Source organism: Alkalinema sp. FACHB-956, assembly GCF_014697025.1.
In the GTDB taxonomy this organism is placed as follows: Bacteria; Cyanobacteriota; Cyanobacteriia; order Leptolyngbyales; family Leptolyngbyaceae; genus Alkalinema.
The window spans coordinates 1-56,205 of sequence record NZ_JACJRC010000021.1; the positions used below are offsets into that span (position 1 = coordinate 1).

Below are 56,205 nucleotides of genomic sequence, written 5' to 3' on the forward strand. Positions count from 1 at the left end.
ACCCATGACGATCCCCCTAAATCCCCCTTAAAAAGGGGGACTTTGAAAGAATTTGACTAAATTCCCCCCTTTTTAAGGGGGGCTAGGGGGGATCGGATCTGTAGCATTGATAAATCAATTTGGTATAAGATTCTTTTTCTCCATCCTTTACGTCAGGGCACTGCCCGATCGACTACAACTCCTAGTAGATAGTGAAAATTTGCAATGGCAACGGTACGCCTAGAAAACTTAGTTCGTCACTTTCCGGGCGGATCGCAGGTGGGAGAAGTCAGTTTTACCATCCCCGATGGGCAGTTTTGGGTCTTGGTGGGGCCTTCGGGTTGCGGCAAGTCTACGATTTTGCGAATGCTAGCGGGATTGGAAACACCAACGGGAGGAGATCTGTATATCGCCGATCGACGGGTCAATGACGTTCCGGCTCGGCAGCGGGATGTGGCGATGGTCTTCCAAAACTATGCCCTCTATCCCCACATGACCGTGCGGGAGAATTTGTCCTTTGGCCTCAAAATGCGTCAAGTTGACCCCGCGACGATGCAAAGCCGCGTGCAGGAAGTGGCGGAAATTCTGGATATTACAGCATTACTCGATCGCAAGCCGAAACAACTCTCCGGTGGGCAGCAGCAGCGGGTCGCATTAGGTCGAGCGATCGCGCGCAATCCCCAGCTATTTTTATTAGATGAGCCGTTGTCGAATCTGGATGCGCAGTTACGGGATGACACCCGCACAGAACTCAAACGGTTGCACCAAACCCTAGGCATTACAACGGTATACGTCACCCACGACCAAACGGAGGCGATGACGCTGGCGGATCAAATTGTCGTGCTCGATCGCGGGCAAGTCCAGCAAATTGGCGATCCACAAACGATCTACAACCAACCCGCCAATCGCATGGTGGCGACCTTTCTGGGGAGTCCCCCGATGAATATTTTGTCCGCTCAGTATTGGGGCGATCGTTGGCAGGTGGAGGGGCAATCGTTCACGCTGGGGGAACTTGGACAATCGCCAGCACTGCCGGAAACGTTGCGATCGGGACAGACCTACGATCTAGGCATTCGGCCAGAATATCTCGCAATCAATGCGACAAATCCCCATGTCTACGCCACGATCGAAGTGATTGAGCCCCTGGGTCGGGAAACCTTGGTGCGGGTGCGGGTGGGCAATCTTGCATTGATGTTGATTGTACCGATCGGTCAGTCCCTGCAAGTGGGCGATCGCTTACCCATTACCCTCGATCCCAATCAACTCTTTATCTTTGACCCCGAAACGGGCGATCGAATTTACCCAGCGGCATAACCTCAGACCTTCTGGAATGAACCTCAACTTAATCCAAGCTTGATTTCTTCCCAGAAAATTGAACGGTTGCAATGCTCGATACCCTTGGGCGACTAGCGATTCCAATGGGAATGCGATGCCCGATCGCGTGCCAGATCATAAAGTGGCTAAACGAGGGTAGTCAATCGTACAAGGTTGAGAACCTGAGGTGAAATGCTGGCAGAACGCTCGATCGGGAAGTTGGAATTACAAAAATGACGCATTGTGGGCTGCAAAAATACGACATCACTCACCTAACCCAATTGCATTAGTGGCATACCAAAGCTGGAAATTACAACGTTGTTCCGCACAATTGGAAGGGCAAATGACGCGATCTGGATAAATCATTCAGAAAACGTCTTGCATAACATGTCTCTCTGACTCTTTCTGAGTATCTCTCTGAGTATCTAGGTGTATCTGCCAAGAGTTCAATTTGTAAGGAGATCGAAACGATGATTAGACCTCTTTCCGTTGGCGTGGCAGGTGTTTTACTGACAGTGGGCACATCCCTGGGTGTAGCGGCCCATGCCCGATCGACTGCAACGGTGGCTCCCGCGCCCCAGGCATCAACGACGATCACTCCCACATTACAAGCTGATATGGCTTCTTTAGTGGAAGCCCAACAGCCCCTCCGCATTGCTCAGACGACTTCAACTGCGCCCACGACGGCCTCTTTGGAGCAAGCGGTATTCAATCAAATTAACGCCTATCGTAAGAGCCAAGGGTTGGCTCCTTTAGTACTCAACAGTACGATTACAACCCAGGCCCGCATCCATAGCCAAAATATGGCCAATAAAACCGTTCCCTTCGGCCACCAAGGGTTTGATCAACGGGTGAAGGCGATCGGTACGGTGATTCCTTGGAGTGGTGCGGCTGAAAACGTGGCTTACAACTATGGCTATTCAGATCCGGCAACGCAAGCGGTACAAGGCTGGCTCAAGAGTTCGGGCCACTTGCGGAACATTCGCGGTAACTTTGATCTCACTGGCATTGGGGTGAGCCGTAATGCGAAAGGGGAAATCTACTTCACCCAGATTTTCATTAAGAAGCGCTAACCCGATCGAAATTTTTCGACTAGATTTTTCGACTAGATTTTTCGACGAGGTATTGGTCACGTGTGTATCCCCAGCATGAATTTCGGCTAATTGGCTTGTTTCTGTCTGTCCTTATGTAATATAAAACCTCCTCTCCGATGTTGGATGGGGAGGTTTTTTAGTGGATGAATGCGTTATGAACGCGATCGTGTTTACGGAACCCCATGAATGTTTAGTAAATGTTCGATCTGGCAGCCCATGCCATGGGGACATTAGGGAGAGCCACCGAGCCTCCAATGAAATTATTCTAAAGTTATAATAAATATACCTTCAAGACTAATTTGTAGATCTACTTTAGAAAATCTACTCTAGTCTAGAATGTAGTTTTCATAAGCTTTTGCTCCATCTGTAATAGTTGAAAAAGCATTGTAATTGAGATTGATAATTCCCACGAGAACGGACATAACAAATTATCAAAATTTTTCTTGTAGGTCAGATATCAAAGTGGCTTAATTTTGATTGACGAGACGTGCTTTTCAGGTGCTGTTGTAAAAATTTGATCAATGTCACTTATTCAGACTTTGAAATCATTGCAATTAACCCTTTACAGAGATAGGAAATGCATAAATCGAATGTGTCAATTGAATTAATGTCATAGGTATTTGCTAATTTTCAGCGTTTTCCATAATGATTGTTAGGGCAAGCGACACGAGCAAAATGAATGCAAGTTGAACTTAATGATTGTCAGTCGTCTTGCACAGTATCTTTCTGACTCAGCATTTCTGACTCAGCATTTGAGGTGTATCTGCCAACAGTCCAATTTTTAATGAGATCGAAACGATGATTAGACCTCTTTCTGTTGGCGTGGCAGGTGTTTTATTAGCAATGGGTACATCTCTGGGCGCAGCTGCTCAGGCCCGATCTATGACAACGGTGGCTCCTGCGCCCCAGGCATCAACGACGATCACTCCCACATTACAGGCTGACCTAGCCTCTTTGCTGGATGCACAGCAACCAGTTCGCATTGCTCAAGCGGCCCCTGCGCCCACAACTGCTGCTTTGGAGCAAGCCGTTTTGAATAAAATCAATGCCTATCGTAAAAGTCAGGGGTTGGCTCCGTTAACGCTTGATAGCCGGATTACGGCGCAGGCCCGTCTCCACAGCCAAGATATGGCAAATAATCGCGTTCCCTTTGGCCACCAGGGCTTTGACCAGCGGCTTAAGGTGATTGGGGCGGCGATTCCTTGGAGTGGTTCCGCTGAAAACGTCGCTTGGAACCAAGGTGCGGCTGATCCGGTGGATAAAGCGGTGCAGGGTTGGCTGAACAGTCCTGGGCACCTGCGGAACATTCGCGGGGATTTTAATCTCACGGGCATTGGTGTGGTTAGAAATGCGCAAGGCCGGATTTACTTCACTCAAATCTTTATTAAGCAATCGTCCCAGAAGCCAGTTCCTGGAACCAGTCCCACGACTCCTCCCCCCGGTGCCTCGATCGAAGTGTTGGAGAAAGCCGTCTTTGATCAGATCAATGCCTATCGCCGCAGCCAGGGCTTAGCTCCGTTCCTGCTCGATAGTCGGATTACGGCGCAGTCCCGTCTCCATAGCCAGAATATGGCGAGCAATAAGGTACCCTTTGGCCACGATGGATTCTCCCAACGAACCCAGGCCATTGGCAAGGTGATTCCTTGGAGCAGTACTGGCGAAAACGTTGCCTGGAATCAAGGCTATACCGATCCAGTAACGGCAGCGGTTCAGGGTTGGCTGAAGAGTCCCGGCCATCTGCGCAATATTCGTGGTGACTTTAATCTCACGGGCATTGGCGTAGCTAAAAATGCTCAAGGCCGGATTTACTTCACCCAGATTTTCATTAAAAAGCGCTAGATCAAGGGGGCTAGATCCAGCGATCGAACTTGATATCCCCAGTATTTTTTAGCGTTACATAAAACCTCCTCTCCAGTGTTGGATGAGGAGGTTTTTTAGTGGATCTTGAGTGGATCTAATGCGTGACCAATGCGATCGTGTTAACGGCAACCGACAAAGGGTAAACAGACCTTGGGACGGACTTTTTCCACGGCGCGATCGACGGCTTGTTCAACGGTGGGGATGCCGAGGCCGGGGAAGAGGGCTTGGGCGGTTTTGAGGTAGCTGTTGATTTGGGCGGTGGTGCGGGCGAAGCCGGAAAAGCCTGAGAATCCTACGTCAAAGATGCAGCCTTCCATCATGTCAGCAGTGACGCCTTCTTTTTGGCAGGTTTTCTGGGCGGCTTCGATGCGTTGCCGACCGAGCATATTGAGGGTGAGGTATTCGTTGGGGAATTTCAGGTCGGTGAATTTGGCGGTGGTCAGGCCCTGGGGATAGTCGAACAGGGATTCGGTGGCGGAGACGCGCCAGCTATTGCCAAATTCGTTATACATTTGCTTGAAGTACAGTTGCTCGGCGGCGCTGAGGGAGACAGGCCCGGTGCTGACGCCGACGAAGCTGAGGGCTTGGCTGAGATTGCCGTAGCTGGATTGCTCGGGTAAGACGCCTTTGCCGCGAATGGTCATATCGTCTTTGGGGTTGCCGTTGAAGTTACCCAACAGGCCGATCATTTGGTTGCGTTGGGAGTTGGGGATGAAAACGGCGATGTTGAAAAAGGTTTGTTGCTGGACGGTGGATTTGGCCAGGGTGACTTTTTCGCCGGTGGGGGAGTTGATGACGTAGAGGTTGTCTTTCAGCGCGATCGCACCGCCGGTGGGTAGGGTGACGGGGGTTTCGCCGACTTTGATGGGTTTGCCGTTGACCCAGACGCCGTGGCTGCTGTCGCCATCGGGGAAGTTTTGGGTGTAGAAGCCGAGGCGATCGCCGCAGACGCGCAGGGCGACGGCGCTGTTGAGGGAGAGGGAGGCGTTGACGGGGGTGTGGCGGGCTTGGATTTCAAAGGGGTTATTTTGGGCTTTGGCGAGGAGGAATTCGCCGACGGTTTGGAAGCTATAGGTTTTGCCGTCGAAGGTTTTGATGTGGGGGTCGCCGTAGCTGCGGCCTTGGTTGAGATCGCCGCTGGCATTGAGGGTGCAGTTGGCGATGCGTTGCAGGGGGGGTGGGATGAGTTCGTCGGAGATATCTTGGGCGTTGGCGACGAGTTCGCCGGGGAGGGTGGGGCCGCCGAGCATGAGTGCGCTCAGGATGAGGGCCATGCCGCGACGTAGGAGGCTTTCTAGGCCGATCGCGCCCAGGGCGGCAGCGATCGCGAGGACATAGTGACGAAATCGTCGAAGGATCTGCATATCTGCTGTTTTGGGATGAACTGAGCGATATTGTGAGGGATTTGGGTTAGTGATACCAAATCAACTTGTGATTGCAATAGATAACGATCCCCCTAAATCCCCCTTAATAAGGGGGACTTTGAAACAATTTGGCTGAATTCCCCCCTTATTAAGGGGGGCTAGGGGGGATCGGATTTGTAGCATTAATCAATCAATTTGGTAGGTGCATGTTTTTTCTGCAATCTCTCTGCTTGGGGGCGAGGGACTCCGAGAATTTACCTATAGGTTCCATACAACGGGAATATAGGGGGAATCCGGGAAGCTTATGCAAATGTTTGCGTAAGCAGGCGGGATTTTTTGCAAGCTTTATAGTGAAGATGGCGATTCTACGAAGTTGGGTCTATGCCATTAGAGGATCGGGAGTGGGTGGAAGGGGTGTTAGGGACGGTGGTGGTGGCGCAGGACTTTGAGGATTTGGAAGCAGAGCTTGAGCAGAAAGATGCTGATTCCGGCGCTGGGGTTGACCAAGTTGGCTAGAGAGAGGGTTGCACATTCGATGACTTGCATCCAAGCGTCTTCCCGATCGAGGTTGGATTTTGAGTCAGCTTTTTGGGTCGTTTGGGGTGGTTGTTTGAATTTCATAGGAGTCGTTTCCGGTGGTTGAATGGACTCCTGTAATATCGCTAAAGGCTTGTCTGGCTTGGGTTTGTGTGGTGTATGAGTTGTGTATGTGGAGTGGATGACTTGTGGTTGATCCGATAGAATAGGCGCAAGTTTTGTGTGCGGAAGCTATGGCCGATCGATCGTTGCAAGCGACTCCTGAGGGGATTCAACTGGCTAAAGTTGCGTTGAAGGGGATGCGGTTGAATCAAATCACATTGGCGCAACGATTGGAGGTGACTCGGCAACCGATCGGGAAATTTTTTAGAGGGGAAACGGTCAGCAATGATATCTTTGTCCGGATTTGTGAGGTTCTTAATCTAGATTGGCAAGTCATTGCAGGGATTTCGGTAGCTCCTGAGGTGACGGCATCTACCCGTTTAGGCCATGAGCCAGTTGATCTTCCCACCCTCGTGCAGTCAACCCGTGAGGCAGTGCGTCCCCACATTCAGAAGCAGTGCGGCACAATGCGGGTGTTGGATATGGAACAGCCGATCGAACTGACGGGCGATCGGGGCATTTATACCCATGTGAATATCCTGGAGCGGGTGCTGGGACGGCGGCGGTTGGGGGTGGATGATCCGCTGAGGGATTGCGATGTGGAACTGTTCGATCGCTTTGGGTTGGTGCGGGTGACGGAACAGCGGGTACCGGGACGGGATGCGGTGCTGAAATACCGCAATTTGCTGGTGTTGGGCAAGCCGGGAGCAGGTAAGACGACGTTTTTGAAATATTTGGCGATGCAGTGTTTGGCGGGGGATCTGTTTGCCGATCGGGTGCCGCTGTTTGTGACGTTGAAGGATTTTGCAGAATCGCCGGAAAGGTCGGATTTGGTGGAATACCTCGAACAGCGTGGAGTGTTTGTGTCTGTGGGGGAGGTGCTGCGCCGGGGGCGGGGCTTGGTGTTGCTGGATGGGCTGGATGAGGTGCGGGAGGAGGATACGCCACAGGTTTTGGGACAGATCCGGGAATTGGTATGGCGATTTGGGGAGAATGCGGTGGTGGTGACCTGCCGCATTGCTGCGCAGGATTATAGTTTGGAAAATTTTGTGGAAGTACAGGTGGATGATTTTGATGAGAATCAGATTGTAGCGTTTGTGAGAAATTGGTTTCGGGCCAAGGGGGATGAATCTAGAGCAGCGTTAATGGTAGAGAAATTACAGGAAAATGCACCTATTCAGGAATTAGCTAGTAGTCCACTGTTATTAACGCTGTTGTGTTTGATTTTTGAGGATGCGGTGGATTTCCCGGTGAATCGAGCAGAACTGTATAAGGAAGGAATTGATTTGCTGCTTAAGAAATGGGATAAAAAACGTAAAGTTGAACGGGATCAGATTTATAAAAAACTATCTCTGAAACTTAAGGAGAACTTGCTCAGTTCCATTGCTCTGAAAACATTCAAACGGAATGAATTTCTCATAAAACAGCGAGTCCTAGAAGATTATATTTCCGATTACATTGGCAATTTACCCGATGCCAAGGATGATCCGGAAGCGCTGCATTTGGATAGTGAAGCGATTTTGCGTAGCATCGAAGCTCAGCATGGATTATTAGTAGAGCAGGCCAGGGGAATCTATTCCTTTTCCCACTTGACGTTTCAGGAGTATTTTGTCGCGTGGGAAATTGCCAAGTCACAGGATGATGTAGCACGACAACAATTGGTGGAGCAGATAACAGACAAACGCTGGCAGGAAGTATTTTTATTGACAGTGGGAATGCTACGGAATGCTGATAAATTTTTATTGGCAGCGAAGGAAAAAGTTGATGAAATTGTGGTAAGTGATGAAAAAATTCAACGTTTTCTACAATGGGTAAATGGAAAAGCAAAATCTGTGAAAGTTCCCTATAAAAATGCTTCTGTTCGAACCTGCTACTTCTTATTAAGCAACGACTGTGATCCATCATTTCATCTAGTCAAGTTTTTAGATCAAGATCTAAACCGTATGCCGGAGATGTATTTCGCTCATGAGCCTGAGCATCCTCTTGAACATGATTTTGACCTTGATTGTATTCTCAAACATCTTTTGGATCTTCTCCAAATGGTAAGCCATGAAATTAAGCATTATATGAGACTAGATAAGAAGCTTGACACTGAAGACGATCCTGCTCTGTATAGAAATCTAGAGTGTGCTTTGGAAGGAGCGTCGGAAAACTGTAGCATGGTTGTATGGTTTCTTGAAGATACTCTCGATCGAACGGTTAATTATTTGCTAGCTGGAATTCTAAGAGATCAACTTCAAAGGCTAAACAACCAAATCAATAGAGCAAGACTAGCTAGCCATGATGTCTTTCGACGATGGTGGAGAGCGCACGGTAAAAAATGGACAGAGAACCTACGCCAATTAATGATCACCCATCGCAATATCGGCCATGACTGGCAATTTACAGAAGAGCAAAAGCAATTGCTCCGGCAGTACTATGATGCCAACCTGTTGCTAGTGCAGTGTTTGAATAGCGATTGTTACGTGAGTCGTTCTGTGCGGCAGGAGATTGAGGAGACGTTGCTGTTACCAGAGATCCCCCTAAATCCCCCTTCAAAAGGGGGACTTTGAGGAAATCAGGCTAGAAGCATAGATTTTAAAACTCTTCCTCTAATTTCCTCATATTCTCTCCTGTTCCCCCTTTATTAAGGGGGGCTAGGGGGGATCCTCACCCCTCGGGAAAACCGATCGCCCTAAATCTCCTCTTCAGTAGAAAGGACTTTGTAGTATTCAATTGAACGTCGATCGCGCCTACTTTCCAAAAACCGGGATTTTCAAAAAATCCCGGTTTTTCAATTCATCGATCGCCCCTAATCCAAAGCCCGATCGCGCTCCATCTTGCTCACGTATTGCCAACTTGAACCCGGCACCGGCACCGGGGGACTCCACCGCACCCGATCGCTAAATCGCAACACATACAACTGATTAATCGTAGACTGCACTTCCTCGCGGGTGCCCAAAAGATAAAATTGCAGCGGCTTGCGATCGTCCTCGATCGCGCGATCGAGATCGTCAAAACTAGTAAACATGGGATTTCTCCTAAACGTAGAGACAGGAAGAAATCCCAAAAATTAAAGCCACCCTTTTGCGCAGGACAAGTAGGGTGGCCCGATCGAATGTTAAAATCCGTCTCAGACCGCCTCGCTGGTCACTTCAGCTTGGGGGTTTAGCTGCCCATTGTTGTTGCAGCAACGTTGGGTAGCGCCTCAATTTTTGGGAACTAAGCTGATTCGAACGGCAGTAGAAATTCGATCGAAAACAGCTATGAAAAACAAGCCTACGGATAAAGTCGGGCAATGTCAAGTCTTGAGACAGTTTGCAACAATCCTTCCAGACTACACACAACCCTGCCTTGGTTTTATACCAAATTGATTGATCACTGCTACAGATCCGATCCCCCCTAGCCCCCCTTAATAAGGGGGGAACAGGAGAAAATCAAAGACAGTTAGAGAATAACAAATAAAATCTCTAATTTAAGACTGGTTTTACTCAAATTCCCCCTTTTGAAGGGGGATTTAGGGGGATCGTTATGTTTTGCAATCACAAGTTGATTTGGTCTTAGCCCTATCCCGCTCTGGCAAAGAAGTTGGGGTGAGAGTCGGCTTGCATAACCTCCTGAGGCGCAAACGCTAAACTGACCCAGGAGATTCATCTGAAAAAATCATGAAACGTCACGTCAAGCGCAAGCTGATCTACACTCTCTTAATGCTCGGTTTAACCACAGGAATCACCCTCTGTTTCCAAAGTTCGACCCCTGCCCAAACTCAAATCAGTCTTATCCCCACTCAGGAAGCCGCAACCGCAGGACTGGTCAATGATTTAAATCGGCAAACCGCTCAACTGATTCTCCAGAAAAAATATGCAGAAGCGATCGCCGCCGCTCAACATGCCCTCGAAGTGGGTGAACCCATCCTAGGCGATCATCCTGCGATCGCCACTGCCCTCAACAATCTGTCAATGGCCTACCGGATTTTAGGCCAAAACGACAAAATAGAACCTCTGCTAATCCGCGCCATTCGCATCAATGAAGCAACGATCGGCAAAGAGAATCCCGACATGGCTTTTAGCCTCAATAACTTAGCTGATTTTTACCGAGAACAGCGGCAACATCAGAAGGCCGAAACCTTATTTCTGCGTGCGATTCATCTGCTGGAAGCCAAGCCTGACAAAGCCGATATGAATTTATTAGGCTCTACGTTCCAGAATTTGGCAAGACTGTACTGGGAGCAACAACAATGGAATCAGGCCGTTACGATGGATCTGCGAGCGCTCAAAATCCTGGAAACCCGTTTGGGCAAGAGCGCGGCTCAGTTACTGCCTTCCTTGGAGAGAACCGCAGCGACCTACCATTCTCAAAAACAGTATGCTCAAGCAGAATCCTTGTATCTTCGTGTTCTTGCCATTCGAGAAGCAACCTATGGCAAAAATAACCAGAATCTTGCTAATGTTTTGAGTTCCTTAGGCGGAACTTACACAAGTCAAGGAAAATTTGCCAAAGCAGAACCCCTATTGAAACGTGCCCTCGCACTTGATGAAGCAAATTTGGCAAAAGACGATCCGAACCTAGCAACAACGCTCTGGAATTTAGGGGCTAACTACTATTTACAAAAGCAATATGCTCAAGCAGAACCCCTTTTAACCCGATCGCTGAATATCCAAGAAAAGAAATTAGGAGCAACCCATCCCACTACAATTTCATCGATCGAGGTATTAGCCAATCTCTACAAAGCCACAGGGCAGAATTCTCTGGCTCAGCAATACGCTCAACGTGCAGCAACGCTGCGAAAGCAAAGCAAAATGTCTAATCGCTAAAAATTAAAGAAGGAGAATGGCCGACCAATGCTGCGTGGGGATGTTAGTAATGGAGCAGTGAAAAATTTGTGAATACTAAACTGAACACATTCCACACAATTGAAACAAGGAGAATTAGCATAGTAGATTCGTGCTTGCAAATCGTTCGATCCCCCTCTAAATTCCCCTGATTAAGGGAGACTTTGAAAGATTAAGGGGGGACTTTGAAACAATTTAACCGAATTCCCCCCAGTGGGCTGGGTGGGGTTTGCTGGCCCGATCGTGGTCACCTCTGAAAACACGATCGGAAAAAGGATCCCTCTTGCCCCAACAGTATCGAGAGTGAGGGATCCTTAAGTGTTTCTAGTTGTATTTCTAGCCTCCCTAGTATTTCAGAAAGTTAACGAACAACGTTGTATTCGTTAACACGACACCCGCATCGGTTCTCCCCCCCCCCCCCCCCCCCCCAGTCATATGTATGGGGATCTTTACACGAGCAGAGGGAAATGCCGAGGTACCGAAGAAATTTCCAGCACAATTTGCTAAAAGGAAAGCAGGAACCTCAGGAAGCCTCACTGCGCTCCTAGGATCCCCGTTGTCGAGGTACCTGGCTCTGTTATTTTCGTGAGGGGTCTGAGATGTCCAAGATCTACAGTACGCAGGAATTGATCGAGGTCTTGGTGGCGGAACAGCGAGCTTGTATGAACGGAGAACGGCTGCACCTAGCCGCACTATCCGCAGGGCTGAGCCCGCTTTTAGACCAATTTGTCGAACCCGTTGGCCTGCAAAAATTTGCCGCCTACGACAATTTTCGTCGCACGATTCACGACTATCAGCGAGAACACCAAGTCTCCGGCATCGTCTGGCAGACCGTTCAACTGCGGGGCGCGGAACTGTCTCTCCCCATGATCCACGAACAACTCATCAGCCTAGGCAGCGATCGCCGCACCCTCAAATCCAACAAAAATCAGGTTCTTCGCTTTTGGCAGCAGGTCACCCAAGGAATGGAATTATTCCTCAGCCTCCAAGGGGGCAAATGCTTCAAACCCGCCACCTTGACCGATGTAGAGCACATCATCGATCGTACCGAGTGGGCCGTTCTGACCCACCATGGTCGCGAAGAACGGTTAGAAATCATCCTGCAACTGGGCTGGGGCAAACCGGAGGAAGCGACCTACCGTCGGGGATTTCCCGAATCCGGCAGCGAATTTATCCATGCCGTCTTTCCGGGATACGAACCTTTAGGGTAGGAGGGAAAAGGGTCGCATTCACCCCCCTACCTGTCTACCCCCTACCTGTCTACCCCCTACCCATCTACTCATTTGGGACTTTATTTATACGCTACGCCCTTACAGACGCGATTTGACAAACGTGGCAATTCGTTCCATGCCCCGTTCGATCGTCGTCATATCCGTGGCGTAGGAAGCCCGCACATGGTCATCCGCCCCAAAGGCAATGCCCGGAATCAGGGCCACCTGCTGCTCACTCAGAAGCGCATCGCAAAATTCCAAAGACGACATCCCCAATTGCCTAATGTTGATGAACATGTAGAACGCCCCATTGGGTTTCACGCAGGACAGGCCCGGAATCGCGTTAATCATGTCGTAAATGGCCTGCCGCCGTTCCGTAAAGGCCGACAGCATATGCGCCACACAATCCTGGGAACCTTCCAGCGCCGCGATCGCGCCGAATTGGGCAAAGGTGCAGACGTTCGAGGTACTTTGGCTTTGCAACGTGGTCACGGCTTTAATCAACTCCGGTGAGCCGGAGGCCGCATAGCCCAATCGCCAACCCGTCATCGCATAGGCTTTAGCAAACCCGTTGCTAATAATGGTTCGGGCAAAGGCTTCGGGACTAGCCGCTCCGATGCTGAGATGCTCCGCGCCATCGTAGAGCAGTTTTTCGTAGATTTCATCGGAGACGACCAGAATGTCTTTTTCCACCACCACGTCTGCGATCGCCCGAATTTCCGCAGGGCTATAGACCATCCCCGTGGGGTTGGAGGGTGAATTCATCACCAGAATTTTGGTTTGGGGCGTGATGGCCGATCGCAGCTGTTCCGGCGTAATTTTATACCCTGACTCTGCGGTCGTGGGCAGAATGACTGGCGTTCCACCCGCCAGTTTAACCATTTCGGGATAGCTCACCCAGAAGGGCGCGGGAATGATCACCTCGTCCCCGGGATCGACCAAGGCCAGAAAAATGTTGAATAGGGAATGCTTGCCGCCATTGGTAACGACCACATTTTCGGCCTGGAGGGAAAGTTGATTATCAGTTTGCAACTTCTGGGCGATCGCTGCCCGCAACTGCGGTTCCCCAGCGGCGGGGCCGTAGCGCGTTTTTCCAGACTTGAGAGCCTCGATCGCGGCATTCTTGATATGCTCTGGGGTATCAAAATCCGGTTCCCCCGCACTGAAGCTGCAAATATCAATGCCATCTCGCTTCATGGCTTTGGCCTTTGCATCGATCGCCAACGTCAATGAAGGTGTTACCTGCCCAATCCGTGCTGCCAGCTTCATAGTTTCAGACAAATCCTTTGAAATCACCCAGAACGCACCCAGTGTTTCAATTCCCTGGCGAGTTCCAAGGAAGGTTGGACAAGGGAGCAGTTACGCTGCCGGGAAATGGATGACTTACTGTACTTATTCCCTATTTATTATGAAGCGATTGTAGCCTTCATAACCAAGGGAAATCAGTAAAGGATGTAATGAGGTAATCACATTTATCCAGAGCCGCTGGATGACTCTAGACTAGGCTACAGACCCGGCTCAACGACAAGCCCGGTAGTCCCTAAAATCGTTGGCTAGCGGTAATGACTTCTTCTCAACCTCGGCTTAGCTCTATCAAAAGTGAAGGATCCATAGGAATTCTGTATGATTCCGCTTGGGTGACGATCGCGGTAACTGATTTATCCGCTGCCCAACAGTTCTATCAGGCGCTGTTTGCCTGCGAACCCAGCCGCATCTTGCCCGATCGCTATGTGGAGTTCCAGTTGGCTGGACTACGGTTAGGAATTTATCGACCCACAAAATTTCCTATCAGTGCTTCGGAAAGGTCAGAGATCGCGGCGCTGCCCCAAGCATCCATAAGTTTGTGCTTTCAGGTGCAGGACTTGGATACCACAATCGCCCAGCTTGACCAATTACAGGTTCCCCACGATGCGGTCGCGATCGCATCCCATGGCCGCGAAGTCTATGCCTACGATCCCAACGGCAATCGCCTGATTTTTTATCAACCCAATGCCCGTTAAGTCGGGTTAACCGGAAGCTGCGGTTGCTGGTGCGGCGCGGTTGTTCGATCGCAAAATTCCGCAAAGGTCACAAATTGCCCATAACGCCCAATCCACCGCAAATAGCGTTCCAATCGGGTCACCATCGCAGCGCCCCCATGGCGCGCAATATACTGCGGCAGTCCGTAGCCTTGGATCGGCCCAAACTCCCAGGGATGGAAGTACAGATTGAGTTGGCGATCGCTCACCAATGTCCACACTGACAGTAGCTTGTAGCACCAGAGCGGCAAGTTCTTGAAACTCAGCCAAAACAAGGGAAACCGAATGCCAGGGGTGACGGATACGGGAATATTCAGCAAACGATCTACCCTATAGGGCTGCCGGGGTTGCTTGAGATTGTTATAGCGTCCGGGGATCCAGGTGGGATTCATGGAGGAATTGTAGCGATAGCCCGCTGCTGCAATTTCCCGATCGGCCACCGGTTGCAGCCGCGCCATGCGATACCCCACGATCGCTTGCCCAGTGACATCCGCTAACACTTGCCGCGATTTGGCTAAATCCTGCACCTCAAAGGAGGAATGGTAAAACCCGTGGGACGCAACTTCATGGCGTTGGGCGATCGCTTGCATCACCTCCGGAAAACGTAGGGCAAAGTTAGCCGTGGTAAAAAAAGTTGCCCGCACATTCAATCGATCGAGCACCCCTAAAACCGCTTGCAAACCCTGTAAGGACACCTGGAACTGGGTTTCTGGATCGACCGTTTGGCCATATTCCAGGGGAATATCAAATTCTTCGACATCAAAGCTGAGGAGAATGAAGCGATCGCGGCGTGGCATATGATTCGTAATTGAGGGCGGTGGTCTAGGCGTTTGTTAATCCAGCATAGGGGGTTTTCCTAGGGGTTTTTGCGAAAGGGCGATCGGGAATGCGTTCAGCCAGCAATTTCAAGCAAAAATTTCGCTAGACTGCTTTATGCCCCTTGAGGAGTTTGTATGGCTTCTGAAAAGCGCGACCAACAACACCCGCTCTACGCCACCGATCGGCAGATTGTCAATTCTCTCCTGAGCGGTGAACCCACGGACTATAACTTAGCAGAACTGGCTCGATTACGGATCCGCTATCAAGGGTTCCCCGGTGCCCGGGATATCCAAACGGACTTAGACAAAGTGCTGAGTCAGTGGCAGTTGACGGAAGCGGTTCTGTTTGAAAAAACCCGCGAACTCCACGGCAGCACTCGGCTCTACAACGTGCGAGGACGACGCCAAGAAGAAGACTGGAGTTAGTCCACTCGGGGCATAAGGTTATCCCCCTGGATTAGCCTGGTGAGTAGGTTGAATCCTAGTCAGACAGGTAGATCAGAGCGATAGAGAATGTTTAGTCAGCTATGGCTGGCAGCGCCCTAGGGCAAGCATTGTTTCTGGGGCGCGTGCTGTCAGTTGGAGACAAAGCTAGCTCGACTAAAAGCTGGCCCGACTAAAAGCTAGCTCGACTAAAATCATAGTAGAAACCCACTTCTAGCCATTCCAGCGATGTTCAGCACCACAGTAACCGATACTGGTCAAATCACTCTGCCGGAAGAAATTCGCCAACATCTCAAGCTGGTGGGCGGCAGCCGCATTGAGTTTGTGATTGACGAAGACGGTGAAGTCAAAATTTTTCCCCTCAATGTTGCAGTAGAAGACTTATCTGGAATTCTCTACCGCCCAGGAACTCAACGAGTATCCTTTGAGGAAATGGAAACAGCAATCTCCGAGGCGGTAGATGATTGGAATTGATACTAATATTCTTGTCCGATACCTTACTCGAGATGATGAACAGCAGTGGCAGCAGGCTTTTGCAATCATTCAGCAGAATCAGCCCTGCTTTATCACCAATATCGTTCTGTGTGAGTTGGTTTGGGTTCTTCGGGGCACGCACTACAATTTTCGCAAAGACAAGATTATTACTGTCCTAGAATCCATGTTGCATAGTGCAGCTTTTGAATTTGAAAATCGATCAACAGTTGACCAAGCCCTACAGCGATACAAACAGGGCAAAGCAGATTTTTCTGATTATTTGATTGGGGCTGTCTCTCGGCAAGCAGGTTGCACAGAAACTGTCAGCTTCGACGGTAAGTTGAAAGGTGAGCGAGGGTTTCAGTGCCTCGAATAGCCTTGCACGTAGCCCCTTCGCCCCGAATCTACAATTAGACTTTACAAACCTATAACTCCTAATCCACACCTACAGCGCTACTGCGGGTTAGGTGAAGTATTGGAAGGACTGCCCGATCGCAAAGAAACTGAGGGAGAAGTTGTCGATCGAGGTGGCATAGCTTGGGAAGCAGCCGTTGGCGGTACTGCACCTGGGGCATTCAAGGCTTGTGCTTTAGCCGTTTGGGACATCGGTTCCAAAACCTGCGCCATCTGCGCCTGCTGCTGCAACTGCTGACTGGAAGACACCAACCCACTGAGACCATTAATCAGATTCCGCAAATTATCCCGCAGCTTCGGATCACCCACTAAGTCATCCAGATCCGCTGTGATTTTCTGCGCATTTTGAAACGTGGCGCGGGCCGAATCCAAGGTTTGCTGGAGCAATGCTAGATTCGCTGGATTATTTAACGCAGTGGAAGCATCTTTGAGATTGGCCGAGGCTTGGGCGGCATTGGCGGATAACTGTTCTAGGTTTTGTAGAAGCTGGCCGCTGGCAACCCGATCGATCGCAGGCTCCAACTTCGTCACCGACGATCGCAGGGCACTGCTGGTTTGGCTCAAGTTTTCCAACGTCGTCACTAGAGTTGTGCGATTACTGGCCAGTAGCTCATTCACCTGGGCCAGCGTCAAATTGGCACGATTGGCCACTCCTCCTAAGGATTGGGCCGTTGTAGCAAAGGTTTTAGCGGTGCCTGAGACGACCGAGAGTTCCTGGCGGGCGCTGCGGGCCAGACTCCCAAACTCACGGCTGACCTTGGCAATTTCCGCAGCAGCGGTGCTAGAGTTCTGGGTCAGTTTGGCTAAATCCTTGACAAAGGCAGGATTGCTGTAGGCATTGGTGAACTGGATGGTGCTGCGAATTAGCTCTTCTGTACTCACCCCCAGTTGCCCCTTCAGTCGCGAACCATCGCAGAGCATTTGACTCTGATCGCAATCCCGATCGAGGGGTTTTGTAGTTGCTTGTAGCGTCGGGGTGTCAGGCTTAGGCGTAAGATCCATCATACTTTCCCCCAGCAAGCTTGACTGGTTGACACTGACTTCAACATTACTGGGAATCACCAAATTAGCAGGGGCAATATTAATTTTCACTTCAACGCCATTCGGCCCCGGCTGAATGCTGGCAATCCGGCCTACCACAACCCCCCGATACCGAACAGGAGATCCCACCTGAACCCCGGAAATATTGCTGAAATCAACCGTCACTTCAAAACTGCGATTGGCCGGATTAAACCCTTTGATCCAAGCTGCTAAAAATACAAAGAGTCCAAGTCCCGTCAAAATGAGTAAACCGACTGAACCCTCTCGAATCATTCGCGATCGCATGGTCTTCACTCCAGCACCTGAATTGGCCCTTCGACCTGTCCACCAAAAAATTGTCTGACCATTGGATGGTCTGTTGTATCAATCTCGTGACACTTTCCTTCCCATTGCACCCGGCCTTGATAGAGAAACACAATGCGATCGGTGGTTCGCCGAATCGTGCTGTCCTGGTGAGTCACCATCACGTAACTCTCGCAGACCCCATCGGTATGTTGCAACGATCGCACCAAGTCCTCAATCACGGTAGAAGCAATCGGATCCAGCCCTGCCGTTGGCTCATCATAGAGCAACAGCGCGGGAGAGTCCGCTGGATTATCTGGATTGGCCATAATGGCTCGCGCAAAGCTGACTCGCTTCCGCATCCCCCCTGACAACTCCGCAGGATAGCGCTGACTAATCCCTGGTAACCCTACCATAGCCAGCTTTTCTTCCACCATCTCCCGGATTTTTTTACGGGGCAGCCGTGAATGCTGATACAACACAAAGCCTACGTTTTCTTCCACAGTGAGCGAGTCAAACAGGGCCGCCTGCTGGAAAACCATACCAATGCCGCCCGATCGCAGATTATCCTCAATCAACCCCTGCCGCAATTGCCCCCGGACCCAAATTTCCCCAGCGTCTGGAGCTGTCAGCCCTGCCATCACTCGCAAAATGGTTGATTTACCCGTTCCCGAAGGCCCAATGATGCCCAAGGCTTCCCCAGGATAAATCGCCAGATCTACCCCATCCAACACTCGATGCTGCCCAAAGGTTTTGGTTACGCCCTTTAGTTCAATTAACGGTTCAGCCATTTGCTAGAATTTTTCACGCTTAAAAGGCATAGTGTTGCCGTAGTAGATACCCAGTTAGCTTAACCTCAATCCTCAACTTTGACTTGAATCCCTGAGAATTCTAGAAAACCATTCTCACTTTTCATACAAAAAAATTGTTGAGTCTAAAAACTGTTTAGTTTAAAAACCTTGTTTAATCCCCTTGGAGTTTTCCGCTAGATGCAACGTTTCCTTGCAATTCTTTCTTCTAGATTCCTCCTCCTAGACTCTTCCTCCGCGTCTTCCCATAAAGCAGGGCGCTTGTGATCATTCTGCCTCCAATCCATCCGTATTGTTAATGACTCCCTTCCTTAAATCTGATGGGACAGTGGGAAAGATGGAGTGGTCAACAGCTTCAATACACCTGTCTCAGAAACTCCACCTCCCGTTCCCCAAAACTCCCCCGTTCCCCAAAACTCCATAGCCAGACATCGGATATAGCCTATAGACATATCTCCATAGACACATTTACAAAATAGAAATATCTGCAAACGAGTCCTGAGCCCATGGCCCCCGATCGACTAATCCCGCTTTCTTGCTTTTCCCTTCATGAACGATCGCCTTTCGGTTAAATGATCCCATTTGGAGCGTAAGAAACCAGCAGAATTTCAAACCTAGGCTATCCTGACTGGCATAAGCTTTTTGCGGCCCCTACCCCTGCCCGGATATTTGTTCCTGTTCTCGTCTATTGTTTCTTGAGCCTTTTGTTGAGCATTTGCCAATGACCACTAATCGATTGATCCGACGAACCATGCGCACTCTTCGCCAGGAGTCCCGCCATGTCTTTCCCAGTCTTGGCCGCTGGTTTCGCTGGCTAGCCCCTGGTCTATTGCTCAAACGCTGGATGCTGATTAGTGCGGGAGGGGTTCTGCTGGTTTCCCTGGGCTTTGCCATTTGGGTCAAGCTGACACCGATCTATTACCTCACTCAATTTGCGGGCGACTTCCTTGAAACCGTAACTCGCATGGTGCCGAACTATATGAGTGGACCACTGGTGGCAGCCGTGGGATTTTTGCTGATTTGGTGGGGCCAAACTCGTACCTTCGATTCCATTACAGAAGTCCTGATGCCCGATGAGGATCAAGGGTTGGTGGATGTACTGTGGACCCATCGACGGTTGAATCGGGGGCCGCGAATTGTCGCGATCGGCGGCGGCACGGGCTTGTCTACCCTACTGCGGGGCTTGAAGCTGTCGAGTACCAATGTGACCGCGATCGTTACCGTAGCGGACGATGGTGGATCCTCTGGACGGTTACGGCGGGAAATTGGAGTCTTGCCACCGGGGGATATTCGCAACTGCCTAGCAGCCCTGGCGGATGAAGAAAAGCTGATGACTGAACTATTTCAATACCGGTTTAAGGCCGGGGATGGCTTAACCGGGCATAGTTTTGGCAATCTTTTCCTGACGGCCATGAGCGAAGTGACGGGAGATTTGGAGCGGGCGGTTGCGGCCAGTTCCAAGGTTCTAGCAATCAAAGGGGAAGTGCTGCCTGCCACCTTGAGTGATGTTTGCCTCTGGGCAGAAATGGAAGATGGACGGCGGATTGAAGGCGAATCCAATATTCCTGAAGCGGGTGGCAAAATCGTTAATATTGGCTGTACGCCGGCCAACCCTCCAGCACTCCCCAAGGCGATCGCGGCGATTCACGAAGCGGATTACATCATCATTGGCCCCGGCAGTCTCTACACCAGCATTATTCCGAATCTTCTCGTTCCGGAAATTGCTGAAGCGATCGCCCAACGCCAAGTCCCCTGTGTTTACATCTGTAACGTCATGACCCAACCGGGGGAAACCGATGACTTCACCGTAGCCGATCATATTCGCGCGATCGATCGGGTTTGCGGTCAACCGCTGTTTGATGCAGTTCTCGTCCAGCGTCGTCCACCGTCCGCCAAGGCGATCGCCCACTATGCCAAGGAAAACTCCTATCCTGTCGTGTTGGACAGTGAAGCAGTAGGACAACTGGGTCGGCGTATCATTCGGGCAGACGTGATTGACGAGGATCCGGATACGGGGTGGGTTCGCCACAATCCCCAGCAATTAGCAGGGGTGCTGCTCCGGTGGTACGAGCGGCAAAATCGGGCGCTGTATGCCCAGGAAAGCCGTGAGGATATGGTCAGAAGCTACCACCGAGAAGGATAACGCTGAAAAGCATAAACGCCGCAAAGGATCGTGAATGAGTCGAGATAATTTAGATCAAAATCAACCACTGTCCCAACTAGCTACCTCCCATCAGCCCGTTTCCAGGGAACGGTTCCAAGGCAACCAACAGCGAGGGGAAATCTTGAATTCGACCGATCGCGTGTGCACCTCACAACTCACCCTGAATCTCGCCAATGCCGCCGCGACGCACGATTTTGGCGTGTATCTCGGCCAGCACCTTCCTACGAGCACCGTGATTTTGCTAGAGGGTGACTTAGGGGCTGGCAAAACGAGCCTTGTGCAAGGGATCGGTCAAGGTTTGGGGATTGAGGAGACGATCGACAGTCCCACATTTACTCTGATTAACGAATATTTTAGTGGTCGTTTACCCCTCTACCACTTGGATCTTTACCGCCTTGCCCCCGAAGAAACGGCGGATCTATACCTAGAAACCTATTGGGACGGCAGCGAAGCTGAACCGGGCATTATGGCGATCGAATGGTGCGATCGATTGCCCTACAAGCCCGATCGCTACTTATTGCTTCAGTTGACCTACCCGGAAGCGACTCAAGGCATTGAAACTGAGGGGCGTCAAGTGACCCTCACCGCGATCGGGGGATTGACCCTAGCGGATTTTGGGCTTGAGTTGGGGTAGATCTTTGGGGTAGACCTGTAGAGAGTCTAGAGACGGGACGCGATCGTTGGAGTGAATGCTGACTGGTTAGCAGGAATGGCGGAAATCGGTGCGGGAGCCATCATGTCCGCAGGCAGAAAAATTCGAGCACTCACCGCCACTAAGGCGAGGCCAAAGACTAAGACAACAATCAGCGGCGCAATGTATTGACGGAAGAAAGCCATAGCTGTCAGGGTGATGTGTTAACTTTTCTAAACTTTATCCTATTCTCTATCCGATTTGTTGATTGTCCTGAGGCGTTAGGATTCGTCCCCGGTTTGCTGTGCCGTCCCCTGCCATGGGGCAAAAATCGGCAGCAGTAACAGCCCCGGCAACGCCGCCACAATGGTCATTAAAAAGAAGCTACTCCAACCCAGGGCATTGGCCCAAGCACCTGCCGGAGAGGCTAAAAGGTCGCGACTGACCGCCATCAAACTAGAGAGTAGGGCGAATTGAGTAGCAGAGAATTGGGGATTACACAACGTCATCATGAAGCCCAAAAAGCCTGCTGTACCTAACCCGCCACAGAAGTTTTCCACCACGATCGCGGCTAACAATCCAGCATCCGTTTGGCCCACGCCCACCTGTACGCCATTGGTCAATGTTGGAATCCAAACTAACAGCCCACTTTTTCCAAAGGTTGCTAGGAGCCAATAGGCCAGGTTGCTCGCAGCCTGCAAGACTCCAAACACCCACAGGGACTTATTCACCCCAATTTTGCTAAAAACGGCTCCCCCGAAGATCGTTCCCGCGATCGTGGCAAAGATGCCGAGAATTCCTTGAATAATGCCAATTTCGCCCTGTTGATAACCAGCACTGAGCAAAAACGGAACAGCCATGGAGTTCAGCAAGGCATCTCCGTAGCGGTAAAGCACAACAAAGCCAAGCGCCGCCACTGCACTCTGCCAGCCCATGCGGCGAAAGAATTCCTGGAACGGCTGCACGATCGCCGCCTGCATACTGGTCGGTTTAGCGAACTGTTTCGGTTCCGGAGCCAGCAGCGTTGCAACAATCCCAATACTCATTAACCCCGCCACCAGCCAGTAGACCTGCTGCCATGACCAATGCTGGGGATTTTTGGGATCGGCGATCGCTAGGGCTATGCCCCCCGCAATCACCAACGCAATCCGATAGCCTGTCACGAAAAAAGCCGCCCCACTGCCCATTTCCGACACCTTCAACACATCCGTTCGATAGGCATCGGCGCTGATATCCTGGGTCGCACTGAGAAAGGCCACGAGTAAGGCAAGCTGGAAGAAGGGACTGGGAAGAATCGTAATCAAAGCCTGCCAAAATTCGCACAACCCTTGGAACGAAGAAGCTGCGCAGGTGTTGCTGGAGTGAATCGTGAGTTGGGCCAGTTGGCTAGGACTTTGACTACCTAGGACGACAATCGCGACCACTAGGGCAATTTGAGCCAATAGTAGCCAGCCCCGTCGCCGACCCAGTAGCGGAGGAATGTAGCGATCGAGCAAGGGAGCCCAAAAGACCTTGAGGGAATAGGGAAGCGCCGCCAACCCAAATAGACCAATCACGGTGGCGGAAACCCCATTGGTGGTGAGCCATGCCTGCAATGCCCGCCCGGTGCCCGTTAACAAAAAGGGTAGGCCCCCAGCAAACCCCAGCAGGGAAAGAACCCCCATTTTACGAAGGTGGGTGAAGCGACGGGATGACTCAACCGAACTCACAGCAGTCCCTCAAATAGCGAAATTAAGCGATCGGTATTGCACGATCGTTCCTGCCATCATGCCACACCGATCGCCCGAAAAATCGTTATGGCTGCTGTTCGAGATGGAACCCCAGCCGAAGGTTGAATGATCGCCAATTTAGAATCGCGACGATCGCTTAAAGATCGCTGTACCGTTCTTCTGCAAAGGGCTCACCCCGATGGTGATAGCCGTTCCGCTCCCAAAACCCCAATTCCTGCCGATCGAGAAATTCCAGCCCGTTAATCCACTTAGCCCCTTTCCAAGCGTAGAGATGGGGAACCACGAGCCGCACTGGGCCACCGTGGGGCGCAGGCAAGGGTTCACCATAGAGGGTGTGGGCCAAGAAATTTTCTTCTCGTACAAAATCTTCTAAGGCTAAATTGGTTGTATACCCACCGTAGGCGTGCTGCATCACATGCACAGCCTTGGGATCAACCTCGATCGCCTGCATAAAATCTGTAACCTTGACGCCGCACCACTGCACATCCAATTTGGACCAAGTCGTCACACAGTGGAAGTCCGCCGTAAACTCACTTTGGGGCATGGCCATGAGATCCTGCCAGGTGATGACCTTCTCTTGGGCTAGCCCCCATACTTTAAGCTGCCAATTTTCAGCAGCAACGGATGGTGTATCTCCGTAGGTCAACACTGGAAAACCTGTTGCCAGGTGCTGCCCCGGAGGTACACGATCGCGCAATTCGTCGCTCGGCTTGTGAAAAAACTTGCCCAGCATCTTGCTACAACCTTACTCTTCGTCTTCTGTTTCAGTGGGATAAACAAATCCCTTAGCCCGACCGGTGAGGACAGACTTACCGAGAGACAGAGCACGCTGAGCTTGCAGTTCAGCCTTCCGGTTCCAAGTCGCACGACGCTGATCGCGTTTGCCATTGGAGGTTTTCTTCTTAGGACATGCCATAGTACTCTGAGTCTTGCTGTTTTAGACAACCTTTCAATTCTACGCTATTGGAAGAGCCTTGTCAGTTTTTCGATCGATAAGATCAATAAAATCCTACTCGCACTAAAAAGTATCAAAAAATATTCCGATCGCGCCATGCTCCTCCAAGGATCTCCCCCCACTTGCCCCCTGGAGCCCCCATTCGAACCCCTAAAAAAGTAGCCTCGAAAAAAGTAGCTTCGGAAGTTTGCACCCCGAAGCTACTTGGACGATCGAACACGATCTGATCAATTTCAAACTTTAATCAACAGATAGGCAGCAACCGTCCCCCATAACAGGATCTAACTGTCTATTGGTGAAGGCTGATTGATGTCCTTTCCACGATGAGATCCACGGTGAGAGTGTTACTTGGAACCCAGGACTTGATCCTTCGTATCGTTAAACTTCACATAGAACTCTTGGCGCTTTTCGGCCTTCAACATAAAGCGGATGATGAACCACGTGGAGTAGCCCAAACCAATCAACTCCAAAACGGGCTCAACCAACGGAATTTCATTCAAAGCAGCCAACAAAGCTAGGGTCAGCTTGACGGCTACGATCGACCCAAAAATCAATCCCAGGGTGACCATCAACTGCTTGTACTCAGTGAAGAATTCACCCAAACGCTCCGGCAGATTGGACAGAATCTCGTAGGCAACACTCAGCACTTCCTTGACCTGTTCGCTGGTCTCGTTTGAACTAGACAGTTGCGCCAGAGTGCCAGCATCTTCCAGGCTGATCGTTGCTTCCGATTGTGCTGTAGATTCAGCTTGTTGCAATTCAGTTTCCATACCTAACATTACGTCCTCTCAACCACGACTCGTTAATGATACTGCCTCTCTTGGATTTCTTGCCATCCGTTTTCACCAGGAGATAGGCAAATCAAATCAAACGCAACTTTTGACCCCAATTAGGCCCAAAGATCTCGAAGTGAAGCATTTACCCATTTTTAAGACTGCAAACCGCAGAATTGCTCAATTTTTTGCCAAATAGCTTCTGGAATCTCCGTGAGAGCATGGTCGTCATCCACGCTTTCCACCGTCACCCAAGGGCGATTTTGGGAATATTGATAACTAGATTGAATCGGAATGATTTGATCCCCTTGACCATGAATAATTAATGTGGGTAGGGATTTTTGTAAATGTGATTCAGAGTACTGTTCTAAATCCTGGATAAATTGATAGTGCAGCGGCAATTTTTGTCCTTCGCCATGGTGGTCAACCATCATCGGTTCCCCCGCTTGCCACTTGTGCAAAGCCGCTGGCTCGATCGTCGGCAGCCAGTTTTCCAAAAAATAAAAGGCGGGGGCTAGTAAAACCAACCTTTGCACATTCGCAAATCGCTCCCCCAACCAAGCGGCGGTCAGTCCCCCAAAACTAGAGCCAATCAGTGTCACAGCGGGTGCATCAGCAATTAGTGTTTGGACTTGGTGAATTTGACGACTGAGGGTGAGGTGCGAGAAATCATTTTGATTAAGATCCGGCGTAATGAGGGGTTGGTGATATTTTTGCCATCGGGATTTGGCAAACTGGGCTTTCCACGATCGTGGACTGGAGGCAAACCCATGGAGATAGACATACATCATAAGAAAACCCTATAAAAGTTATGATCAAAAATAATCATTAAAGGCAATCATTCAAAACAATCATTTTCCATCGGACGATCGTACGTTCCGTTAAACCTCGGTTGAATTGCCAACGATTCGGTGCATAAACCCTCCTAGACTCAGCCAGGACTCTGTCAGATGGGATATAGAGGGAATTGGGGTGTCCTCGCTAGGATGGGGCGTAATTGCCCCGGCAGAAAAACACGTAACAATCATGGCAGCGGGAACCCATGGATCTAATCGCTGCAAAAGTATATTTTAAGGAGTTGGAAGTCAGGACATGCCACCCAAAAGACGCAGGCGAACTATGGATCTCCTCGAATATCAAGCTAAAGAACTATTCCGCACGGTTGGCATTCCCGTCTTGCCCTCCCAACGGATCGATCGGCCCAAGGATCTGAGAAATCTCACCATTCCCTACCCTGTAGTTTTAAAGTCCCAAGTCTACATTGGGGGCCGGGGCCGCATGGGGGGAGTCCGCTTCGTTGAAAATACTATTGATGCGGTTGCCGCTGCCCAAACGATTTTTAATTTGCCCATCATGGGCGAATATCCCAAGGCTTTGCTGGCAGAAGCCAAATTTGATGCCGTTCAGGAGTTTTATTTAGCCGTTACATTAAACCGATCGATTCGTCGCCCGGTTCTCCTAGGCTCGTGTAAAGGGGGGATGGAAGTCCAGTCGGCCATTGACCAAATGCAGCAAGTCGTCGTGGACGGGGACTTTTCACCGTTCTATGCCAGACAGTTGGCCCTCAAGATGGGGTTGCAGGGCGATTTGATGAATGCTGTCAGCCAAGTGATTGAAAAAATGTATTGGCTGCTCGATGACAAGGATTTAGATCTGATTGAAATTAACCCGCTAGCGGTGGATCACGCCGGTCAGATCATGGCCTTAGATGGCAAGGTGACGGTCAACGATGGCTCCTTAGGGCGACATCCTGATCTCGCGAGTTTGAGCGAATCCCCGATCGTCAATCCCCTCGATCGGCAACCGGAACTGCAAATGACCATGGATACCAATGGGTCGATCGGCTTGATTTGCAATGGCGCGGGGTTGACCATGGCTACGCTAGATTTGGTGTATCAGGCCGGTGGTAAGCCCCTGTGTTTTCTCAACATCGGCAGCGAAACCCACCATCAATGGCTCCCCAATACCCTGTGTCAACGCTTGGATCAGGGGCTCCATCGCATGGGGCAACAGTCCCAACTTAAGATCATTTTAGTCAACTTAGTTGGCGGCATTGTTTCCTGCCAAGATATTGCCCAGACGTTAGTGGAGTTCCTGCAAAATCACACCCACAATGTGCGAACTTATACCCGGACTCAAGAAGACACGATCGTCAGCCGAGTCACCTTTACACCGCAAGTGATTGTGCGCCTCGCGGGCAAGGACTACGAAGCTGCTAAGGAAATCCTGAGTGGAACGTCGATCGTGGTTCTGGAGGATCTGGATGCAGCGATCAAGGAAGTGATGCAGCGAGTTAAACCTAATAAAACCTCGTCTTAACCAATACTTAACCCGAAGGAAACTCAGTAATTTTACGGAAATTCTTGAGTGGCCCAAGATCGGACGAAGACATCCGGGCATTGTAGGAAATGTCATCCATCTAGCCACAGCCCTCAACTAAAATCGCTATCCTATAAGCTTCACCTTATGTGTGCGCCAAGAATCCTGGGAGAGTGGTGGCTGTAAACTTGCTATCTTTTCAGCACGCAGGGAGTGGGGCTCGATCCTCAAACAGCTTGCGAGTTTGGAGACAACCGTTTTATAGTCCATAGCACAAGCTCTCAGGCGAATGTTTGAGCGAATGGATTCTTCCTGCCAAAGAATAAGTAATTTCGCTCAAGAATAATTAATCCAGTGCAGTTTGATATTTATGATTTTTTCGCCCACTAGCCAAGTCATTATTCAAGGGATCACAGAACCCCTAGGAATGACCTATGCTCCGTTAATGAAAACCTACGGCACTCATATTATTGCAGGGGTGAGTCCGGGGTATGGAGGCAGCACAGTGGCCGATATTCCGATTTACGACATGGTTGAACAAATTCCCACGATCGCGCGGGGCATCTCAACCACAGTTATCTGCACCCATCCCTATGCAGCCTTGGATGCGGCGCTGGAGGCCATTCGAGCTGGCATTCGGCAAATTATTCTCATTAGCCAAGGGATTCCGCCCCTAGATATGGTGCATCTTGTGCGCCAAGCGGAGGCAACGGAAACGTTGGTGGTTGGCCCCAATGGCCCTGGAGTGATTGTGCCAGGACAGTTATTGTTGGGCATTCATCCCCCCGATTTCTACATGCCAGGGAATGTAGGATTAATCACCCGCAATGGCCCCCTAACCTATGAAATTGCCCGCACCTTAACCAGGGCGGGGATTGGACAGTCGATCGGGGTCAGTATTGGCTGTGATGCGATCGTGGGTTCCACGTTTCCCCAATGGCTACAAATTCTGGAGGAAGACGACCAAACGGAGGCGATCGTTTTAGTGGGAGAGATTGGCGGCGATAGTGAAGAACGGGCAGCCCACTATATTTCAGAGGCGATCGATAAGCCCGTTGTCGCTTACATTGCTGGTCACACTGCTCCGCGTAATCGTCGAATTGGCCATGCAGGGGCCATTATTGAATCCAAAACCTTCGACTTTGGCCCAGATATTGGGACAGCAGAAAGTAAAGTAGCGGCCTTCAAGCGGGCGGGAGTTCCCGTGGCCGAGCGTCCCTCCCAAATTCCTGATTTGGTGCATAAATTGCTGAAGCGATCGCCTTCAAAACTCCAAGCCTCATGACACAAAGAACTTTTGCGATCGCTGACACTCTGAGGGATTTATCTGGCTCATAGCTGTCTCATAGAGATTTTTCTGTGAACCAGAAAAATCTAAGTGCAAGGGGTTAACTGAGGCGTTCCGAGAGGTAATCTGCGGTTGCTTCCACTAGCGCGATCGCGTTGTCGTAGTCCATTCGGGTGGGGCCTAAAACGCCAATACTCCCCACAGGAATGTTGCCGCGATGGTAGGTGGAGGAAATGAGTGTGCAGGAACGAATCGGTTCAAGGGGATTTTCTGCACCAATGCGCACCATCACCCGTCGATCGCGGGAGGCTTGTAAATCGCCACCTTGGGGTCGATCGAAAATCAAAGGCACCAGTTGCTGTTGCCCTTCTTCTAATAATTGCAAAATGGTTTGTAACTGTTGCAACTCGGAAAACTCCGGTTGCCGCAGCACTTCTGCCAAGCCGCTAATCAAAATCTGAGTGGGCGCAGCCCCCTGAGCCAGCCGTTGATCCACTTCCTGGACGATCGCGGTCAGCAAGCTACCATACCGCTCAAATTCCTGTCCCAGTTCCCGCCAGTCCACGGCCTGCACATCCACTAACGTTTTGCCTCGGAGGCGATCGTTCAAAAAGTTGGACAACACCTGTAATTCCTGCTCCAACAATTCCGCATCTTCCGGCTCCGGCGATTCCGGCAAATCCATCAGCACCGACTGCGTTTCATAGGTATCTGTCACCAGAATTAGCATCACTCGCTTGGGGTCAACTTGCACCAGTTGCAAATGGCGCAGCTCCAAATTGTGGGTGAGCGGGGTCGTAATCAGGGTGATGTAGCCACTCAAAGTTGCAAGAATTTGTGCAGCACCTTTTAAAACAGCTTCTGCGCTCCAGTTGCTTGCCTGCAAGCGATCGGCCAACAATCGTTCTACCTGGGGCGTCATCTGTGGCATGGGCTGCATCAAATGATCCACATACAATCGATAGCCCGAATCCGACGGAACTCTGCCCGCCGAGGTATGGGGCTGATACAACAGGCCCGCTTTCTCCAAAAACCCCATGGCATTCCGAATCGTCGCGGAACTCACACTCATCTTATATTCTTTAACCAGTACTTCTGATCCGACGGGTTCTGCGGTGGCAACATAGTGTCGTACCGTAGCCCAAAGAACCTGCTGCTGGCGGTTGTTAAGGGTGACTTGAATAGACATTTTGAAGCTACTGGGAAGGGAACTAAACGGGCGTTAAATGAGGATTAAAACGGATTAAGGTTCAAAACAGATTCAGTACAGATGCAGTTAAAACAGATGCAGGGAAACCTGCTGCTCGCGTAAAATCACTGACTATTGACCAACTGACGGCCCATTGGACCAACTGACGGCCCACAGACTGACTGCCCTTCAGCACAAGATTGCTATGGAAACTCCGGTCCGCAGGCGATTCCGGTTCGCAAGCAATATTTCCGCAGGCAATCCTGGAGTCGTCAAGGTGCGATCGAAGAAATTCTAAAAATGTAGAAAAATCTTGACGGACAACTTCACGCTCCGATCTCCTAGCAGACTCAACAGAACGTAACAGACTCAACAGACTTCTGGCACAGAACCCGGAAGTTGTTAAGTTTTTGCAATTTCTGCAATGATGTGTCCCTAAGATAGCAGATCTCGTTTTCTGTCGTTGCTGAGGGTGAGCAGTTTTGGCGCAATTTTCAAAAGCAAGAATGCAGCATTTGTAGGCAGTTCTCTCCCTTGGCAGAGTCCCACCTGATTTGCACTTGTCAAAATTCTTGCACTTGTCAAAATTCGCCGATCGTCTAGTCAAACCAGAAGGCTGGCTAGTAGCGAGGAATCGACGGATCGATCAATACGGAGTAAGCGTCAATCCCCCCAGTAATATTCTTCACTTGCGTAAATCCCTGTCCCATCAGCCATTGGCACATCTGGGCCGATCTCATACCGTGATGACACAACACCACAATGGCTTGATCCGCATCCAGACGACTGTGAATATCCCGCGACCAGACTTCGTACTGGCTTAAGGGGAGACTGATGCTATTCGGTAACTGCGCGATCGCCAGTTCTTCCGGCTCACGGACATCCACGAGTTGCAAGGAATCCGGCATATTGGCCAATTGTTGAGCCAGTTCTTCAACACTAATGCTGGGCAGAGTGGGTTGAAACATAGGAATGGAGACTTAACAGGCTGGGGACTAACGGACTAGGGACTAACAGGCTGGGGACTTAACGGTCTGAGAACTTAAAAGGATTGAAACTCAAGCTCATAGATAATCCCCGCCCAGCCTACCATGCTCTCCAATCCGCAAACGAGTCCCCGTTGATCAATCTCAGGGGATCCCCTGCATTCAACGGGTTAATAATGCGCTAACAATGAGTTCACCATTGGTTGACCGTGGTCTAAATCGCTTGTTGATTAATCACCTTGATATGGGTGGGCGGAATGTGGGCGGGTGGGCGGACGGTTTTTCGGCGGGCAAGGGCACTGTGGGGCAATACCCGCAAAATTTCATCCACCGTTGTCACCCCTGCGTTAACTTTCGCGATCGCGGCCATGCGGAAGGATTCAAAATTACTCTCCGCTAAATATCCATGGAGTTGGGTCATGGTGCCTTCATAGATAATCTGTCGCACCGTGTCGTCGATATTCAGCAGTTCAATGATGGCTTCCCGACCCAAATGTCCGGAGTTGAAACACCGTGCACAACCTTTCCCCTTCATCCAATTGTGGGCTTGGGCTTCTTCACGGGTAATGCCCAAAATCGTCAATTCTTTGTCGGTCGGGGTATAGGGTTCAGCACAATGGGGGCAGACCTTGCGCACCAACCGTTGGGCTACCACGCCTAACAAGGCATCACTCAGCAACCCAGGATCCGGCCCAATATCCTTCAAACGAGGAATCGCACTGGTGGCATCATTGGTGTGCAGGGTGGTCAGTACTAGGTGACCTGTTAAGGCTGCACGTACAGCGGTTTCTGCGGTTTCATGATCACGAATTTCCCCCACCATAATGATGTCCGGATCCTGCCGCAGAATCGATCGCAGCCCTGCTGCAAAGGTCATGCCTGCGGCTTCATGGACTTGGGTTTGGGTAATCCGGGGTAAAACGTACTCTACGGGATCCTCCACCGTCACCACGTTGACATATTCCGTGGCGATCGTCTGCAAGCTGGTGTAGAGCGTACTGGTTTTCCCAGACCCGGTTGGGCCAGTGAAGATCACCATTCCTTGGGGTTGCTTCAGCCAGGATTGGTAAATTTCCAACGTATGGGGCGTAAATCCTAACTCATCCATACCCGAAAAGGGGTTTTCGCGGGGCAGCAACCGGATCACGGCTTTTTCCCCACCGACACAGGGCAAAGTACTCACCCGCATGTCCAGCCCCATTTCATTTTGCTCACCGGAGGCGTAGCTTTCGCCGATCCGAGCATCCTGGGGACGGCGGCTCTCCGCAATATCCATACTGGACATTACTTTGAGCGCGACGATCGCCCGTCGGCTAATTTCGGGGGGCAGGGTGGTAATGTCTCGCAGAATGCCATCAATCCGATAGCGCACTCGTAACCCTTCCGCCGTAGGCTCCAAGTGAATGTCACTGGCTCGGTTGCGCAAGGCCCCCGAAATAATCGTTTTAATGCGGCCAATCTGATCTTCGGCACGGGAGAGATGCAGTTCGGTGATCTGACCAATGTCTTCCTGCTCCCGCTCTCCAGTTAAAGGATTCACCAACGGCACAGCACTGATCGTATTGCGATCCAGATGGGCCAAGTGATACCAAGTGCGATAACTTTTTTCAGCAACTGGAATCACCTTAATCTCTGTTAGCGTGCGTTCGCCGATCGCCCGTAGTTCTGCTTGAGAGAGCGCTTTGGGGCAGCCCAGGTAGTAACAATTCCGCCATAGCAGTAGCGGAATCACCGTTGGCAGGGATTGGCGATCGGCAAATTGCCGCATGAAGCGATCGCTGACTTCCCCGTCGAGGAGCTCAAAGATGACATTTCCGTCGCGATCGATCAACAACTCTAGGGCTTCATCAACGGTAATTGCGCGTTGTTTGAGTTGTTTCCAAACAGAGAGGCTAGTTGCTTTCATAGGGGTAGGGCTGGGGATGAAGGAGAATCAGTCGCTCTTGTAATATCTCTCAGCAATATCTCTCACGAGAATCCCATGGTTATGCATGGGGGGAGCACTGGCTGGATAAACCTTTTGATAACTTTACGAACATCAATTCAGAGAAATGCAGCACAGATTTAATAAGCTCCATTCAACAACTGATTAACTCCAGAGAACGGGTAGAACCACTTGTAGAACCACTTACTAGCTACTTGATCAAACTCCCTAAATCCGTAAACTACAAGTCTAGAAAAATACATCATCTCCCAAAAAGAAAGGATGCAAGTAAGAATGACGGTAAGCGTTGGGCTAAAATTGGACAATTAGGCAATTTAACCGTGAATTCAGCTAAGAATACAGAACTTCGGACTGTTCATGCTGACTTTCAACCACCATCCGAACGATGATTTGAACGAGTTCTGACCGATCTGAACGAGATCTGAATGCCGATCTGCCCGGGCAAAATCGAATCCTACCTCTCGAATCCTACCTCTCGAATCCTTAATCCGTATCCAGGACTGACTCTGTATCTAAATCCTCATCAACCGCAGATTCTAAAGGGTCTACCTGCCCCGCTGCTTCTGGTTCATGGAGGGGTGCGCTGACTTGGGTACGCTTTTCAGCCAAAAATTTCTGCATGGCCTCTCGGCGATTGGTCATGAAGCGATGCCAAAACCCTGGAATCAGCGTATCCATGCTCTTTGCGATCGACCAAACTTCCATCGCCATCATGTTATAAAAGGCTCGATCGCTGCTCCGCAGTCGCTCTAACCACTGTTCGATCGTCATGTGGTTCGGGGTTTGATCGGGCGTAGCATCCTCAGGTGGTTCAGAAGGAGGATCCGACATCTCGGGTACTGGGTTTTCGGGTTGAGGAACCGTATCATTTTCGAGCATGCTACCTAGCGTCCATCCAAAGGAATAGGCGATGTCGCAATTGTAACTATTCTCAGCATAGCCATACTTAAGCATCGACCGAGGGATTGCGGATCTATCATCGATCGTGATTCTCCGCCTCGATCCATGGGGCTAGGTGAGTTAGCCACCAGTGCTTCAACCAGCTACCGCCCCTGAGCTTTAATTTCCAGATTCCCAGAGTCTAATTCTCTCTAGGCCGATGCTATAGCATTACAGAACACCATCACAGAACACCATTACGGAACACGAAGCGTTGCTCTATTGACCCAAGACTGTGTGGAATAATAACCCTGGATTGGTTAAGCCAGATTGCCCATGAAACGTCAATCACTGTTTTCTGCTCTAACTCTTGTTGTCGCAATTCCCCTCTTGGTTGTCTTGTTGGGATTCGGTTGGATGTTATCCCAGGGGGCGTTTGGGGGGGGGGGCAGAGGGGCGACCTCTGAACCGACTGCCATGATCTTTATTCCCAAAAACGCTCCGGCTATGGTCTCCCTCTTGGGGACGCCCGATCGCTTGGCTACTGTCCGCCAAGCCTTAGTGCCTGCAAACCTGAAAAAACAAGCTCGCCAAGAATTTGAAGTATTTCGGGATAGCTTATTGGGTTCCAGCGATGCGCAATACGACCAAGCGATTAAACCCTGGCTAGGGAATGAGATTACGGCGGCCATCACGAATCTGGATGTCGATCGGGATACAGAAACGGGCAATCAGGTTGGCTATCTTCTCGCACTCACGACCAAAAATACGCAACGATCGCGGGAGTTTCTGCAATTGTTTTGGCAGCAGCGTGCCGTTTCTCCCCAAGATTTGGTGTTAGAGCAATACCAAGGTACGCAAATTATTTACGGTAAAGTCAAGCAAACCAATCAAGACGTTCCGTTGACGCTGGCTAGTGCGGTCGTGGGCGATCGCTTTGTCCTATTTGCCAACAGTCCTAAGGTGTTGCGCAATGCAATTAATAATGTCCAAGCGCCTGATCTAAACTTGGCGAACTCGCCGGATTATCAACGGGCCATCAGCCATTTGCCGCCGCAACGAATTGGGCTCGCCTACCTCAACCTGCCCCAATTTGCAGCAGCCCTGGGCGATCGCACCATTCTGAATCAGTTGGATACGCTCACGGGTAAGGAGTCTGTCACTTACCAAGGCATGGCGATTGGGTTATCGGCTAACCGCCAAGGCTTAGTGGCTGATGTTGCTCTCGTCCCCACCCAGCCCAGCGATCGCACAGAAGTTGCTACCTTGTCCCAACCGATCGCGGCCCTCCAGTACTTACCCACCAATAGCCAGTTCATTGCAGCTGGAACTCAGCTTCAGGCCACTTGGCAGGGCATTCTTGCAGGAACGAAAGGGTATGCTAAACTTTCCGATTGGATCCAAAAGCCGATTCAATCCCTAGAATCCCGCTGGCATCTGACACTGACCAATGACATCCTCAACTGGGTCAAGGGGGAATATGCCTTTGCCCTTCTCCCCAACAAAACCGCTAAAGCCGCTCAGCCCGATTGGATTTTGATGGTCGATCGGAGTGACGAGACAGCCCTACAGCAGGGAATTCAGCACCTTAATGAGCTAGCTAAACAGCAGGGTCTGACCCCAGGAAAAATCCAGCTGGGGCAGCGGACTGTGGATGCTTGGACTCAGTTAGCATCGACGCCCACCATTCCAGCCGATCGTGGGTCTAGCTCGACCGATCTCACCCTCACCGAGCGTAACTTACAAGTCCAGGTGGCTGGGGTACACACCGCGATCGATCACTATGAAGTCTTTGCCCCTTCGATCGAAATCCTAGACACCGTTCTTCAAAACAATTCATCCGCTTCCACGGTTACCAGTCGCTTCAAAGGACTGAATACACCCAACAACGGCTATTTGCAGGTTAGCTGGCCGACCCTACAAGCCCAATTGGAGCAAGACTTACCAGGATTTAAGCTGCTGGAGTTGACAGCCCAGCCACTCCTAGGGAACCTGCAAGCACTGAAGCTCAGCGGTTACGGTCAGCAAGAGGGCATTACCACCGGGGGGCTACTTTTAGAATTCCGCTAGAATTCCGCAATCCGTGATTGATCCGAATAATTGCGAATAATTGATACCCCCGCGATCGCAGGAATTCTTGGGCCAAGAAGCTTGCGATCGCAATGATTTTTTAGGCCAACGACTCCAAGCGTTGCTGTGCTAAGCAAGCCGCTTCAACCACACTGGGGTTACTGTCTTTTGCTAAATATTTCAACGCGGATAAACTTTTTTCTGTCGGCAGATTACCGAGTGCTTCTGCCAGCCGTTGCCGCACCAACCAGTCCTCCGCTTGGGCAAACCGCAGAATTTCATCCACCGCATCAATGGCTCGAATTTCCCCGAGGGCTGCGATCGCGGCCTGGTGTAGGACAACTTCTGGGCTGTCCAAAGCCTTTACCAACACATCCCTAGCTCGAGGATCCTTGAGATTGCCCAATGCCACTGCTGCACTAAATCGAACCAGCCATTGCGTATCTTCATAGAAGGCTCGAACCAAAGGTTCAAAGGCTCGGACATCTTCAAGATACCCGAGCGCACCCGCCGCATCGGCTCTGACGCCATAGTCTGCTTCTGTTTGCAAGACTTCTACCAAAATGGGCAGGCATTCATCCGTCGGCTTCAGCCCCAGAGAAAACACCGCCATCGATCGCACCTGCTGGTTTTCGTCATGCAATACCTTTTTAATTAAAGGAACCGCATCCTCAGGAGGCACCTCTCTTAGCGCAGCCAGTGCTAATTTTCGATCTTTGACACTGGGACTTTCTAACCGACTAGAAATCTGCTCGAGAGAAAAAAGCATACACAGACCTACCTGAGGAACGATTCCTCAATTGTAGGAGCAATTTTTCGGAACTTTGCTGCCAAGGGCTAGGGCCACTAGCCGATACCTATCGGGGCAACTGGCTGATCGGGGCAACTGGGTGTGGAGGATACGACTGATGTTGAGGACATTACTGCCCCGCCCGCCGAACTTTCTCCAAAAATTCTGGATAGTTATCTAAATCCGCTGGGGAAGTCAATGCTGAACATTCCACCCATCCTGGTTCGGCACTGATTTTTTGAATGTAAGCGCTCATGGCAGCCGCATCGTTGCGGTGGGCCAATAAGTAGGATTTCAACGCAGCACGACTCATGGTGGTGAAATTAGGCTTCATTTCTGAAATCTCCATCGACCATCTGGATAGATTAGAATTTCTGTCTCATCCCCTGCCAGGATGAAAATATTGCCGGACGTTTCGTCAAAACAGACTAACCCGATCGAACGATACATCAACGTTAACCGCTGACACAGATCAAAGCAAGTCTTGAGTTGAGCATTGGTAGGAATAGGAGAACCTCCCAAGGACACCAACTGCCAGTTTACCTGCGATAGAAAGTTTTGTAAGGGAAAGTTTTGCTTGGGGGAAATTGCCGAAATCTTCAGTTTTCATGGTGAAATTGATAGTTGAATCTCACCAATGGGGCCATTGATCTCTCAATTGATGACTTCCTCGTATCTATTAGGACTATGACAATCACCGATTTTTTGAGCAATGATGGCGTGAGCCAGTGGAGTTGGCAAATTCTGCCCAAATTCCTAGGGGCGATCGTCATCCTACTCTGCACCAACTGGATTGGGACCTTGAGTGTTTCCATCAGTAAACGATTGCTCAATCGGATTGAACCGACCTTACAACGCTTCCTGTTGCAAGTCCTGAAAATCCTGATCTGGGTGGTGGGTAGTATTGCTGCGCTGAATACGATCGGGATTGAAACGACGACGCTAGTTGCAATTGTTGGGGCCGCAGGGTTAGCCGTGGGATTGGCACTGCAAAATAGCCTTTCCCACTTGGCCGCGGGCATTATGTTAATTAGCTTTCGCCACTTTGAAGTGGGAGACACGATCGAAGGAGGGGGCGTCTCCGGTGCAGTCGATAGTATTGGCCTCTTTTCCACCACGATTGTCACCGGGGATAATGTCCGGATTACGATTCCCAATAGTCAACTGTTCAGCGGAACCTTAAAAAATCAAACGGTGCTGGGAACCCGGCGCGTGGATATTCGCATTCCCATTGGTGATCGCCCGCTTCAACCTACGTTGCAGGATCTCCTCGCGATCGCAGAACACCATCCCAAAGTCCTGACCCACCCGAAACCCATTGCCCAAGTCACTGTAATTGGTACACACTCCACTACCATCAGCCTCAAGCCTTGGTGCCAATCCAGTGACTACGATCAAGTTCGGGCGGATATTCTGTACAGTGTGAAACGGCATCTTGAGCAATCCCAGACTCAATACCCCACTGTCGAGTCCACGATCGACCCGTCCTCCGATGCTTCCTCGATGAATGCTTGAGTCCATTAATTCGACCCGTATTACACCCCAGGTCACGGCCCACCGGTGTATAAGTTCTTACCCGTCAGCCGTCACCTAAGGGCGTTTGACTCGCGCAGTGGCTTCCCGCGTTGTCACCTTGGGAGCCGCGCCATTACTTTGCCCCCGTAATTCATTGATTTCCTGGTTGAGCTTACGGATCCGGCCAGAGAGGATACGGATTAAGTTGAGGGCAATTCCCGGCGTTTCATCGATCGCGGAGTAAAGTTGCTGCTGGGTAAGTTCTAAACACACACATCTTTCTAGGGCCGTAACCGAAGCCGATCGCGACTCAGAATCAAAAAGGGCCATTTCACCAAAAAATTCTTCTCGCCCTAGGCGTTTGAGTTCTTGATCACCAATATGAACTTTGACTTGTCCAGAGGCAATGATAAACATTGAACTGCCTTCTTCACCCTGGCGAATAATTGGCTGTTTGGCTTCAAACACTTCTTCTTCCATAACGGGGACGAGGCGGATCAAAAAATCCTCCCGCAGTTCCTCAAAAATAGGAACGCCTCGCACCAGTAATAGTCGGTCAAACAAATTCAGCATGTTGCTGGAAGATCAAGAGCCTGAAGATTAATCGCCTTGTTACTGAGTATGCCCTAAAAACCTAATTAAGGCGTCACTAAGAATATTCTACGGATAGCGGCTGCAATAGCAACCAACCAGTGGTTTAACCTACAAAAGTTTGTAATCGGCACCATCCTCCCAGGCTTCGAGTCTCTCAGGCTTAGAGTCTCCCAGGCTTAGAGTCTCCCAGGCTTACATGGGGCCTAGAATTGCGGTGTTAGGCATATCATCATCATCGGATCCAGAGGCCAGGGGACTAGACGATTGGGGCCCTAGCTGCTGAAGTTGATCGCGAATGTGGAACCGCAAAATCGGTTCAGGATCATTCTTCATGCGTGGCAACACATTCATGTAGGCCGCTGGGTACATCGACTGTAAGTAAGCCAATACTGCTTCTCTCAAAAAGCCACTGGAACTCCGGAGTCCACCCAAGACATGATGGCGCTCTAGGGACCACTGCTCCGCCCGAGCCAAGTGAAACCCGCAGGCTAAGACCCAGTCCGACAAAAAGTGTCTGAGATCCATGAGATGAATTAACCGATCGCTTGGTTCCATCGGTTGATAGGTAATCAAGCTACTTAAGCTTTGCAGTTGTTCTTGGAGTTCTAACTGTTCTTGACGGCTGAGGCGATGGCTAGTGCGCCGTAATTTCATCCCAGGGGTACTCCGGCCCGACTGAGCCCGAGGAATGCGTTCCAAAATGGTGAGGAAAGCCCGTTTTTGTGGAATGTCTAGCTTGTTGTCTAGAATTTCCAGACCTTGAGCCACGTTATCGGATGAGCCTGACTTGAGGTTGAAGGCGGCGGCTTGAATCGCGTCGGGTTCATAGAGGAATTGCATCAACATAAACAGGCGATCGACGCAGTCTAGCTGAATGGTGCGCAAGGCCCGCCGCAGCATTTCTTCGCAGGAACGGTGGGTAATTTGCCCAGACAGATCGAGAATCGCAGCGCTGGTTTGACCAATCAGCATTAGTTCCTGTTCGATCAGCATTTCAATTCCCGATCGCCCCAGCTTTTCTGCCGTTACTTCAATGCCCTCGTCCTTCGGCACCTTGATCAACGATCGTAGGATATGGGCTCGATCTTCCCCCCAACTGGTTGTTAGCCGATCCACCATAAAATCGAGGGCTTCGGTGGTGCTAATTTGCCCAATCACCATCCAAGCTGAACTGCGTACCGATTCGGGTTGCCGCCAATCGGTCACCAACAGTTGCAACTTGGGCAAGGACTCATTTTCCAAGTAAGTCAGGGCTTGCATGGCCACATGACGAGTTTCGGGGTCGTATAACCCGTCCACGAGAGCCGGGTAGCCCTTTTCGTAATGGGTCATGGAAATTGCTTCCAGCACCGATCGCCGCACAGAGATCGATGTTTCTTTCTTAACAATTTCACTCACGTAGATTTGCAAAGCTTGCAAATACTTAAGATGACGAATGGCATGGCACCCTTCCGATCGCTCCTGTTCCTGGGCGTGGGTCAACATCAGCCGCAGCACATTGGTTGCCTCGGCTTTCTGCTGGGGATTCCCCAATTCCACCATCAAGGCCGCAGCCGTGCCACGAATTGCCGGTGGGGACTGGGGTCGGATAAAAATACTCAGTTCTTTCAGGTCAGCATGGGGATCGGTCAAAAATACATAGCGCAGTGCCGCCGCGACGACCTCGGGGGGTGCCGAAAAATTGATTAATCGGCGGGCAGACACAATATGCTCAGGACTGGCATGATCCACCATAAATTCCAGTACCCGGCACTGGGCTTCGGGGGGGAATGACAGCAACATCGGAGCGAGAATCTCCGTTGCATTACGGGGATCAATTTGGAATAAGAGTTCAATACAAGCAAGTCGAGAATCTTCAAGGCCGGGTTTGCTGAGAGCTTCGATCGCAGCCCGTTTGAGTTCTTTAATCGTAGCGGGATTGGAACTCATGCCCAGTTGATCCTGACGGGCACTCAGAACCAAGATTTTGACGTAATCCCGTTGAATCAACCAGATATTGATCAGCCAAGCTGCTGCTAGCAGAATCATGCCACCGAAAAGCAGACTGCGCCAGTTGTCTGCCCCGAGGCTCTTCTGCCATCCTAGCCCCACCGAAGCCAAGAGTAATCCCCCCGTCAATCCCGTGGCGATCGGTTCTGCTGAGCCACGAACGCTGGCTTGGATGGCATTACTCCAGCGGGCTGGAATGGGTTGGAATAGGACAGGACTCACACTGGCTAGCAGGGTGAAATGAATCAATTCATAGAAGAACTTGAGGACTACAATCATCCAAAAGATGATGACCGTCAGTTCGCCGAATTGGGGCAGGTAGGGAAACAGGGCGATCGTGCTGCCAAACGCCAACACCAGAATGGGCAACAGTCCTGATGTTGCAAAAATGCCGAGGGTTTCTAAAATGCGGGGAGACAACCCCCATTGCATGATCAATTCCAAGATCCCCAAGACCCCTTGGAACAATCCTAAAAATCCTGCAATTCTTTCACTCCGAGTCACATTGGGCCCGACTGCTCCAAACCATTCCAACGGATTGGCCGTCAAGGATTCCAGTTGTTTAGAAAACTGGAAATCCACTAGCAGGAACATTGCTTCCGCTAGGACAAAGAACGCTAACAACAACCAGCGATAGTTCATAGACTGGCCGCGCAGTTGCTTAGTCGCTTCGGTATTGCTAGATTCTCGCCGGACGGAACTCCGGAAGTAGCGTTGCTGACGCTGGCTAATGGAAAAGAGCAGCCCGGCTCCCGTCAGTATCATGCCGAAGGCAACCCAGATGACCCCCGATAGGCCCAAGCGGCTGAGAACGAGGGGCAGGGCAAATCCGCTGAGCACATCGGCCACTAGGACGCCGCTACTGATCAGGGGATAAGCACGTTTAATTTCTCGAATATTAAAAAGCTGATTAACCGTAATGGTGGTGTTAAGGTCGCTGAGAACATACAGCACCTGCTGCCACAATCGCATCAGCAGAACAGAGACGCGAAACACCGTGAACCCAGCGATCGCGATCCCCTCTGGGGCTTTAAACCCCATAACAAACAGGGGCAAAGGAGCCGCCATCAGTAATGCCACCAAGACAATCAGCCAACGCATGGCCACAAAGGATTGCAGCCAACCATAGATGGATCCCAGAAAAATACTGATCAGGGTACTCGCCAAATAGATGACGGGTAAGTTATCAGCACTGAAGTGTTCTAGGAACATTGCGGAGGCCGTGGCTTCTAACCAAAGCACCCCGATCGAGGTTGCGGCATAGGACGCAAACATCAAAAACGTGCGTTCCCCTTCCCCCGGACGCAAATTAATCCATCGGAGAAATTTATTGCCGAAATTATCTTTACTGGGTTCCTGGATTCCTGTGGTCATCTATGCGCTCTCGCGAAAAATGGGTGTGCGCATGCTGAAAAGGCTACTTTTAGTGTTCCCCGACGGCCTTCATTCTAAATACTGGTAGCCCTCTCTGCGAGAAAATTTATCTCTCGATCGAGCAGCTCCATTGTCAGCTAGAACTAGTCAGATAGAACCTGTCAAATGAAACAGGTCAAATAGAAAAGGTCAAATAGAAAAGCAAAAAAGAAGACACCCCATCAAGATGTCTTCTAGAAGTCACCGATCGCGACTGTCTCGATCGAGGTTTACTTTTTCGGAGCGAGGAGCATCATCATGTTTCGCCCTTCTTTTTTCGGCGCTTGTTGGACTTCAGCGATCTCTTGGAGATCTTGAGCCATGCGCTTCAAAAGGCTCTCTGCCAAATCACTATGTTGGATTTCTCGTCCACGGAACATGATGGTGGCCTTCACCTTATCTCCCGCTTTGAGGAACCGCTCTGCCTGACTGATGCGCACGTTATAGTCATGATCCTCAATCTTGTAGCGCATCTTGACTTCTTTAACGTCAACGGTATGCTGCTTTTTCTTGGCCTCTTTGGCTTTTTTCTCCTGCTCGAACTTGTGCTTACCGTAGTCAATGATTTTGCAGACAGGCGGATCCGCTTTGTCACTTACGAGGACTAGGTCAAGCTCTTTTTCATCAGCGAGCTGCTGCGCTTCCCTAGAGGTCATGATCCCCAACTGACCGCCGTCGCTATCCACCACCCGCACTTTGGGGAAGCGAATGCGCTCATTAATCATGGGCAGATCACGGTTAAATCGTCTTTCTCTTTCTCTTTCCGTCACAGGCACCGTTGGTTAAAGTGGATTAGATAATTGAACAATTCAGTTTACAAAACAACTTAGCCTTTCGGCTGCTAAAAGTATGCCCCAAATCGATCTCCTTAGGTCTACTTTGGATCTACTATATGTTGAACTTGTCCCGATCCAGCACTGAAACTATTCAGGATTAGCAGGATCAAATTCAAAGTTCAGCAGTCTTCCACCAAACTCAAGGCTTGGTAAAACACTAAGGTTTGTAACCGTTATTCTACTCACTTCATCTCCGATTCTTCCATTTCCTTAATTTAATTAACTGAATACCTGACATCATGGCTGCTCCGAATCTGGAGGGCAGGGGTATCCGGTATTCAGTCTGAGAAGCAACTTTGAGGGAGGCAACCGTGACAACCATGCAGTCCTGGCACGATCGAATTGGCTTTCAGCGCGATTGGTTTTGGCGAGGCTGGAAAATTCGCTATAGCTATGCAACTCACGCCGCTGCTTCGGACGCAACCCCCATTCTGCTGCTCCATGGGTTTGGAGCCTCGATCGGGCATTGGCGGCATAATGTACCCCTTCTGAGTCAGCACCATCCGGTCTATGCCTTGGATTTACTGGGCTTTGGGGCGTCAGAAAAGGCGATCGCGGCCTATGGAACGGCCCTCTGGGTGGAACAGGTGTATGCGTTTTGGCAGGAATTTATCCGTCGTCCGATCGTGCTGGTGGGCAATTCCCTGGGATCAGTGGTCTGTGTGGGGTTGGCGGCTAAGCATCCCGACATGGTGGCGGGGCTCGCTTTGATTAACCTCCCGGACTTTTCCGCTGTAGAAATGCCCGCATGGATGCAAAAGATCGTGCAACCCCTGGGTAACTGGATGAAGGGATTTTTTACCCTGCCCCCGATTTTTGTGCCCTTTTTCCACTGGGTTCGTCAACCGACTCGGATTCGATCGTGGGTCAAGGGAGCCTACCCCGACACCAACAACATCGATGATGAATTGGTGGAGATTCTCAGCCATCCCCCCAATGAAGTGGGAGCCGCCCGCACCTTGGCGGCCATGGTCAAAGGGCAGCGCCAACTCCCACCGGAATACACTGCCCGCTATGCGCTGCCTCAAATTTCGATCCCGATTTTATTGGTGTGGGGGCTTCAGGACACGATGGTTCCCCCCAGCCTAGCCCGCAAGTTTGTCGAATTTAATCCAGCGGTCAAGCTCGTGGAAATTCCCCAGGCGGGCCATTGCCCCCACGATGAATGTCCAGATGTGTTCAATCCGATTTTGCTAGATTGGCTCCAGTCTTGGACTGCCCCTTCGAGCGTCCCCGCAAGTTCCGAGCTTCCCTGCAAGTGACGCTGCGGGAAATTGATCCCCAGAGATTTTTAATGGGCAGACCCTAGCTTGCGGAAATGCTGAAGCACCCCCGTGGCAGACAAGATGGCTGCAATATTGGAATGCACGCCCATCAGTGATAATTTGGCCGATCGCTGTTTGGCGATGGCCAGTCCTTGGATCAAAATGTGGGCTGCATCTAGTTCCACAACATGGGTTTGGCTCAAGTCCAAGATCACACCACTGTGGGGCTGAATTTTTTGGTGGAATTGATCCGCCAATTGCTTGACTCCGGCGGCATCAATGTGGGCGGGCATTCGAATGATTGTTAATTCCTGAGTTGCATCCAGCATAGACAGATACTCATCTCGCATCCTCCTATGTAAGCAATCTCAGCGATCGCCATCATCCGTAAAATCAGCTTTGTCGCGCCCCCTCAACCTATGCGACCATCGTAAAAGTACGGTTATTGGGCAAATATCCTGTGAATCAAGACTTGGAACCTTCTTCTCCTGCATCTGTTGCGCCAGAAACCACCGTGCCCACCAAGGCGGGGGATCGGGTGAGCGATCGGCCCCAGGAGGTGGATACCTTTCGGATTTCGCCGCTGATTCGTGGGACATTACTGAGCCTATATGCGGCGTTGACGATTCCTTTACCCTTTTTAGCGGAGTTTACCCAAGCCCCCGTTCCAGCCAATTGGTTGTGGGTTGGGCTGGGTCTGGGAGCGATCGCGCTGTACGGAGCCTTGAGTGAGCGGGTCGTGGTCGATGGCCAGGGGGTGCAAGTGACCTATCCGGCTTGGGTGCCCCAGTTGTTTCGGAAAGGCTGGCAGGTGGCCTGGGAAGAAATTGCAGCCTTGAAGCCTAGAAGCACGGGACAAGGTGGATTGGTTTATTATTTTGTAACGAAATCGGGGGAAGGCTTTCTGCTACCGATGCGGATTGTTGGGTTTTCCCGGTTTGTGCGGCGGGTGCAGGCGGAAACGGGGATCGATACGACGGATGTGAAACCCCTGTCCCAGCCCTGGATGTACATCATTCTCTTCGGCTTCACGGTACTGCTGTTGCTGATAGATGCCTGGACGATCGGGGTGGCGATCGGTGGGCAATAGCGTGGATGGCAATCGAGACTGGAAGCGTGGGGGAGCAGCGGGAATGCAGGCGGGTATTGGGCAAAATCAACCCTCTCCAGTCCAGGGAACGCCCCTGATCCAACTGGAAAAGGTCGGTCTCACGTTGGGGCAGCAAGCGAGCACCCGAACCCAAGGCTGGTTTGGCAAACGGTCAGCGCTGACATTACCGGGGTACCCCGTTTTTCAGGGCGTTTCAGGGAAGATTCATGCGGGCGATCGCTGGGCCGTGATTGGGGCAGTGGGCAGTGGCAAAACGTCGTTGTTGCGGCTGCTGAATCGGCTGATGGACCCAACGCAGGGGCGCTTGTTTTGGCAGGGGCAGCCCTACGATCGCGTTCCCATTGCGACATTGCGACAGCAGATTATGGCCGTGGCCCAGGAGCCGAAGTTACTGGGCATGACGGTACAGCAGGCGTTGGAATACCCACTCCGGCTGAGAAACTTAGCCCCGGAGGAAATCAACGATCGGGTCAAGGCTTGTCTGGCTCAAATGACGATCCCCGATGCATGGCTCGCCAAAACAGAAGCCCAACTTTCGGCTGGGCAACGACAATGGGTTGCGATCGCGCGGGGGATAATCGCTCAGCCAACGGTCTTACTGCTGGATGAACCAACGGCCTATTTGGATCCGAAGTTGATTCAACAATTAACGGAATGCCTGCTGCCCGCCAAAACCGTGCCAACGGTGATCATCGCCACCCATGACATTCCCTGGATCCAAGATATATGCACCTCGGCCATGTACTTGACCGATCGTCGGGGACAATGGTTCACCGATCGGCCTGACTGGGCAGGGTTACAAGCCCAACTGAGCCAAGCTCGGCAGCAACTTGCGGCGGAATGGGATGAACCCCTCGAATAGATGGCTGGTGGTTCAAGGGGGCGAGGAATTGTGTTAGGGCACCGATCGGGCGATCGCGATATTAGGCTGGGGGTAGTTCGCCGGGGGGCGGCCCACGGTGGAGTTCAAGCTTTCTAAGTTCAATCGATAGCCCACATTCCGCACGGTTTGAATCAGGCTGGGCTGATGGGGATCGATTTCGACTTTTTTGCGTAGCGAAAGGATATGGGTATCCACGGTACGCGGGTTGTCGATTTCGTCAGGCCAGGCCCGTTGCAGGAGTTCCGATCGGCTGAGGGGCGACCCCCCGGCCTGAGCCAGGACGTACAACAGGCTGAATTCCTGGGGCGTGAGTTCAATGCGTTCCCCAGCAAAGCGAACCCGCCGATGTACCAGATCAATTTTGAGGCTGCCGTAGTCTAGGAAGGCCGGCGGGGCGGCCATGCGTGCCCGACGGGTGAGGGCATCGATGCGCGCCAAAAACTCTTGCATCCCAAAGGGTTTCGTCAAATAGTCATCGGCACCGGCACGTAACCCTTGCACAATGTCAGCCTCGGTGGACTGGGCAGACAGCATCAAAATCATCACCTGGGGCTGCTGACGGAGCCAGCGACAAAACTCAAGACCTTCGCCCCCAGGTAAATCGTTACTGACGATTACGAGATTGGGTTGCCGAGCCTGGAAGGCTTCACGAGCCTGCAGGCAATCGGCGGACTGAAACACTTGGTAACCCGCCTGCTGGAGGTGCCACCCGAGCAGCGATCGCAGGTGCGGATTTCCCTCGATAATTTGTATACAAACGGATCCCACGGGGGTGAATGCCTGAAACTTACGTCAACAGCCTAGCAAAGCCTTTTGGTTTGGATTTGTAAAGCAGGTTACGCCCTAGGGTGGAGAGTTGACAAATTTTCAGTTATTTGATTGTTCTTAGGATTCCAATTTGTGGCGAAGGAGAGATCCCCTGCGGTTTCTGGGGCGATCGTCTCCGTATAATGACTCACGCAATGTTACTTAATGGAGATTAAATTACCGTGTAATCTCTACATCAAACGATGGAGGATCGGAGAGAATTGATCTTAAGATAGGAGTTAAGATAGCTTTCCTCTAGGAGTCTATGCTTCAAGATGCACGCACCATTCGCTTTTACCAACGGCTCTCGGATGCGCTTGTAGAGCTGTGGAATCGTGGGTATCGTTTTGATGACCTTCGCCTCTATTTGGATGGCTACATTGCCGCCCTGCGCCATAGCGACAGCCTCGAGCCGTTTCAGATTAATCGTTTAGAAGAGGAGATTACTCGCTACTTGTACGATGCTTCGAATTTTGAGATGCCAGAGCCACAGCCAGATTGGGACTTGGGCTATTACTAATCCTGGGAAATAACGAACCCCTCGACCAAGCTGCGGAAGAGGGGTTTGTGGTTTTTAGGGATCGGTTGCCCTGCCCACGGCGATGTCCAGTGACCTGACCATAATGGCCGTACCCAGAATGCACCCCCTAGGATGCAAGGGCTACTTCGACCATTTGTTGGAGCTCGCCTTTTTGGTACAGCTCGATCATGATGTCTGAACCGCCAATGAACTCACCATTAATGTAGACCTGGGGAATGGTGGGCCAGTTGGAGTAGTCTTTGATGCCTTGGCGAATTTCGTAGTCTGCGAGAATATCGAAGGTTTCGAAGGGGACGCCGAGGACGTTGAGGATCTGTACGACGTTGTTGGAGAAGCCGCACTGGGGCATGAGTTTGTTGCCTTTCATGAAAACCATGATTTTGTTGTTTTGAATCAGGTCTTCGATGCGTTGTTTTACTTCTGGGGTCATAGTGTTTGCGACGGGTGAGTGATTTGAATTAGACGTTACACCTTAGCGGCCCATTCTTCGGGGGTGAAGGTGTTGAGCGCGAGGGCGTGGATGGCCTCGGTTGCCATGGCTTGTTTGACGGCTGCGTAGACCATTTGGTGCTGTTGCACGCGGCGTTTACCTGCGAAGGCGTCGGAAACGACGGTGACTTCGAAATGGGAGCCATCATTGGTAAAAACCTGAACTTTGGCATCCGGAATTTCAGCCGTAATCATTGCTTCAACCTGATCCGGATTCACGATCGCTGCTCCTTTAAAGTCTAGACTGCACATTTCACTCTTTCCAGTCTAGCGGTTCCTGGCGATTGGTTTCATTATGGCGATGGGGTGGGTGTCATAGAAAGTAGACTATCCCCCCTAAGGCATGAAGTAATCGCTGATTGAGTGATTGCTGATGGGCCGATCGCTGCAATGATGGTTGAATGATTGCTAAATGATCGCTAAATGATTGTTGAATGATTGTTACTGCGGAACCAGTTCGGTACTCAGTTCATTGACCTTGCGCCGTTGCAGCGTTTGGGATTCCGATCGGGGCAAGAGATCAAACACTTCCCGCAGGACATCATCGGATTTTTCAAAGGGCACCTTACCCACTTCATCGAGGCGCACTTGGCCCTTTTGGTCAAAAATGACTGTTTGGGGAATATAGCCCTGGTAATAATAGGCGGGTTCCGTCGGTTCGTAGTCTTCTTTGAGCGGGAGGGAGTCTACTCGAATCGCAATAAAGCTTGCAGCACGACCATAGAAGGCTTGCAGTTGGGAAACCGTCAGTGAATATTCCTTGCAATCGCTGCTGTCATCGGCATAGAACACCACGATCGCGGGTTTTTCTTTCTTGATGGTATCTGCCAGGGTGATCCGAGGGGGAATCAGGGAGCCATTTCCGGCATAGAGCGCAAAAATGTCGCCATCAAAGCGATCGTCATTCAGGGCAGCCTGGGCGGGTGACGGGAAACAGAACAGCAGAGCCAACACACAGAGACTGACCACAGTTGCGAGTTTCCGGAGATAGCCGCTGAAGGTTCTCAGAGTGTGAAGGGGCTGGAGAGGACTAAGCATTTTTGAGAGGGCAGCGGACATAAAACGGGTTCCCAAGAAGGTTTTGAAAGGTTTGCGCCTTCACGATTTTACCTGACGGGCTTACCTTTCCCGCTAGGCTTCTTGCTGGAATTGCGTTGAGGGAACCGTCCCAACTTTAGGATTCAGAGTCTTTGGGTTGTGCGGAGTCGGTCGATCGCGGTTGCAACAGGGTCTGGAACCAGTCCACTGGTAGCTTGTCGTAATTGGAAATGACGGCTAGCACAATTCCACCCAGAATAAAAATCGGAAAGGGAATCGTGAGGTGTTTCAACCACTGAAACCCCTCTACCATGCCGAATACGACTAAGAAACAGGCGATGGCAAACCGTAAGTTCATAGAGATTTTTGCACCAATAATATAGATGGATTTGCTGGCAGGGATCAGCGGACTGAGTGGGCATTAGCCGCTAATCAACCGGGTTCCAATCATCAACGGACTCCAAGGGATCCTGCCAGTCATCCTACCCCAGGACTGCGAAGCGATCGCAGTAATCCGATGGAATCCAAGACTTTTCTAAATGGTTCTTTTGTACTATACTACTTTTAGTTCTGTCATTGGACTGTCCCTTACATCTTTGACAGCTTGGATCCGAGACCTCTAGTCTCCTTGCCATAACTCTCTGGATCCGAGCTGTTTTTTAATATCTAGCTAAAAATTTTCTCGGGAATCTGTTTTCAGGAATCCTGGGTGGTTCATCATCAGTGGTTCGTGATCTAGGGTGAGTCGAGGTTTGTGGGGGGTGTGGGTTCCGACCGGGACAAAATTCGCTACACTGGCCACTGTGTTTATTGTGCATTGATTGACCTCTCTATTTTTTAGGACGCGAACGATCGATATGGCTTCTCAGGCAGACCAACAGCGGGTTCATGAGCTTCGTAAATTGCTGCAACGGGCGAGCTATGAGTATTACGTGTTGGATGCGCCGACGATGGAAGATGCGGTGTACGATCGGTTGTATCGCGAATTGGTGGAACTGGAGCAAGCTTATCCGGAATTAGTGACGCCCGATAGCCCGACGCAACGGGTTGGTGAAAAACCGGCGAGTCAGTTCCAATCAGTAAAGCACCATGTGGAACTCTTCAGTTTAGATAATGCATTCAGCAATGCAGATTTAGACGAATGGGAACAGCGTTGGCAACGGGTTGAGGAACCGCAGAAGTATTCCTATGTGTGTGAGTTGAAAATTGATGGCAATGCCATGGCGTTGACCTATCAGGATGGGGTGCTGGTGCGGGGGGCGACGCGGGGCGATGGTGTGACGGGGGAAGAGATCACGCAAAATGTGAAAACGATTCGATCGATTCCGCTGAGATTAAATCTAGAGAACCCGCCCCGGTGGGTGGAGGTGCGGGGGGAAGCGTTTTTGTCCGATCGGGTGTTTGAAGAGATTAATCGCGAACGGGAAAAGGCGGGGGAGGAGTTATTTAAAAATCCCCGTAATGCGACGGCGGGAACGCTGCGGCAGTTAGATCCCAAAATTGTAGCTCAACGTAAGTTAGATTTCTTGGCTTACACATTGCACATTGTGGATGATCGCTTGGTGGAGTATGCGATCGACAATGCTGTGGGTAATGAGCCTGTTAGTACGATCGATGACGCTGGGAGTGATGGTTCCAGTCCCGATCAGGTCGTGCAACTCGATTTGCTATTTGGCTTGGGATTGCCTGCGGAATCTGCCGCCAGCGCTCCGATGGCTGCCCCGTCTCAGTCCCCCTCTACTAGCCAATCCCCGCGATTTCCGCAGCCGAAAACGCAATGGGAATCGTTGGAAATTTTGCAAAGGATGGGCTTTCGGGTTGATCCGAACCATCAACATTGTGCGGATTTGGATGCGGTGAAAGCTTACTGCGATCGCTGGAATGAGGAACGGCGCAATTTGTCTTACATGACCGATGGCGTTGTGATTAAGATTAACGAAATTGATTTACAAGATCGCTTAGGGTTTACGCAAAAGTTTCCCCGTTGGGCGATAGCTTACAAGTATCCTGCGGAGGAAGCGCCGACGGTGCTGGAAAAGGTGACGGTGCAGGTGGGCCGGACGGGGGCGATTACGCCGGTGGCTGAGTTGCGTCCGGTGTTGCTGGCGGGGACGACGGTTTCTCGGGCGACGTTGCACAATGCCGATCGCCTTGCGGAGTTGGATTTGCATGAGGGCGATACGGTGGTGATTCGGAAGGCGGGGGAAATTATTCCGGAGGTGTTGCGGGTGTTGCCGGAGTTGCGGCCTGCGGCGGCGCGGAAGGTGCAAATGCCGACCCATTGCCCGGAGTGTGGTTCTGCGTTGGTACGGCCTGAGGGAGAGGCGGTGACGCGCTGTGTGAATTCTTCCTGTCCGGCGATCGTGCGGGGGTCGTTGATTCACTGGGTGAGTCGGGGGGCGATGGACATCAACAGTGTGGGGGAAAAGTTGGTGGCGCAGTTGTTGGAGGCGGGGTTGGTGCATTCTGTGGCGGATCTGTATGACCTGACGGTGGAGCAGTTGATGGGGCTCGATCGCCTGGGTCAGAAGTCGGCGGAAAAGGTGGTGACGGCGATCGCGGGGTCGAAGGCGCAGCCTTGGGCGCGGGTGCTGTATGGGTTGGGGATTCGGTTGGTGGGGAGTGTGAATGCGCAAACGTTGTCGGAGCAGTTTACGACGGTGGATGCGTTGGCGGCGGCGCTCCCGGAGCAGATGGCTGCGGTTTATGGCATTGGGGATGAGATTGCCCGATCGGTGTATCAATGGTTTCAAATTCCCAGTAATCAACAGTTAGTGGAACAGTTGCGATCGGCGGGTTTGCAATTGGTTGGGGAAGGGAAGGCGCAAGGGGCGATCGTGCAAACGGCAATCACTGGGAAAACGTTTGTGGTGACGGGAACGCTGCCGACTTTGAAACGGGATGAAGCAAAGGATTTGATTCGGAAAGCGGGTGGTAAGGTGACGGATTCTGTGAGTAAGAAGACGGATTATTTGGTAGTGGGTGAGGATGCAGGATCGAAGTTGGAGAAGGCGCGATCTTTGGGGGTTACGACGCTATCGGAAGCGGAATTGCTGGAGTTGTTGGTTTAGTAGTCGATTGTTCAATGCTACAGATGAGATCCCCCCTAGCCCCCCTTAAAAAGGGGGGAATTCAGTCAAATTCTTTCAAAGTTCCCCTTTTTCTTGGCGTAGCCTCTCCGAAGGAGATAGGGGGATTTGGGGGGATCGTTATGGGTCGCAATGAGAAATTGATTGGGTCTCAATCAGTTTTGCTTGGGGGTGGGAGGAGGTAATAAATGATACCTGGCAAATTTTTGAAATACGGATTGACAGGAGCTTTAGTTCTTCGTAGGCTTGTTTTTCATAGCGGCTCCGTGGACATCCTTCTTTGATGAAATGGGTTGGCATGAAGCACGGGGACGCTGGGATCCTGAAAATTTAGGGCACTACCTGGGATTGCGCGAACAACCCCAAGTAGCTATCCCCCTCGCTGGTCGTGCAGCAAGGAGGCTTGTTGAGAATTTTAACATTCGATCGAGCCACTCTTGTTTGTGATGTCAAACGGGGTGGCTCTAAATTTTTGGGCTTTCTTCCGATTCACTACAGGAGAAGCTCACATTATGGCGAAAGGTTCTAGCGATCGGAGCGATCGTTCGGTTGAACATGAGAAACAACGCTTACAGATCCACTTAATCGGTCATCAAGAATTTATTCAGGATACGATTAATCAATTGCATGTTCATCGGATTGCAGACAGGATTCACTGGAGTCAACCAATGAAGATTGTCCATTCCGACGGGCAATACATCAGCATCCTCAGTCGCGAACGTCTGCGGTAATGGTGTAGTATCGGTGTCCCGCAGGTTTGTTTGTCTGACAGTCTGTGGGAACACTCGATATTACGATTAATTTCCTGTCTTAAAGATTTTATGAACAAAGGTACTGGCATTGGAAGAGACGTTATACTGCAATTAGTCAGCCTAAGATCACAAATTAGGTGTTAGATAGACATTGTGCTACTTAATCGCCTTTTTGGGGTTAGATGGAAATATTTCTGACTGAAACTCTAATTTGGGATGTTAGGTAGACTCAATTCTATCCGACAATAAGCTATGCTGCCCCTGGCACTTGATCTGCTCTCTTGAATCATATTCAAAAATTTTTCGTGTATAAGTAAGATTAGAGTGTTTATGAAGAAATCATACTCGTGGGAAGGTTTTGAGTCGTGGAAAAAAGGCGAATCTAAGCTAGAAACGATTTCATTACTGTATAGCTACGACCTAGGCGACGCTGATGCCCCAAGTGATGTAAGAGATTTTTTAATTGCGCTAGAGGAGAGATTTGGAGGTTCTACCTACCCAGTTATTCGCCTGAGCGGTGACAATTATCTTTCCGTAGTTACTCCTAGTGTAGGAATATTGGTTTCATTTATTGTTGCTCCATTAGTCCGGAAATATTTAGATGGTTTTTTTAATGGTGATGGTCTCAAAGAACTGGGAGAGACTCATCGTGAAGAAATCACTCTCTGGTTTTCTAAATTAGAACAAGAACTTGATGTTGTAGTTGCTGCCACTAATGATCTGTTACAAGAATATCCGGAGACTCTAATATGTCGTAGACAAAGAACGGATCTGATTTTAGAAACTAATTTAGGAGAAAGTAAATTAAGCATAGCCTTGAATAGACATCACTCTCAAGAAATTAGGGCTGCAATACCCAGTAGCATAGTAAATGCTATCAAATATCTCATCGAAAATCCTCCAGAAGGACACTTAGGAAATTTTACACTGCATTATGATTCAAGTAAAAAGAAGTGGCTTATCCACGTAACTAATGTGATTGATTTTTCTGGTTAACCTAAAACTAGGAATATTTCAAAATTCACAAGATTGAGCTGTAAAGTCGCAACAGTTCGATTGGAGATTCTGATTAGGAGCGTTAAATCGCAGACAAAGTTTGAGTATATGTATATACTGTATACTCTGCCTAGAAAATATATGTGCTGATTCTACATGAAAGAAAATTATAAGCAACTGATTCAGATCAAAGGACATTTGCCGACTGGTATTCTTAGTCAGAGTTTTCCAATAGATTTCATCGTCAAGTTTTTGGAGGATAATTCAAAATCAAATGAGTCTTTCCTTGATGTTACAGGAGTTAGATTTCAAGGAAAAGATTCATTTTTAGTCCTGACATCTGAAAGACTGATCTGTGTTTATTTTAAGTCTGATGTGATTATTGGGAAAAACTTTGAAGTTTCTCTGATCCTAGATTACACCCATATAAATAAATTTTCTATTGCGCCCCAAAGTGGAATTATTGTTACAGACAAAAACAGTGATTTTAATATGTATTTTGTCCAGCCAGAAAAAGGTCGAGAATTTTTAGAGTCTCTCAAAAACTTAGGGATTAAGGTTGAAACCCTCACACTTATCCCTTCTGACAAACATGAGAAAAAATTGCTCTTTCAGGGCATTGCTGGGTTCATAGTCATAGTCGCTCTAGTTGGTAGCTGCACTTACAATGCAATCACTCAACCTAAATCTACCAATTCTGGCGCAAACGCAGAAGAGATTGAAAAATGTTTGAAGAAATACATTCAAGGCGATACTGTAGAGAAGCATGAAATCGAAGAAGCTTATAGGAAATGCTCTCCTTGAAGCTGTTGAGTCAAATTATCAACAGGTAATTTCAATCATGTGCCACGATCGCTGCAAGGACGTGAAAGAGCGATGCGATCGCACAACGGAACACCCAAAAATCACCCTTTTCCTTGGCGGAATTGCTTAATTTGAGCGATCGCGTCTTCTAAGGTAATGCCATCCAAAAGCGAATCGCGATCGCGCGTGTAATCTCCACTGCCCTGGTCAAACTGCTGCAAAAAACGTGCCATTCCCACCGCACCTAACGCCTGCACCAAAGCCTCAATGCCAATCTGCCGTAATTGCGCTGGACTCAACTCATGGGTTTGCATCAGTCATCACCTCCAAAAGCCATCTCACTGGATTGACTACCTTCACTTGTAACATGTTTGAATGCCGTCCTGCCCAACGTATCATTCGATCATCCGTCGTCAGCAGTGCTGTTGCGCAGCCGATCTCAGCACAAGCTAAATGTAACGCATCAAACGTCCCCACCCCCTGCTGAATAAATACACCCGCTCGAACCTCAATGGATTCATCTACAGTAACTTGCAGAGTTGCTAGATCAGCAAATGCCCGAAGCTGAGATTTCCGCTCTGCATCACGAGTTTGGTTAATCTCAAGCGCGATCGCCTAACTTCCTACCAACTGCCATTCACCACGCTGACAGCGACCTAAAATCAGCAAAACTGCCTCTGATTCCAACCGAACCCGTTCCTGAGTTTGATCATCAAACGGGCGATTCAAGCAACATACATCCAAATAGATCAGCACACTCATTGATTCGAGGCTAGTTAAGCTGACCTTATTCTATGACGTGGCCGGGAGTTAAAGGTTTGATTTCAACCTGCTACGTAACATTAATCGACATTTATTAGCATCGGGTAATTTCAAGCATCTGCCACGATCGCTGCAAGGACGTGAAAAAGCGATCGCCGCGATCGCTCCCAACATCATCGCCCTCCCCCGTACGATCGAACCAACCGAACCATTCCAAAAAGGCTGGCTCCAACCAAGGTTTGTCTAAATTGTTAAAATCTAGAACAAACAGCCTAAAACTGCGCTGGCCATATCTCCAGGAGCTAAAACTATGGTTGCAGCCAAAGACACCGCCCGCCACTTCACCCCCGAAGAATACTTCGCTTGGGAAGAAAAGCAGCTAGAGAAACACGAACTGATTGACGGCCAAGTCTATGCCATGACCGGTGGTAGCATCAATCATGGCCGCATTGCCATCAAGCTAACTGCTCTATTTGACAGTCACTTAACAAATAGCGCCTGCATTGTTGGCAACTCCGATATAAAAGTCAATATTCTGAACGCCAACAACTACACCTACCCCGACGCCAGCGTCACCTGCGACGATCGCGACAAAACCACCACCCAATACATCACCTACCCCTGCCTCATTGTTGAAGTTCTCTCCCCCAGCACCGAAGCCTACGATCGTGGTGGAAAATTTCGCCTATATCGCCAAAACCCCATGCTGATTGACTATGTGTTAGTTAGTTCCACCAGCATCGAAATAGACTTGTACCACAAAAATGAAGCAGGCGACTGGGTAATCACTAACTACCAGGCAGGCGACACCATTGAACTCAAAAGCATTAACTTGAGTTTTGCGATCGAACAGATCTATCGCGGTTTAACCCTCACCCCAGAACCCGAATCCGTTTAAACTTCAACTCGCCGATCGCAAAACGGAACACTCAAAAATCACCCTTTTCCTTAGCGGAATTGCTTAATTTGAGCGATCGCGTCTTCTAAGGTAATGCTATCCAAAAGCAAATCGCGATCGCGCGTGTAATCT

The 56,205-nt window shown here is 50.3% G+C and carries 57 protein-coding genes (1 of these 57 only partly in view); 25 read left to right on the forward strand and 32 right to left on the reverse strand.

Annotated features, from left to right (window positions below; all coding sequences use genetic code 11):
- Positions 1-204 precede the first annotated feature (204 nt).
- The 3 genes from ugpC (at position 205) to H6G21_RS25445 (ending at position 4,226) form a co-directional block, all read left to right on the forward strand.
- Entirely contained in the window at positions 205-1,293 is a 1,089-nt protein-coding gene (ugpC, locus tag H6G21_RS18860; protein ID WP_190574965.1) for a sn-glycerol-3-phosphate ABC transporter ATP-binding protein UgpC, read from the forward strand.
- 470 nt (positions 1,294-1,763) lie between these two features.
- On the forward strand, positions 1,764-2,366 hold the full coding sequence (locus H6G21_RS18865; RefSeq protein ID WP_190574966.1) for a CAP domain-containing protein: 603 nt from the start codon (positions 1,764-1,766) through the stop codon (positions 2,364-2,366).
- A gap of 819 nt (positions 2,367-3,185) precedes the next feature.
- A complete protein-coding gene (locus tag H6G21_RS25445) occupies positions 3,186-4,226 on the forward strand; it encodes a CAP domain-containing protein (protein WP_242041935.1) in 1,041 nt (346 codons plus the stop codon).
- A 140-nt stretch (positions 4,227-4,366) separates the two neighbouring features.
- On the opposite strand, the gene H6G21_RS18875 is transcribed toward H6G21_RS25445, so the two are convergent.
- Both H6G21_RS18875 and H6G21_RS18880 read right to left on the reverse strand, forming a co-directional pair.
- Entirely contained in the window at positions 4,367-5,611 is a 1,245-nt protein-coding gene (locus H6G21_RS18875) for a VWD domain-containing protein (RefSeq protein WP_190574967.1), read from the reverse strand.
- A 417-nt stretch (positions 5,612-6,028) separates the two neighbouring features.
- Positions 6,029-6,232 (reverse strand): hypothetical protein, encoded by a 204-nt coding sequence (locus H6G21_RS18880; protein WP_190574968.1) that lies wholly within the window; start codon positions 6,230-6,232, stop codon positions 6,029-6,031.
- A 134-nt stretch (positions 6,233-6,366) separates the two neighbouring features.
- On the opposite strand from H6G21_RS18880, the gene H6G21_RS18885 reads away from it, so the two are divergent.
- Complete coding sequence (locus H6G21_RS18885) at positions 6,367-8,802, forward strand: NACHT domain-containing NTPase (protein ID WP_190574969.1); 2,436 nt, start codon at positions 6,367-6,369, stop codon at positions 8,800-8,802.
- A gap of 239 nt (positions 8,803-9,041) precedes the next feature.
- On the opposite strand, the gene H6G21_RS18890 is transcribed toward H6G21_RS18885, so the two are convergent.
- The gene (locus tag H6G21_RS18890) at positions 9,042-9,260 is read right to left on the reverse strand and encodes a hypothetical protein (RefSeq protein WP_190574970.1); all 219 of its coding nucleotides are present in this window, start codon (positions 9,258-9,260) and stop codon (positions 9,042-9,044) included.
- Between the two features lie 634 nt (positions 9,261-9,894).
- Here H6G21_RS18890 and H6G21_RS18895 point away from each other — a divergent pair.
- Positions 9,895-11,043 (forward strand): tetratricopeptide repeat protein, encoded by a 1,149-nt coding sequence (locus tag H6G21_RS18895; RefSeq protein ID WP_190574971.1) that lies wholly within the window; start codon positions 9,895-9,897, stop codon positions 11,041-11,043.
- A gap of 617 nt (positions 11,044-11,660) precedes the next feature.
- Entirely contained in the window at positions 11,661-12,272 is a 612-nt protein-coding gene (locus H6G21_RS18900) for a hypothetical protein (RefSeq protein ID WP_190574972.1), read from the forward strand.
- Positions 12,273-12,371: 99 nt separating this feature from the next.
- On the opposite strand, the gene H6G21_RS18905 is transcribed toward H6G21_RS18900, so the two are convergent.
- Positions 12,372-13,541, reverse strand: coding sequence for a pyridoxal phosphate-dependent aminotransferase (locus H6G21_RS18905; protein WP_190574973.1), 1,170 nt, complete (start codon positions 13,539-13,541; stop codon positions 12,372-12,374).
- A 293-nt stretch (positions 13,542-13,834) separates the two neighbouring features.
- Here H6G21_RS18905 and H6G21_RS18910 point away from each other — a divergent pair, with 293 nt between their 5' ends.
- Positions 13,835-14,272 (forward strand): VOC family protein, encoded by a 438-nt coding sequence (locus H6G21_RS18910; protein WP_190574974.1) that lies wholly within the window; start codon positions 13,835-13,837, stop codon positions 14,270-14,272.
- Here H6G21_RS18910 and H6G21_RS18915 read toward each other — a convergent pair.
- Entirely contained in the window at positions 14,269-15,087 is an 819-nt protein-coding gene (locus H6G21_RS18915) for a polysaccharide deacetylase family protein (protein WP_190574975.1), read from the reverse strand. The genes H6G21_RS18910 and H6G21_RS18915 overlap by 4 nt on opposite strands.
- Positions 15,088-15,243: 156 nt before the next feature.
- Between H6G21_RS18915 and H6G21_RS18920 the strand changes: the two genes are divergently transcribed.
- From H6G21_RS18920 to H6G21_RS18930, 3 genes are all read left to right on the forward strand, one after another.
- Positions 15,244-15,534 (forward strand): DUF3288 family protein, encoded by a 291-nt coding sequence (locus tag H6G21_RS18920; RefSeq protein WP_190574976.1) that lies wholly within the window; start codon positions 15,244-15,246, stop codon positions 15,532-15,534.
- Positions 15,535-15,780: 246 nt separating this feature from the next.
- Positions 15,781-16,026: an AbrB/MazE/SpoVT family DNA-binding domain-containing protein gene (locus H6G21_RS18925; protein ID WP_190574977.1), complete on the forward strand. Its 246-nt coding sequence runs from the start codon at positions 15,781-15,783 to the stop codon at positions 16,024-16,026.
- Positions 16,013-16,402, forward strand: a complete 390-nt coding sequence (locus H6G21_RS18930) for a type II toxin-antitoxin system VapC family toxin (RefSeq protein WP_190574978.1) — start codon at positions 16,013-16,015, stop codon at positions 16,400-16,402. Before H6G21_RS18925 ends, H6G21_RS18930 begins: the two co-directional genes overlap by 14 nt.
- A gap of 77 nt (positions 16,403-16,479) precedes the next feature.
- Here H6G21_RS18930 and H6G21_RS18935 read toward each other — a convergent pair whose 3' ends face one another.
- Together H6G21_RS18935 and H6G21_RS18940 are read right to left on the reverse strand one after the other, a co-directional pair.
- On the reverse strand, positions 16,480-17,766 hold the full coding sequence (locus H6G21_RS18935; RefSeq protein ID WP_190574979.1) for an MlaD family protein: 1,287 nt from the start codon (positions 17,764-17,766) through the stop codon (positions 16,480-16,482).
- A gap of 5 nt (positions 17,767-17,771) precedes the next feature.
- The gene (locus H6G21_RS18940; RefSeq protein WP_190574980.1) at positions 17,772-18,554 is read right to left on the reverse strand and encodes an ATP-binding cassette domain-containing protein; all 783 of its coding nucleotides are present in this window, start codon (positions 18,552-18,554) and stop codon (positions 17,772-17,774) included.
- 769 nt (positions 18,555-19,323) lie between these two features.
- On the opposite strand from H6G21_RS18940, the gene H6G21_RS18945 reads away from it, so the two are divergent.
- A complete protein-coding gene (locus H6G21_RS18945) occupies positions 19,324-20,715 on the forward strand; it encodes a gluconeogenesis factor YvcK family protein (RefSeq protein ID WP_242041936.1) in 1,392 nt (463 codons plus the stop codon).
- 181 nt (positions 20,716-20,896) lie between these two features.
- Positions 20,897-21,370, forward strand: coding sequence for a tRNA (adenosine(37)-N6)-threonylcarbamoyltransferase complex ATPase subunit type 1 TsaE (tsaE, locus tag H6G21_RS18950; RefSeq protein ID WP_242041938.1), 474 nt, complete (start codon positions 20,897-20,899; stop codon positions 21,368-21,370).
- A gap of 26 nt (positions 21,371-21,396) precedes the next feature.
- On the opposite strand, the gene H6G21_RS18955 is transcribed toward tsaE, so the two are convergent.
- The 6 genes from H6G21_RS18955 to H6G21_RS18980 all read right to left on the reverse strand — a co-directional run bounded on the left by H6G21_RS18955 (position 21,397) and on the right by H6G21_RS18980 (position 25,616).
- Positions 21,397-21,573 carry a hypothetical protein gene (locus H6G21_RS18955; protein WP_190574983.1) on the reverse strand — a complete coding sequence of 59 codons (177 nt, stop codon included), beginning with the start codon at positions 21,571-21,573 and terminating at the stop codon, positions 21,397-21,399.
- A gap of 75 nt (positions 21,574-21,648) precedes the next feature.
- Entirely contained in the window at positions 21,649-23,031 is a 1,383-nt protein-coding gene (locus H6G21_RS18960; RefSeq protein WP_190575038.1) for an MFS transporter, read from the reverse strand.
- Positions 23,032-23,233: 202 nt separating this feature from the next.
- Positions 23,234-23,830, reverse strand: a complete 597-nt coding sequence (locus H6G21_RS18965; protein ID WP_190574984.1) for a sulfite oxidase-like oxidoreductase — start codon at positions 23,828-23,830, stop codon at positions 23,234-23,236.
- 12 nt (positions 23,831-23,842) lie between these two features.
- Entirely contained in the window at positions 23,843-24,013 is a 171-nt protein-coding gene (locus tag H6G21_RS18970) for a 50S ribosomal protein L32 (protein WP_190574985.1), read from the reverse strand.
- A 383-nt stretch (positions 24,014-24,396) separates the two neighbouring features.
- A complete protein-coding gene (locus H6G21_RS18975) occupies positions 24,397-24,822 on the reverse strand; it encodes a CAAD domain-containing protein (RefSeq protein ID WP_190574986.1) in 426 nt (141 codons plus the stop codon).
- Between the two features lie 158 nt (positions 24,823-24,980).
- Positions 24,981-25,616 (reverse strand): YqiA/YcfP family alpha/beta fold hydrolase, encoded by a 636-nt coding sequence (locus H6G21_RS18980; protein WP_190574987.1) that lies wholly within the window; start codon positions 25,614-25,616, stop codon positions 24,981-24,983.
- A 328-nt stretch (positions 25,617-25,944) separates the two neighbouring features.
- On the opposite strand from H6G21_RS18980, the gene H6G21_RS18985 reads away from it, so the two are divergent.
- Positions 25,945-27,144, forward strand: coding sequence for an ATP-grasp domain-containing protein (locus tag H6G21_RS18985; protein WP_190574988.1), 1,200 nt, complete (start codon positions 25,945-25,947; stop codon positions 27,142-27,144).
- A 370-nt stretch (positions 27,145-27,514) separates the two neighbouring features.
- On the forward strand, positions 27,515-28,429 hold the full coding sequence (locus tag H6G21_RS18990) for a CoA-binding protein (protein ID WP_190574989.1): 915 nt from the start codon (positions 27,515-27,517) through the stop codon (positions 28,427-28,429).
- 103 nt (positions 28,430-28,532) lie between these two features.
- Here H6G21_RS18990 and hrcA read toward each other — a convergent pair whose 3' ends face one another.
- From hrcA to H6G21_RS19010, 4 genes are all read right to left on the reverse strand, one after another.
- Positions 28,533-29,621 carry a heat-inducible transcriptional repressor HrcA gene (hrcA, locus tag H6G21_RS18995; RefSeq protein WP_190574990.1) on the reverse strand — a complete coding sequence of 363 codons (1,089 nt, stop codon included), beginning with the start codon at positions 29,619-29,621 and terminating at the stop codon, positions 28,533-28,535.
- A gap of 620 nt (positions 29,622-30,241) precedes the next feature.
- Positions 30,242-30,589: a rhodanese-like domain-containing protein gene (locus H6G21_RS19000; RefSeq protein WP_190574991.1), complete on the reverse strand. Its 348-nt coding sequence runs from the start codon at positions 30,587-30,589 to the stop codon at positions 30,242-30,244.
- Positions 30,590-30,821: 232 nt separating this feature from the next.
- Entirely contained in the window at positions 30,822-32,513 is a 1,692-nt protein-coding gene (locus H6G21_RS19005; protein ID WP_190574992.1) for a GspE/PulE family protein, read from the reverse strand.
- Between the two features lie 522 nt (positions 32,514-33,035).
- A complete protein-coding gene (locus tag H6G21_RS19010) occupies positions 33,036-33,431 on the reverse strand; it encodes a hypothetical protein (protein WP_190574993.1) in 396 nt (131 codons plus the stop codon).
- Positions 33,432-33,767: 336 nt separating this feature from the next.
- On the opposite strand from H6G21_RS19010, the gene H6G21_RS19015 reads away from it, so the two are divergent.
- Positions 33,768-35,501: a DUF3352 domain-containing protein gene (locus H6G21_RS19015; RefSeq protein WP_190574994.1), complete on the forward strand. Its 1,734-nt coding sequence runs from the start codon at positions 33,768-33,770 to the stop codon at positions 35,499-35,501.
- A gap of 100 nt (positions 35,502-35,601) precedes the next feature.
- Here the strand turns inward: H6G21_RS19015 and H6G21_RS19020 are convergent, their stop codons facing one another.
- Together H6G21_RS19020 and H6G21_RS19025 are read right to left on the reverse strand one after the other, a co-directional pair.
- Positions 35,602-36,270, reverse strand: a complete 669-nt coding sequence (locus H6G21_RS19020) for a HEAT repeat domain-containing protein (protein WP_190574995.1) — start codon at positions 36,268-36,270, stop codon at positions 35,602-35,604.
- Between the two features lie 151 nt (positions 36,271-36,421).
- The gene (locus H6G21_RS19025; RefSeq protein ID WP_190574996.1) at positions 36,422-36,625 is read right to left on the reverse strand and encodes a hypothetical protein; all 204 of its coding nucleotides are present in this window, start codon (positions 36,623-36,625) and stop codon (positions 36,422-36,424) included.
- A 353-nt stretch (positions 36,626-36,978) separates the two neighbouring features.
- On the opposite strand from H6G21_RS19025, the gene H6G21_RS19030 reads away from it, so the two are divergent.
- Positions 36,979-37,806 carry a mechanosensitive ion channel family protein gene (locus tag H6G21_RS19030; RefSeq protein ID WP_190574997.1) on the forward strand — a complete coding sequence of 276 codons (828 nt, stop codon included), beginning with the start codon at positions 36,979-36,981 and terminating at the stop codon, positions 37,804-37,806.
- 75 nt (positions 37,807-37,881) lie between these two features.
- On the opposite strand, the gene H6G21_RS19035 is transcribed toward H6G21_RS19030, so the two are convergent.
- The 3 genes from H6G21_RS19035 to infC form a co-directional block, all read right to left on the reverse strand.
- Entirely contained in the window at positions 37,882-38,379 is a 498-nt protein-coding gene (locus tag H6G21_RS19035; RefSeq protein ID WP_190574998.1) for a cyclic nucleotide-binding domain-containing protein, read from the reverse strand.
- Positions 38,380-38,592: 213 nt separating this feature from the next.
- Positions 38,593-41,763, reverse strand: coding sequence for an MFS transporter (locus H6G21_RS19040; protein WP_190574999.1), 3,171 nt, complete (start codon positions 41,761-41,763; stop codon positions 38,593-38,595).
- Positions 41,764-42,032: 269 nt separating this feature from the next.
- Positions 42,033-42,578 (reverse strand): translation initiation factor IF-3, encoded by a 546-nt coding sequence (gene infC / locus H6G21_RS19045; RefSeq protein ID WP_190575000.1) that lies wholly within the window; start codon positions 42,576-42,578, stop codon positions 42,033-42,035.
- Positions 42,579-42,949: 371 nt separating this feature from the next.
- Between infC and H6G21_RS19050 the strand changes: the two genes are divergently transcribed.
- Positions 42,950-43,900: an alpha/beta fold hydrolase gene (locus H6G21_RS19050; RefSeq protein ID WP_190575001.1), complete on the forward strand. Its 951-nt coding sequence runs from the start codon at positions 42,950-42,952 to the stop codon at positions 43,898-43,900.
- Positions 43,901-43,929: 29 nt separating this feature from the next.
- Here H6G21_RS19050 and H6G21_RS19055 read toward each other — a convergent pair whose 3' ends face one another.
- Positions 43,930-44,232 (reverse strand): STAS domain-containing protein, encoded by a 303-nt coding sequence (locus tag H6G21_RS19055; protein ID WP_190575002.1) that lies wholly within the window; start codon positions 44,230-44,232, stop codon positions 43,930-43,932.
- A 209-nt stretch (positions 44,233-44,441) separates the two neighbouring features.
- Between H6G21_RS19055 and H6G21_RS19060 the strand changes: the two genes are divergently transcribed.
- Together H6G21_RS19060 and H6G21_RS19065 are read left to right on the forward strand one after the other, a co-directional pair.
- On the forward strand, positions 44,442-44,993 hold the full coding sequence (locus tag H6G21_RS19060; RefSeq protein ID WP_190575039.1) for a hypothetical protein: 552 nt from the start codon (positions 44,442-44,444) through the stop codon (positions 44,991-44,993).
- Positions 44,956-45,876 (forward strand): ATP-binding cassette domain-containing protein, encoded by a 921-nt coding sequence (locus H6G21_RS19065; protein ID WP_190575003.1) that lies wholly within the window; start codon positions 44,956-44,958, stop codon positions 45,874-45,876. Before H6G21_RS19060 ends, H6G21_RS19065 begins: the two co-directional genes overlap by 38 nt.
- A gap of 33 nt (positions 45,877-45,909) precedes the next feature.
- Here H6G21_RS19065 and H6G21_RS19070 read toward each other — a convergent pair whose 3' ends face one another.
- On the reverse strand, positions 45,910-46,665 hold the full coding sequence (locus H6G21_RS19070; RefSeq protein ID WP_190575004.1) for a response regulator: 756 nt from the start codon (positions 46,663-46,665) through the stop codon (positions 45,910-45,912).
- Between the two features lie 304 nt (positions 46,666-46,969).
- Here H6G21_RS19070 and H6G21_RS19075 point away from each other — a divergent pair, with 304 nt between their 5' ends.
- Positions 46,970-47,224, forward strand: a complete 255-nt coding sequence (locus tag H6G21_RS19075; RefSeq protein WP_190575005.1) for a DUF6761 family protein — start codon at positions 46,970-46,972, stop codon at positions 47,222-47,224.
- 127 nt (positions 47,225-47,351) lie between these two features.
- On the opposite strand, the gene grxD is transcribed toward H6G21_RS19075, so the two are convergent.
- The 4 genes from grxD to H6G21_RS19095 form a co-directional block, all read right to left on the reverse strand.
- Positions 47,352-47,675 (reverse strand): Grx4 family monothiol glutaredoxin, encoded by a 324-nt coding sequence (gene grxD, locus H6G21_RS19080; protein ID WP_190575006.1) that lies wholly within the window; start codon positions 47,673-47,675, stop codon positions 47,352-47,354.
- A 35-nt stretch (positions 47,676-47,710) separates the two neighbouring features.
- Positions 47,711-47,956, reverse strand: coding sequence for a BolA/IbaG family iron-sulfur metabolism protein (locus tag H6G21_RS19085; RefSeq protein WP_190575040.1), 246 nt, complete (start codon positions 47,954-47,956; stop codon positions 47,711-47,713).
- Between the two features lie 219 nt (positions 47,957-48,175).
- A complete protein-coding gene (locus H6G21_RS19090) occupies positions 48,176-48,793 on the reverse strand; it encodes a thylakoid membrane photosystem I accumulation factor (protein ID WP_190575007.1) in 618 nt (205 codons plus the stop codon).
- Positions 48,794-48,908: 115 nt separating this feature from the next.
- Positions 48,909-49,130: a hypothetical protein gene (locus H6G21_RS19095; RefSeq protein WP_190575008.1), complete on the reverse strand. Its 222-nt coding sequence runs from the start codon at positions 49,128-49,130 to the stop codon at positions 48,909-48,911.
- A gap of 499 nt (positions 49,131-49,629) precedes the next feature.
- On the opposite strand from H6G21_RS19095, the gene ligA reads away from it, so the two are divergent.
- The 4 genes from ligA (at position 49,630) to H6G21_RS19115 (ending at position 54,413) form a co-directional block, all read left to right on the forward strand.
- A complete protein-coding gene (gene ligA / locus H6G21_RS25785; RefSeq protein ID WP_190575009.1) occupies positions 49,630-51,843 on the forward strand; it encodes an NAD-dependent DNA ligase LigA in 2,214 nt (737 codons plus the stop codon).
- 530 nt (positions 51,844-52,373) lie between these two features.
- Positions 52,374-52,592, forward strand: a complete 219-nt coding sequence (locus H6G21_RS19105; RefSeq protein ID WP_190575010.1) for a hypothetical protein — start codon at positions 52,374-52,376, stop codon at positions 52,590-52,592.
- A 351-nt stretch (positions 52,593-52,943) separates the two neighbouring features.
- Complete coding sequence (locus tag H6G21_RS19110) at positions 52,944-53,609, forward strand: hypothetical protein (RefSeq protein ID WP_190575011.1); 666 nt, start codon at positions 52,944-52,946, stop codon at positions 53,607-53,609.
- Between the two features lie 156 nt (positions 53,610-53,765).
- The gene (locus H6G21_RS19115; RefSeq protein WP_190575012.1) at positions 53,766-54,413 is read left to right on the forward strand and encodes a hypothetical protein; all 648 of its coding nucleotides are present in this window, start codon (positions 53,766-53,768) and stop codon (positions 54,411-54,413) included.
- 101 nt (positions 54,414-54,514) lie between these two features.
- Here H6G21_RS19115 and H6G21_RS19120 read toward each other — a convergent pair whose 3' ends face one another.
- The 3 genes from H6G21_RS19120 to H6G21_RS26075 all read right to left on the reverse strand — a co-directional run bounded on the left by H6G21_RS19120 (position 54,515) and on the right by H6G21_RS26075 (position 55,392).
- Positions 54,515-54,727 carry a hypothetical protein gene (locus H6G21_RS19120; protein ID WP_190575013.1) on the reverse strand — a complete coding sequence of 71 codons (213 nt, stop codon included), beginning with the start codon at positions 54,725-54,727 and terminating at the stop codon, positions 54,515-54,517.
- Positions 54,714-55,025 (reverse strand): PIN domain-containing protein, encoded by a 312-nt coding sequence (locus tag H6G21_RS26305; protein WP_347278041.1) that lies wholly within the window; start codon positions 55,023-55,025, stop codon positions 54,714-54,716. The genes H6G21_RS19120 and H6G21_RS26305 overlap by 14 nt, the downstream gene beginning before the upstream one ends.
- Positions 55,026-55,269: 244 nt before the next feature.
- Positions 55,270-55,392: a hypothetical protein gene (locus H6G21_RS26075; RefSeq protein ID WP_277875311.1), complete on the reverse strand. Its 123-nt coding sequence runs from the start codon at positions 55,390-55,392 to the stop codon at positions 55,270-55,272.
- 93 nt (positions 55,393-55,485) lie between these two features.
- Here H6G21_RS26075 and H6G21_RS19130 point away from each other — a divergent pair, with 93 nt between their 5' ends.
- Positions 55,486-56,073, forward strand: coding sequence for a Uma2 family endonuclease (locus H6G21_RS19130; RefSeq protein WP_190575014.1), 588 nt, complete (start codon positions 55,486-55,488; stop codon positions 56,071-56,073).
- Positions 56,074-56,123: 50 nt separating this feature from the next.
- Here H6G21_RS19130 and H6G21_RS19135 read toward each other — a convergent pair whose 3' ends face one another.
- On the reverse strand, positions 56,124-56,205 hold the final stretch of the coding sequence (locus H6G21_RS19135) for a hypothetical protein (RefSeq protein ID WP_242041937.1). It continues 110 nt past the right edge of the window; the window shows 82 of its 192 coding nt (coding positions 111-192); the start codon falls outside the window, past its right edge; it ends in the stop codon at positions 56,124-56,126.

What these genes read in the sequence shown, in the direction of transcription:
- ugpC (WP_190574965.1), top strand. Translation starts at nt 205, where the DNA reads ATGGCAACGGTACGCCTAGAAAACTTAGTTCGTCACTTTCCGGGCGGA.
- H6G21_RS18865 (WP_190574966.1), top strand. Translation starts at nt 1,764, where the DNA reads ATGATTAGACCTCTTTCCGTTGGCGTGGCAGGTGTTTTACTGACAGTG.
- H6G21_RS25445 (WP_242041935.1), top strand. Translation starts at nt 3,186, where the DNA reads ATGATTAGACCTCTTTCTGTTGGCGTGGCAGGTGTTTTATTAGCAATG.
- H6G21_RS18875 (WP_190574967.1), bottom strand. Translation starts at nt 5,611, where the DNA reads ATGCAGATCCTTCGACGATTTCGTCACTATGTCCTCGCGATCGCTGCC.
- H6G21_RS18880 (WP_190574968.1), bottom strand. Translation starts at nt 6,232, where the DNA reads ATGAAATTCAAACAACCACCCCAAACGACCCAAAAAGCTGACTCAAAA.
- H6G21_RS18890 (WP_190574970.1), bottom strand. Translation starts at nt 9,260, where the DNA reads ATGTTTACTAGTTTTGACGATCTCGATCGCGCGATCGAGGACGATCGC.
- H6G21_RS18895 (WP_190574971.1), top strand. Translation starts at nt 9,895, where the DNA reads ATGAAACGTCACGTCAAGCGCAAGCTGATCTACACTCTCTTAATGCTC.
- H6G21_RS18900 (WP_190574972.1), top strand. Translation starts at nt 11,661, where the DNA reads ATGTCCAAGATCTACAGTACGCAGGAATTGATCGAGGTCTTGGTGGCG.
- H6G21_RS18905 (WP_190574973.1), bottom strand. Translation starts at nt 13,541, where the DNA reads ATGAAGCTGGCAGCACGGATTGGGCAGGTAACACCTTCATTGACGTTG.
- H6G21_RS18910 (WP_190574974.1), top strand. Translation starts at nt 13,835, where the DNA reads ATGACTTCTTCTCAACCTCGGCTTAGCTCTATCAAAAGTGAAGGATCC.
- H6G21_RS18915 (WP_190574975.1), bottom strand. Translation starts at nt 15,087, where the DNA reads ATGCCACGCCGCGATCGCTTCATTCTCCTCAGCTTTGATGTCGAAGAA.
- H6G21_RS18920 (WP_190574976.1), top strand. Translation starts at nt 15,244, where the DNA reads ATGGCTTCTGAAAAGCGCGACCAACAACACCCGCTCTACGCCACCGAT.
- H6G21_RS18925 (WP_190574977.1), top strand. Translation starts at nt 15,781, where the DNA reads ATGTTCAGCACCACAGTAACCGATACTGGTCAAATCACTCTGCCGGAA.
- H6G21_RS18930 (WP_190574978.1), top strand. Translation starts at nt 16,013, where the DNA reads ATGATTGGAATTGATACTAATATTCTTGTCCGATACCTTACTCGAGAT.
- H6G21_RS18935 (WP_190574979.1), bottom strand. Translation starts at nt 17,766, where the DNA reads ATGCGATCGCGAATGATTCGAGAGGGTTCAGTCGGTTTACTCATTTTG.
- H6G21_RS18940 (WP_190574980.1), bottom strand. Translation starts at nt 18,554, where the DNA reads ATGGCTGAACCGTTAATTGAACTAAAGGGCGTAACCAAAACCTTTGGG.
- H6G21_RS18945 (WP_242041936.1), top strand. Translation starts at nt 19,324, where the DNA reads ATGCGCACTCTTCGCCAGGAGTCCCGCCATGTCTTTCCCAGTCTTGGC.
- H6G21_RS18955 (WP_190574983.1), bottom strand. Translation starts at nt 21,573, where the DNA reads ATGGCTTTCTTCCGTCAATACATTGCGCCGCTGATTGTTGTCTTAGTC.
- H6G21_RS18960 (WP_190575038.1), bottom strand. Translation starts at nt 23,031, where the DNA reads ATGGGGGTTCTTTCCCTGCTGGGGTTTGCTGGGGGCCTACCCTTTTTG.
- H6G21_RS18965 (WP_190574984.1), bottom strand. Translation starts at nt 23,830, where the DNA reads ATGCTGGGCAAGTTTTTTCACAAGCCGAGCGACGAATTGCGCGATCGT.
- H6G21_RS18970 (WP_190574985.1), bottom strand. Translation starts at nt 24,013, where the DNA reads ATGGCATGTCCTAAGAAGAAAACCTCCAATGGCAAACGCGATCAGCGT.
- H6G21_RS18975 (WP_190574986.1), bottom strand. Translation starts at nt 24,822, where the DNA reads ATGGAAACTGAATTGCAACAAGCTGAATCTACAGCACAATCGGAAGCA.
- H6G21_RS18980 (WP_190574987.1), bottom strand. Translation starts at nt 25,616, where the DNA reads ATGATGTATGTCTATCTCCATGGGTTTGCCTCCAGTCCACGATCGTGG.
- H6G21_RS18985 (WP_190574988.1), top strand. Translation starts at nt 25,945, where the DNA reads ATGGATCTCCTCGAATATCAAGCTAAAGAACTATTCCGCACGGTTGGC.
- H6G21_RS18990 (WP_190574989.1), top strand. Translation starts at nt 27,515, where the DNA reads ATGATTTTTTCGCCCACTAGCCAAGTCATTATTCAAGGGATCACAGAA.
- hrcA (WP_190574990.1), bottom strand. Translation starts at nt 29,621, where the DNA reads ATGTCTATTCAAGTCACCCTTAACAACCGCCAGCAGCAGGTTCTTTGG.
- H6G21_RS19000 (WP_190574991.1), bottom strand. Translation starts at nt 30,589, where the DNA reads ATGTTTCAACCCACTCTGCCCAGCATTAGTGTTGAAGAACTGGCTCAA.
- H6G21_RS19005 (WP_190574992.1), bottom strand. Translation starts at nt 32,513, where the DNA reads ATGAAAGCAACTAGCCTCTCTGTTTGGAAACAACTCAAACAACGCGCA.
- H6G21_RS19010 (WP_190574993.1), bottom strand. Translation starts at nt 33,431, where the DNA reads ATGCTCGAAAATGATACGGTTCCTCAACCCGAAAACCCAGTACCCGAG.
- H6G21_RS19015 (WP_190574994.1), top strand. Translation starts at nt 33,768, where the DNA reads ATGAAACGTCAATCACTGTTTTCTGCTCTAACTCTTGTTGTCGCAATT.
- H6G21_RS19020 (WP_190574995.1), bottom strand. Translation starts at nt 36,270, where the DNA reads ATGCTTTTTTCTCTCGAGCAGATTTCTAGTCGGTTAGAAAGTCCCAGT.
- H6G21_RS19025 (WP_190574996.1), bottom strand. Translation starts at nt 36,625, where the DNA reads ATGAAGCCTAATTTCACCACCATGAGTCGTGCTGCGTTGAAATCCTAC.
- H6G21_RS19030 (WP_190574997.1), top strand. Translation starts at nt 36,979, where the DNA reads ATGACAATCACCGATTTTTTGAGCAATGATGGCGTGAGCCAGTGGAGT.
- H6G21_RS19035 (WP_190574998.1), bottom strand. Translation starts at nt 38,379, where the DNA reads ATGCTGAATTTGTTTGACCGACTATTACTGGTGCGAGGCGTTCCTATT.
- H6G21_RS19040 (WP_190574999.1), bottom strand. Translation starts at nt 41,763, where the DNA reads ATGACCACAGGAATCCAGGAACCCAGTAAAGATAATTTCGGCAATAAA.
- H6G21_RS19055 (WP_190575002.1), bottom strand. Translation starts at nt 44,232, where the DNA reads ATGCTGGATGCAACTCAGGAATTAACAATCATTCGAATGCCCGCCCAC.
- H6G21_RS19065 (WP_190575003.1), top strand. Translation starts at nt 44,956, where the DNA reads ATGCCTGGACGATCGGGGTGGCGATCGGTGGGCAATAGCGTGGATGGC.
- H6G21_RS19075 (WP_190575005.1), top strand. Translation starts at nt 46,970, where the DNA reads ATGCTTCAAGATGCACGCACCATTCGCTTTTACCAACGGCTCTCGGAT.
- grxD (WP_190575006.1), bottom strand. Translation starts at nt 47,675, where the DNA reads ATGACCCCAGAAGTAAAACAACGCATCGAAGACCTGATTCAAAACAAC.
- H6G21_RS19090 (WP_190575007.1), bottom strand. Translation starts at nt 48,793, where the DNA reads ATGTCCGCTGCCCTCTCAAAAATGCTTAGTCCTCTCCAGCCCCTTCAC.
- H6G21_RS19095 (WP_190575008.1), bottom strand. Translation starts at nt 49,130, where the DNA reads ATGAACTTACGGTTTGCCATCGCCTGTTTCTTAGTCGTATTCGGCATG.
- ligA (WP_190575009.1), top strand. Translation starts at nt 49,630, where the DNA reads ATGGCTTCTCAGGCAGACCAACAGCGGGTTCATGAGCTTCGTAAATTG.
- H6G21_RS19105 (WP_190575010.1), top strand. Translation starts at nt 52,374, where the DNA reads ATGGCGAAAGGTTCTAGCGATCGGAGCGATCGTTCGGTTGAACATGAG.
- H6G21_RS19110 (WP_190575011.1), top strand. Translation starts at nt 52,944, where the DNA reads ATGAAGAAATCATACTCGTGGGAAGGTTTTGAGTCGTGGAAAAAAGGC.
- H6G21_RS19115 (WP_190575012.1), top strand. Translation starts at nt 53,766, where the DNA reads ATGAAAGAAAATTATAAGCAACTGATTCAGATCAAAGGACATTTGCCG.
- H6G21_RS19120 (WP_190575013.1), bottom strand. Translation starts at nt 54,727, where the DNA reads ATGCAAACCCATGAGTTGAGTCCAGCGCAATTACGGCAGATTGGCATT.
- H6G21_RS19130 (WP_190575014.1), top strand. Translation starts at nt 55,486, where the DNA reads ATGGTTGCAGCCAAAGACACCGCCCGCCACTTCACCCCCGAAGAATAC.